Source organism: Nocardiopsis sp. NPDC049922 (assembly GCF_040660275.1).
Classification (GTDB): Bacteria; Actinomycetota; Actinomycetes; order Streptosporangiales; family Streptosporangiaceae; genus Nocardiopsis.
On sequence record NZ_JBFAME010000003.1, the window covers coordinates 346,680 to 400,475 of the forward strand.

Genomic DNA, 53,796 nt, shown 5'->3' on the forward strand with positions numbered 1-53,796 from the left:
GCGGGGCCCGGGCCCCCCCCGGCTGGGCTGCGGGCGGCCCCACGGCGGGCGTCAGCGCATCGGCGCTGACCGCTGTGATGCGGACGGTTGGTCCCCGGCCGTCATGGTGAAGGTGAATCCGGTGTTCGTCGGACGGCGCAGTGGGATGTCGCACGTGACCCGGCGCAGCACCTCGTTCCTGCTGAGGCCGAGTCCCTGTGCGATGAGCCGCTCCGGGCGCACCGGCACCGGGTCCGTGAAGACGACCTCCACGTGGAGCGGCCACGCCTGGTCGGGCCGTGTCGGCGGGGTCTTCAGCCGCCAGGCCCCGTTCCAGTCCAGGGTGAAGCGGTTGCGTTGGGCGAGCAGCGGGTCCAACAGTGTGGCCGCCACCACCTCCGGATCGTTGGCGTGGTAGCCGTCGAGTTCGGTCGGATCGAAGGATCGGACCGGTGCTCGCTCGTGCACGGTGAGCTTGCTCGTCCGGTCGCAGGACACGCAGCGGACCAGCAGCCACACGTCCAACAGCTTGCCGTTGGCGTTGACGCGGAACCTGCCCTCGCCGGTGGTGGCCGACTCCGACCGGCAGTCCACGCACCGCAACGACAGCAGGGGCAGTCTGGTCCGGCGAACGACCCAGGGCAGCACGGTATGGGGTTGTGAAGACATGATCTCTCTCGACCTGACACGAGGCCGATGGCGCGCGGCCTCAGACGCTGGGGGCCGGGCGCGCACGGGCAGCCCGGCGGAGCCGACGGCGGGGTCGGCTTGGGGTGAGCGGAAGAAGGTGTCAGGTCTACAGAGCAGGCGGGGTCACGCGGTTGTGTCCTTTGTCCTCACTGCGATGGGGTCGCAGGCAACCTAGGGGAGCGCGGAGGGAGGACTCAAGCGGTTTTCCGGTGGCGGTGGGGCCTGCCAGTGGTAGTACAGCGGGGGCTGTATCCGACGCGTTTTCGCGGGTCGGGACGGTCGGCTGAATAACGTTGCGGCCCCCGTGCGGGATCGTGCGGGTGGTGGGGCGCCCCTCCAGGGCTCACCTCCGAGAAGGTTCACTTATCGGGGGTCAGGTTTGGGGGTCTCTGGGGGTGGGTTCCGTTGGCGATGCTTGAAATACGTTATACATAAACGTTTCCAACGAAACGAAACAACGTAAGGGGTGCTGCGGACCTGGCCCCGGACAGGACCGGGCGGGCCGCGCAGGAGGCGGAACGGCACATCCTGCACGGCTCTGGCCAGGTTCGACGTGCCGCTTCCGCCTGGAAGGCGGGCCGACGCCGCGATCCACGGACGCGAGGTCGTCGCACGGAGGAGACCGGAAGAGACCGTGGGAGGGAGAGGGCCGCGTCGGTACCCACGTCGTGCATCCGCCAGCCCACTCCAACGGGGACGCGTCCGCGCTTGTTGACGTCGACCAGCGGCAGCTCCCGCTTCGTCTACGCGTCGGTGACCCGCAGCCCTGCATGGGCCTTGTAACGGCGGTTCACCGAGATCAGGTTGGCGACCAGTGACTCCACCTGGTGGGCGTTGCGCAGTCGGCCCGCGAAGAGGCCGCGCGTACCGGGGATACGGGCGGCGAGGGCCTGCACCACGTCGGTGTCGCCGCGGGATTCGCCGAGGACCATGACATCGGTGTCGATCTCCTCGACCGTCTCGTCCTGGAGGAGCACCGCCGACAGGTGGTGGAAGGCGGCCGTGACGCGCGAGTCCGGGAGCAGCGCGGCGGCCTGCTCGGCGGCGCTGCCTTCCTCGGGTTTGAGGGCGTACGCGCCCCTCTTGTCGAAGCCGAGCGGGTTGACGCAGTCGACCACGAGCTTCCCGGCGAGGTCCTCGCGCAGGGACTCCAGGGTCGTGCCGTGTGCGTCCCACGGCACGGCGACGATCACGACGTCGCTGCGCCGCGCGCACTCGGCGTTTTCCGCACCCTCGATTCCGAAGCCGAGCTCGTCGGCGATCCTGCGTGCCCGCTCGGCCGCACGGGAGCCGATGATCACCTTCTGTCCCGCCCTGGCCAGGCGGTAGGCGAGACCGCGCCCCTGGTCGCCGGTACCGCCGAGGACGCCGACGACCAGCCCCGACACGTCGGGGAGGTCCCAGGGCCCGCTTCGCGCACCCCGCCCATCGGCTGGGAACGCGTCAGGGGAGGTGGGTGTGGCAGTCATACGGTGACCCTTCACGATTGGCGGGGGCTGAGGCGGACGAAGGGAAGATGTTGCCCGACCGCGCGGAAGTCCTCCTGCGTACCGTCGACGGAGAAGCCCATGAAGCGCACGAGCCTGCGTGCTGCTTTGGGGTGGCGGTGCGCGTAGCGGGCCATGAAGTCACCGCCCTCCTCCGTGTCTAGGGGGTGGGCGGTGACGGGGACGGTGCGCAGCCAGACTCGGATGCTGCTCTCGGGTGTAGCCAGGAGGTTCTGGTACCAGGCGGCCTTCCGGCCGAATCCGGAGCAGACCACGTAGCTGCCGTTGGTCCGGTCGTGTTCGACGACTTCGATGACGACCTGGCGCCGCTTGCCCGACACGCGGCCGGTGTGGTTCAGCAGGAGGAATCGGCCGCCGAAGAGCCAGCCCAGGCGCATCCGGTAGAGGTGGATCGGGGCCCGGAACAGCAGGCGGCGGATGCCGGTCGGCGGTGCGGGGCGCTGGATGATTTCCATGGTGGTGCCTTTCAGGTGCGGGTGAGGATGCTGGTGGTGTCGCCGTAACCGCGGCGCAGCAGGCCGGTGAAGGCGTCGCGCAGGACGAGCCGGGTGACGGTGCTCTGGGCGGCGAGGCCGATACCGGTCGCCGGGACGAGAGAGCGGGCGAAGGTGCGGGCGCGCTGCTGGCGCTGCTGCACGGCGGGGCGCAACCGCGCTTCGTAGGCGTGCAAAGCGGCCCGGTGGTCGTCGTGCTGGTGCAGTGCCTGGGCCAGCAGGTAGCCGCCGGCCATGGCCATGGACGCGCCCTGCGCGGACGTCAGGGTCATCGCTCCGCAGGCGTCGCCGACCAGGGCGACGCGGCCGGCGTGCCAGGACGGCATGGCGATCTGGGTGAGGCTGTCCATGAACAGGTCGTCTTGCGGTGCCGCGGCGAGCAGTTGGGGAGTGAGCCAGCCCATGTCGGAGAAGGCGCTGCACAGTGCGCTACGCCGCTTGGTTCGCCGCGGGACGGACCGGGCGGACGTGCGGTAGAGGAAGAGCGCGATCAGCTCGCCGGGCCGACCGGTGGGATACAGGACTGTCTGACGGCCGGGCTCGTTGTAGTGGACGCGCCGGGGCCCGAGCCCGTAGGTGTCGGCCACGGGATAGCAGGCCATCGCAAAGCCCAGGTGCCGCGCGAACCGTTCTTCTGACCCAAAGGCGAGCTCACGGGTCACCGAGTGCACCCCGTCCGCACCGACGAGCAGGTCGAAGCTCTCGCGACCGCCGTCGGCGAAGGCGACGTCAACGTCACCGGGGCGCTGCTCGATGGCGGCGATGCGATGTCCGTATCGGATCTCGACCTTGTCCCGTACGGCCTCGCCCAACGCCTCTTCCAGCGTGGTGTGCATCAGGGCGAGATACGGTCCGCCGATCACCCTCTCCAGCAGTCGCCGCTCGAGCCGGGCCGTGACCCGTCCCGACCCGTCCACGTAGCACACGCTGTCGGTCGGGAGCTGGCGCGCCGCGAGCTGATCGGCCATGCCCATACGCCCGGCCACGTCGTAGCCAGTGCCGAAGAAGTCGATGCCGTAACCGCCGAGCCGCCCGTGCGGCGCACGCTCGACCACGATGGGGGTATGGCCCCAGTGGTGCAGCCAGTAGGCGAGGGTGAGACCGGCGATCCCGCCGCCGGAAATCAAGACCTTCATGAGTCGGCCCCGATCAGCTCACCCAGCGCCGCCAGCGCGGGCTCGATGGACAGCTGTGCATCCAGCAGGTGGTGCAGCATCATCCCGTCCAGCAACGCCGCCACCAGCGTCGCCGTCCCCGTCCTTCGCTCGGCGGGCCAGTGAGGGTTCAGCGTCCCAAGCCAGTCGGCGATCTGACCGCGCGCCTCCCTGAGCCCCGCCCGCAGCGCATCGCCGAGCTCCGGTTGGCGCATCGCCCCCACGATGAGCTCCACGGACAGCCGCACCACCCTCTCGTCGCCCGTGACCCGGGGCACCACGGTGCGCATCGCATCGAGCACGGATCGTGCGTCCGGTGCGGCCAGCAGCGCCTCAACGACGGGCATCATCACCGCGTCGCCCGCACGCCGTGCAATCTCCAGACGCAGGGCGGGCAGGCCCCCGAAGTGGTAGTGGATGAGCCCCATGTTGGTGCCGCCGCGCGCGGCCACCGCGCGGGTGGTGACGGCCGGCCAGCCGCCCTCGACGAGTAGGGCGAGCCCGGCTTCGACGAGTTCCTCGCGGCGGCGCCGCCCACGAGCAGAATTTGTTCGATCGACTAAGTTGGTCATGCGACCAATTAACCATGCGGCACAGTGTGCGAGCAAGTCGCACAGCGTCATCGAGACCGCGAAACCGCGGGAGGGTATGGGCCGCTCAGCCCTCCTGGGAGCGGACGTGATCAGTTGGAAAGGGGCAACGGGCGGGTCGACGACCTCACTCTGCGCTCAGGTGTCTCGCTACAACCCCGACGAAGTGCTCTGGGCCATGGACTCCGTCACCGTGGTAGGCACAGTGATTCCGCGCGATGTCCGGCACGGCAGGTACCGGGCAGGCGTATGTACCCCCAGCACCATCTGGCGACGACGAGGGTGTCGCCGGGGCGCAGGTGGGCCAGGCATGCTTTCAGCTCGGGGCGTTGGGAGTTCGCGCCGGACTTCTTGTCGGCGAACACCTTGACGCATCCGGCTGCTTCGAGGGCGCGGAGTTGGCGGTCGAGCTTCTGTTCGTGGGTGGAGACGCGGGCGTAGCCGACAGAGCCCCCGCTCTTGCCTGCTCAGTCACCTGCGTCGCGGAGAGTGCTACCGTCAGAACCCGGACCGATCCTGGAGCGATCCTTCTCCTTCATCGGTCAGGCGTCGAGGTCGGCGGCGGTGACGTGCACGGGCGGGGCCAGCAGGCCGAGCTCGCGGGCGATGGCCGGGACTTCGGGGTCTGCGAGGACCCCCTCGTGGTTCTCGGTATCCCAATCGTCTGGGTCACGCTCGTACGTGTCTTCTTCATCGGGTTGGTACTGCTGCTGGTCGCCGGGGGTGTCGGCGTCGCCGTGGGGGTGCACGTGGCGATCGACGCGGCGTCGGCCTGGGCCTTCACCGAGTATCCCGCCTACTTCCCCGGACTCACCAGGGCGTGGGAGATCCCCTGGGGCCTGCACTGGACCACCCTTGTCGCGGTCGCGGCCGGGTCACGCACCGGGGTCGCAGGTGTGCGGGCCGGGTGTGAGCAGGTGGTCGCGGACCCGGCTCACGTGCGGGTTGTAGGGGATGCCGGGGCGTTGGGCCAGGTAGGCGGTGTTGATGGGCGGGTCGTCGGTCTCGTGGAGGAGGACGAGCGCTCCGGTGGCGAAGGCGTCGGCGCACAGGTAGGTGGGCAGCACGCTGAAGCCGGCGCCCGCTTTGACGGCGGACAGCACGCCGCGCAGGTCGGGGATGGTGAGTGCGGCTCGGCAGGTCAGGCGTCGGCCGAAGACGTGGCGCCAGTAGCGGCGGACGATGGGCAGGTCCTCGGCGTAGGTGACCAGGGGGACCTCGTGCAGGGCGGTGGGGCCCTCGGTGGCCAGGCGGTCGCGGACGCGGTCGGCCCACACGGGGGCGGCCACGAGCGCGAACTCCTCGTCGGCCAGGGGTGTTGCGAGCAGGGTGCGGCCGCGGGGGCGGGTGGTGGAGATGACCAGGTCGTAGCGGCCGGCGCGTAGTTCGTCCAGGAGGGGGTCGGTCAGTCCGGTGGTCACGCGCAGGTGCAGTCCGTCGGCGACCAGGGGGGCCAGGGAGGGCAGCACGCACGTGGACAGGTACTCGGCGGGGCCGGCCAGGTGGACGGGGGCGGTGGGGGCGAGGGGTTCGTGGTCGCATCCGGTGGCGGCGGTGAGGGCGTCCAGGGGTGCGGCCACGCGGGCGGCCAGGTCGTGGGCGAGGGGGGTGGGGGTGGCGCCGCGGGGCAGGCGTTCGAACAGGTCCTGGCCGGTGGTGCGTTCCAGGTTGCGGATCTGGGTGGTGACGGTGGGTTGGGACAGGCCCAGGAGTGCGGCGGCCGCGGTGAAGGAGCCTGACCGGTACACGGCCAGGAAGGTGCGCAGGAGGTTGAGGTCCGGCTGCGCCGCCAGGAGCGGTGCGGCCGGACCGCCGCCGTCCTTGTGTCCCATACCTGTGGATTCTATGGATGCGGTCGGGTGGCTGGTCCCTCAGCGCAGCAGCGTGAGGAGTTCGGCGGCCAGTGGCGCCGAGGAGGCGGGGTTCTGGCCGGTGATCAGGGTGCGGTCGGTGACGACGTTGGGGGTCCAGGGTTCGCCGACCTGGACGGTCAGGCCCGCGTCGGTCAGGCGGTCCTGGAGCAGCCAGGGGGCTTTGTCGGCGAATCCGGCCTGGGCCTCCTCGGCGTTGGTGAAGGCGGCCACCCGGTGGTCGGCGAAGGCGTTGGCGCCGTCGGGGCGGGTGGCGGCCAGGAGGGCGGCGGGGCCGTGGCAGACCACGCCCAGGGGTGTGCCGTGGTCGAGTGCGCGGGTGAGCAGGGCGCCGGAGTCGGCGTTGACGGCCAGGTCCTCCATCGGGCCGTGGCCGCCGGGGTAGAACACGGCGTCGAAGGCGGTGGGGTCGACCTCGTCGAGCTTGCGGGGGTGGTGGAGTTCGGTCATGGCCGCCAGGGCGTGGCGGGCGTCGTCGGCGCCGTCCTGGCCTCCGTTGGATTCGGGGGTGAGGCTGGCCTGGTCGGCGGTGGGGACGACGCCGCCGGGGGTGGCGACGGTGACGTGGTGTCCGGCGGCGGTGAACATCTGGTGGGGGGTGAGGACCTCCTCGGCCCAGAAGCCGGTGGGGTGTGCGGTGCCGTCGGCGAGTGTCCAGTGGTCGGCGCCGGTGATCACGAAGAGGATGTTCGCCATGGTGGTGCTCCTGTGGGGTCGGGACCGTCGTGGTGTGTGGTGACGGTGTCGAACCTAGGTGCTCACCGCTGGTTTGGGCCAATGGAAACGCTGATGCGTGTCATTGGTTTTTCTATGGCGTGGTGGGGGGTGGGCCCCGCCTGGGGCCCACCCGGTCAGCGGGCGGGGTGCAGGTGCAGGTCGAGGCCGCTCGTTCCGCGGGTCGGGACGTCGGGTAGCAGCCGCATGTCGTGGTCGTAGTCGCCGCCGGTCAGGGACCGGTAGGGGATGGGGGCGTCGGTGAAGAGTCCGTCCAGCCGCGCGGTGTAGGCGTGGGTGGCTTCGGTGACGCGTTCGGGACTCATGTGGACCGTGTCGTGGACGGCGAAGGGGTCCAGTGGGGTCATGCCGGTGAACCAGAACAGGCCGTGCTGGAGGGGGTGGAGCACGTCGGACAGGCGGCCGTTGATGCCCCGGTCGGAGAAGGCCGTGGCGCGGGCGCCGACGGTCACCGACACCAGTGCCCGCCGCCCGGCTAGGGCGCCCTCGCTGTAGGGCGGGGGGAGGGAGGGGCCGTGGGCGAACTCGAAGGTGAAGACGCGGTCGATCCACCCCTTGAGGAGGGCGGGCACCGAGAACCACCACATCGGGAACTGGAGGATGACCGCGTCGGCCCAGAGCAGCTTGGCCTGTTCGGCGGCGATGTCGGGGGAGAGCGTTCCGGCGAGGGTGGCGTGCCCGGAGTCGGCGAGTACGTCGAGGGGGCGGTCGGGGTCGCGGTCGGGGAAGTCGTCGGCGTCCACGCCGGCCTTCCACTTCATCGCGTACAGGTCGGATACGCGTACCTGGTGTCCGGCGGCGCGTAGGTGGCGGGTGGCGGTGTCGGTGAGGGTGGCGTTGAGGGAGCGGGGTTCGGGGTGGGCGGTGACGATGAGGACGTTGCGTGGTGTCGTGTCGGTCATGGCGCCAGGTTCCCGTGTGGGGGCGGGTGGAGCCAGTACCCGGTTGCTCCTGTGGATCCGTGGTCCTGGTACTGGCGGGGCCACCCATACTGGGGCGCATGGATGGTGTGCGGCGTGGTGAGCGTGGTGTGGGGATGGGCGGGGCCGGGGGGACGCTGGGTGCGTTCTTGCGGGCGCGTCGGGGTCGGGTGGCTCCGGAGCGGGTGGGGTTGCCGGTGGGGCGGCGTCGGCGGGTGCGGGGGTTGCGGCGGGAGGAGTTGGCGCAGCTGGCGGGGATCAGCGTGGACTACTACGTGCGGTTGGAGCAGGGGCGGGCCACCCAGCCGTCGGCGGAGGTGCTCGACGCGTTGGCGCGGGCGTTGGGGTTGGCTGGGGCCGAGCGGCGGCATCTGGACACGTTGGCGTCGGGGCGGGGCGGTGCCGTTCCGCGTAGGGGGGTCAGTCCGCTGTTGCGGCGGGTGGTGGACGGGTTGGGTCCGATGCCGGTGTTCGTGACGGACCACCGTTTGGACGTGGTGGCGTGGAATGCGGTGGGCGGTGAGCTGATCGGTGGTGTGGGGGAGCCGGGGCGGCGTGATCGCAACCAGGCGCGGTTCCTGTTCCTGGATCCGGCCGCGCGGGGGGTGCATCCGGAGTGGGAGGCGCGGGCGGCCGAGGCGGTGGGGCAGTTGCGGGTGTTCGCGGGGCGGTTTCCCGAGGATGGGGAGTTGGCGGCGTTGATCGCCGATCTGTCCGAGCGCAGTGAGGACTTCGTGCGGATCTGGGGGTCGGGTGAGGTGGTGGTGTGCGGGGCTGGGCGTAAGCGGGTGCGGCATCCGCGGGTGGGGGTGTTGGATCTGGACTACGAGACGCTGCATGTGCCGGACACGCCGGGGGAGATGGGGTTGGTGGTGCACGTGTTTGGCGCCGAGCCGGGTGGTGGGCAGGCGGCGGCGTTGGAGCGGTTGGGTGGGGGTGTCTGAGGGTGGGCGCGGTGGTGCGCCCACCGGTGGGGGTTGGGTCAGGTCGCCGTGGTGAGGGTGGCGCGCGCGTCGCGGATGATCTGGGTGAGGTGTTCGTGGTGGGCGCCGCGCCAGTACACGTGGGCGCAGGAGGTGCAGCGCGCGAAGGTGTCGTAGGTGGCGCGGGTGCCGGCGGGGAGGGTGTCGGCGACTTCGCCCTTGACGACGGGGGTGAGGGGGCCGTTGCACTCCAGGCAGCGGGTCCAGGGGTGCAGGGGTGGGGCGAAGCGTTCCAGGACGTCGGTGAGTTGGCGGTCGGGTTGGTCGTGGTGGATGTGGGCGCCCACGCGTAGGGCCTTGCGGCACAGGAGTTTGCGGTCGCGGGTGAGCAGGACGCGGTGTTGGTCGTTGGCTTGGCGGACGAGGGTGGGGTCGTCGCGGTCGTTGTGGTAGTCGGTGTCCAGGCCGAGCAGGCGCAGGCGGCGTGCGAGGGTGCCCAGGTGTACGTCGAGGAGGAAGCGGGGCGGCTGGAAGTCGGGGGGTAGGGGTTGGGGGCGTGGGATGGGGGTGACGTCGACGATCTGGCCGGGGTGGGGCTGGTGGGCGGGGTCGACGGGGTGGCCGTCGATGTGGAGGGCGCCGAGTTCGGTGCGGGGGACGCCGAGGGATTCGACGATGTGGCCGAGGGTGGAGGTGCCGTCGTGGTCGATGTGGACGGGGGCGTTCCGGTGGCGTGGGGGCAGGAAGGACCGGAGTTCGGGCGCGAAGCGCAGTGTCAGGCGGGTATTGCGTTCCATTCTCTCAGGATGGCACGCGGTGGGGTCTGTGGTCGTGGTGTTTTCGGGTGGTGCGGAAGCGGGCCCGGTAGGCGGAGGGGGTGATGCCCAGGTGGCGCAGGAAGGCGCGGCGTAGGGATTCGTCGCTGCCCAGGCCGCTGCGTTGTGCGGCGGTGGTGATGCTCGCTCCGGTTTCGAGGAGGGTTTGGGCGGCTTCGAGGCGGACGGTTTCGACGTGGGCGGCGGGGGTGGTGCCGATCTGGTCGTGGAAGAGGCGGGTGAGGTGGCGCGGGGTGACGCCGGCCAGGGCGGCCAGGGCGGGGGTGGAGTGGTGGGCGGCGGGGTCGGCGGCGATGGTGTCGAGGACGGTGCGCAGGCGGTCGTCGCGGGTGGGCGGGGTGCGGGAGGGGGCGGAGAACTGGGATTGTCCGCCGGGGCGTTGGAGGAAGACGACCAGGTCGCGGGCGGTGTCGCGGGCGAGGGTGGGGCCGTGGTCGTCCTCGACCAGGGCCAGGGACAGGTCGATGCCGGCGCTGACTCCGGCGGAGGTGAGCAGGTGGCCGTCGCGGATGTGGAGGGCGTCGGGTTCGACGTGGACGTGGGGGTGGACGCGGGCCAGGAGTGCGGTGTGGCGCCAGTGGGTGGTGGCGCGGCGTCCGTCGAGGAGGCCGGCGCGGGCCAGGGCGAAGGCTCCGGTGCACACGGAGGTGACGCGGGTGGCGTGGCGGGCCAGGGTGTGGATCGCGGTGAGGAGCCCGTCGGGGGTGGGGGTGCGGGGCAGGGTGGGGGATCCGGGGACGATCAGGGTGTGGGGGGTGGCGATGTCGTGGGCGGGGGCGTCGACCATCAGGCGGGTGCCCGCGGCGGTGGTGACGGGCTGGCCGTCGGGGGAGCACAGGGTGAGGCGGTAGTCGGCGCCGAACCCGGTGGCGGTGGAGAGGACCTCCAGGGGGGCGGTGACGTCCAGGAGGCGGGCGCCGTCGTAGGCGAGGACGGCGATGGTGCGTGGTGGCATGTGGGGGACGGTACCTGATCTGGGTGTCCGAATGTGTGGGATGTGTGTCTGTTGGGACATCGCGGTGGGGGTGGTGTGGCGGGCAGGCTGGGCGCTGTTGGATCAACCGCGTCTGAGGAGAGTGCGTCATGAGCCGTCCGCCCGTCCCCCCGTTCACCGAGGCCGAAGCCCGGGTCAAGGTGCAGGCCGCTGAGGATGCCTGGAACACGCGTGATGCGGCCAGGGTGGCGCTCGCGTACACACCGGATTCGGTGTGGCGCAACCGCGATGTGTTCGTCACCGGCCGGGCCGAGATCGAGGCGTTCCTGCGGCGCAAGTGGGAGCGCGAGTGGGACTACGCGCTGCGCAAGGAGCTGTGGGCGTTCGGGGACGATCGGATCGCGGTGCGGTTCCAGTACGAGTCCCGGGACGCCGGGGGCCGGTGGTGGCGCAGTTACGGCAACGAGTTGTGGGAGTTCGACGAGCGGGGGTTGATGCGGCGGCGGGAGGCGAGCATCAACGATCTGGAGATCGTCGAGGGCGAGCGGCGGATCTTCGGTCCGCGCCCGGTCGAGGAGCACGGGAGGCCGTTCCCGTTGGCGTGATCAGCCCCGGGGTGTGGGCGAGGTACTCGGCGAAGGTGCGTCCGGGTAGGCGGAGGGGGAGCGGGCGGCGGTGTCGTCCGACCGCGTCGAGGTAGGCGTGGGCGAGGTCGACCAGGGGTTCCACGCGGGGGCCGCCCATGTCCGGGGACGCGTCCGGCGGGGTCGTGTTGGGCCAGGAGGCGCGCGATGAGGTCGTGGAACTGGGTGGTGCGCAGGAGGGGCCAGCCGATTCCGGAGGCCTGAAGGGCGCGTTCGACCGTGTGCTTGGTCCGGTGGTAGGGCAGGGGGACGCGGTCGACGCCGACGATGGAGATGTAGACGAGGTGGGGCACTCCGGTGTGGTGGGCGGCACGGGTGAGGTGGGTGGCGGCGGGGATGTCGTCGCCGGTGGGGTTCTCGGCGATCTTCGGGACTCGGCCCGGTCGTCGAAGACCGGGCTGGACGCGGCGGTCCGGTGTGCGTGTGTGGGCCGTGACGGCCTCCTGGTCGGATTCTTGCGGCTCCCGGCGGTGCCTGCACCGGGTTTGTGGTCTCGTGTTCTAGGTTCGTGCGGAGCGGGCCCGACGGTCGTGCCCGCCGCATGATGGGAGGACGATGATGCGACGTCGGTTGATGACGCGCGGTGTGCTGCCGACCGCGGCGGCGCTGAGCGTTCTGGCGCTGGCCGCGGGCGGTGTCGACGCCTCCTCCGGCGCCCCGTCGACCGGGCGGAGCGAGATCAGGGCGCCCCGCGAGTTCAGCGGCATCACCTGGCTCGCCACGGCCGCCGCGGGAAACGGCGGGGAGCCCCAGCAGATCTTCCTGGTCTGCCATGACGCGAGGGACGACTACGCCGAGCGCGACCTCCCACGCCTGTCGATCGTGCGGACCCCCGTCGACACCGACGGGATCATCGTCCAGGAACTGGACGTCGCGTTCCCCAGTGTGCCCAATGATCTGGAGAGCATCGCCCGGGTGCCCCATCGGAACGAGGCCCTGTTGGTGGAGAGCAACGCCGATGGCACCGACCCTGATCCCACCATCTATCTCGCCCGGTGGGACGAGGATCTGGACATCGAGATCGTGGGCGCGGTGCCGTGGCCCGCGACGCCCGAACCGCTCGTGAACGTTGAGGCGACGGCTGTCGCGACGGTCCGCGGGAGGGACTACTTCGTGTACGCCGAGCGGGCGCAGGGAAGCGACACCACCAACGTCAACATGACCCGTCTGTGGATCGGGGAGGGTGGTGAGATCGAGTTCGGCGGCAGGTGGGTGTCGGTTTCCTTCACGGCGCCCGAGCCGCCGGACGCGCGTCCCGCCTCGGGTATGGATATCGACGGGGAGGGCAACGTCTACATCTCGTCCGCGTTCGATCCCGGCGACCTCGGTCCCTTCGACAGCGCCGTGTACCGCGCCGCGGTGGTCCGCCCGGGCGGGTCCCTCGGTGCCCGGCTGCGTCCGGTGGAACCGCCGGAGGAGCTCGCGCGTAGTTCGGGGCTCAAGGTCGAGGGCGTCGCGTTGGTCGACGGGTCTTTTCCGATGTTCGTCAGCGATGACGACGAGGACTACGGTGGTCTGCTTCGTCAGCTGCGGGTGACGCGGTCGAGCGGCCGCATGTGAGTCTTGGTCCGCGTCGGTCGGTGTGTCCGTGCCCGACTCGGGGCGGCGGGGTGTCCTCCGCCGCCCCGGGGGGTGTCTACTCGTGGTGTTCGGGTTCCTCGGGGTTGCGGCGCAGGTTGACGATGGCCGCGACCAGGCCGCCCCAGAGAAGGACGATGGAGACGACCATCATGACGATGGCGCTGGTGGACATCACTGGTCCCCTTCCGTGGCGGGATTGTGGTCGGCGAGCCGGTCCTGGGCGGCGAGTTCGTCGGCGCGCTTCCACGGCACGAGCGAGACGATCACGCCGATGACGATGGCGCCGACGGCCACGCCCCAGCCCGCGGTGAGCAGGAACGGGGTGGGGTACTCCCCGTAGTTGGCGTCCAGTTCGGTGCGCAGGCTGTCCCACATCATGTAGCCCAGCAGGGCGGGGGTGATGATGCCCAGGGTCAGGCGCCACCACAGGCCCAGGCGCAGGGAGGACACCGCGTTGGCGTGGTCCTGGAACAGCGGCAGCTTCCGGGCGATCCAGGCGACGGCGATGATGAGCACGAGCCCGGCCAGGGCGATGCCGTACTGGTTGATGAAGTGGTCGGCCACGTCGAGGAAGAACAGGCCCTCGTGGGTGGGGAAGAGCAGGATCGAGGCCAGGGCGGTGGCGCCGCCGACGGTCAGGACGGTCGGGACGCGGCCGAGGCCGGTGCGCTCGTGCACGGCCGAGACGATGACCTGGACGATGCTCAGCAGGGAGCTGATGCCGGCGACCACGAGGGAGCCGAAGAACAGCACGCCGAAGAAGCTGGCGCCGAAGGGCAGGCTGGAGATGATCTGGGGGAAGGCGACGAAGGCCAGTCCCAGACCGGAGGTGGCGACCTGGTCGACGCTGGTGCCCGCCGCGGCGGCCATGAAGCCCAGGGCGGAGAAGACGCCGATGCCGGCCAGCAGTTCGAAGGAGCTGTTGGCGAAGCCCGCGACGAGGGCGGAGCCGGTCAGGTCGGACTTGCGGCGCAGGTAGGAGGCGTAGGTGACCATGATGCCGAAGCCGATGGACAGGGAGAAGAAGATCTGTCCGTAGGCGGCGATCCAGACGCTGCCCTGCCTCATGGCGCCCCAGTCGGGGGTGAACAGGGCGTTGAGGCCCTGGGTGGCGCCGTCGAGGGTGAGGGCTTGGACGACCATGACGAGGAAGAGGACCAGCAGCAGGGGGATGAAGATCCGGTTGGCCTTCTCCACGCCGTTGCGGATGCCCAGGGCCAGGACGCCCAGGACGACGACCCAGACGCCGATCAGGGGCCAGGTGACGCCGGAGACGTAGCCGGAGACCATGCCGGGGGCGTCCGCGGTCTGGAGGAACTCGCCGAAGAAGAAGGCGTTGGGGTCCTCGCCCCACTGCTGCCCGAAGGAGAAGAGGGTGTAGCGGATCGCCCAGGCGATGATGACCGCGTAGTAGACGGCGATCACGAAGCAGATCACGACCTGCCACCAGCCGATCGCCTCGGCGGGGCGCAGGAGGCGCCGGTAGGACAGGGGCGCTGAGGAGCGGTACCGGTGTCCGATGGCGTATTCGAGGATGAGCAGGGGGATGCCGGCGGTGAGGAGGGCGACGAGGTAGGGCACCAGGAAGGCGCCGCCGCCGTTCTCGTAGGCGACGTAGGGGAATCGCCAGATGTTGCCCAGGCCGATGGCGGATCCGATCGCCGCCATCAGGAAGCCCGCGCGCGTGCCCCACTGCTCGCGCGTCTGTTGGACCATGTTCAGGTCTCCTAAATCATCATGTTGTTCGCGACCCGCACGCTAGCAGGAGTTGGGCGGTTGGGCATCGTGTGGCGGCCGAGGGCCGACGCGTTGTCGTGTCGTTGCGGGCTTGGGGTGGGGGATCGTCCAGCTCTGGTGGACGGCAACCGGGGCTTACCGCGGGTCTTCAGCGGTGCTGTCGGCCGGTTCGCGCGGGGCCGGGGCGGGCGCGGTCACCGGCGGTGGGGTGGACGCGGCCGCATGCGGGCGGTGGGGAGTTCGGGGGCGGGCAGGGCGGGCCCGGGGTCGCCGGTGACGGGGGCGAACCGGGTGCCGTGGCCGGTGCGGGCGCGTTCCCAGTCGGTGCGTGCCCGGACGATCTCGTCGTGGTCGCGACCCACGAGGTTCCACCACATGAGCAGGTCCTCGGTGAAGGGTGTGCCGCCGATGACCAGGAGGCGGGCGCCGCGGGTGGCGGCGAGGTCGAGGTGGTGGCGGCCGGGGCCCAGGTAGAGCAACGCTCCGGGCTCGATGTGGTGTCCGAGCAGGTCGAGTGGGGTGTCCAGGGGCAGGACGCCGTGTTCGAAGTCCGGGTCCAGGGGCAGGGTGAGGTGGGCGCCGGGGTCGAGGGTGACTTCGGCGCCCATGAGGGGGGTGTGGACGCGGGCGGGGGAGCGGTGGCCGTCGACGTCTCCGGCGATGACGGTCAGGCGTGCGCCCGGGTGGGTGAGGACGGGCAGGTCGTCGTGGTGGGCGAAGGCGGGTGGGCCGTGGCGGTCGCCTTCGGGCAGGGCGATCCAGAGTTGGGCGCCGTGCAGGACGGGGTGTGCGTCCTGGGGTGTGCGTTCGGAGTGGGCGATGCCGTGGCCCGCGGTCATGATGCTGAGTTGGCCTGGTTGGACGAGTTGGTCGGAGCCGAGGCTGTCGCGGTGGTGGACGCGGCCGCGGACGAGCCAGCTGACGGTCTGGAGGCCGATGTGGGGGTGTGGGGGCACCTGCATGCCCGCCTGGTGGGAGATGTCGGTGGGGCCGTAGACGTCGGCGAAGCACCAGGCGCCGATCATGCGGCGGTTCTTGCCCGGCAGGGACCGGAGGACGGGCATGGCGCGCGGTCCGCCCAGGGGGACCTCGCGGGGGGTGAGGAGTTCGGTGTCCGGGCAGGGGGTGGTGTCCTCGGCGGTGCACACGCGTTGCTCGCCGGGGTGGCGTTCCTGGTTGCTCACGGGGTCGACGGTAGCGGAGGCGGGGGTCGTGGGTGGTGGGGGCGTGCCGGTGGGAAACAGGGGGTGGCGGCCCGGGGCGGGGCGTGTGAGGGTGGGCGGGCGGCGACGAGGAGGCCTGTGTGAGCGACTGTGTGTTCTGCCTGATCCGGGATGGTCGGGCACCGGTGAGTCTGGTGCACTCCGATGCGTTGGTGCTGGCGTTCATGGATCTGAATCCCGTGACGCCCGGGCACGTGTTGGTGGTGCCGCGCGAGCACGTGGTGGGGCTGGGGGATGTCGACGACGAGGTCGGCGCCCGGATGTGGCGCGTCGCCCGCCGGGTGGGGACGGCGTTGCGGGGCGGCGCGGTGCGGTGTGAGGGCGTGAACCTGTTCCTGGCCGACGGTGAGGCCGCCGGGCAGGAGGTCTTCCACGCGCATCTGCACGTGTTCCCCCGGTTCGTGGGGGACGGGTTCTCCTTGCGGGGCGTGTGGGAGGAGGCGGATCGGGCGGTGCTGGACGACCACGCCGAACGGTTGCGCGCGTTGGTGGGTCAGGACGGGGGCTGAGGTGCGCGTGTCGTGAGTACGCGCACCCAGGGGCGGTGGGGTGGAGTACCGATGTGGCGGGCCGGGGCGTGCTCCTAGGTTCGGGTCATGTTCTCCCTCCTGGTGGGCCATGCGGCGATGGCCCTGCACTTCGCGTTCTTGTCCTTCGTGGTCCTGGGTGGGTTCTGGGCCTGGCGGTGGCCCCGGGTGTGGTGGGTGCACCTGGGGGTGGCCGTCTACGCGTTGGGGATCGTGATCGTGGACTGGCCGTGTGCGTTGACCGAGATCGAGAACTGGTCGCGGGTGCGGACGGGCCGTGCGGTGATGGAGGCGGGGTTCCTCGACCACTACCTGACGGGGACGCTGTATCCGCGTGAGCACGTGCTGACCTCGCGGGTGGTGGTCGGGGTGATCGTCGCCGTGTCGTGGGCGGGGGCGCTGTGGCGTGCCCGTGGGCGTCGCCGGGGGTGTGCGGTGGCCGGTCAGGGCGCCTCGGCCGGGTCGGTGAGGTCGAGGTAGCGGGCGAGGTGGCCTGAGGCGGCGAGCATCGCCCGGGCGCGCTGGTGGAGGGCGGCGCGCCAGTCGTCCAGGGCCTGGTGGAGGGGGCCGACCCCTCCGGCGTCGCGGACGTGGGCGATGGCGTCGGCGATCTGGTGCAGGGGGTGGCCCGCGCGGCGGAGTTGGTGGGCCAGGTGGGCGTCACGGACCGCGTCGGAGGGGTAGCGGCGGTGGCCGGTGGTCGGGTCGCGGTCGGGGTGGACGATGCCGGCCTTCTCCCATGCGCGCAGGGTGGCCGGGCGCAGGCGGAGTTGGTGGGCCAGGGCGCCGATGGTGAGCGGGCGCGCGGGGGTGGGCGGGTCGTCGGTGAGCAGTCCGTGCAGGGCGGCGGCGACCTGGTCGAGGGTGGTGCGGTCGCGTTGGGTGCGGGCGTGGCCGTCGTCGACCAGGCGCAGGGCGGTGTCGTGGTCGGCGGTGTTGGCGGCGCGCATGATCGCGGCGGCGTCCTGGTGGCCGTGGCCGGCGCGCAAGGCGAGGAAGGTGCGCAGGGCTTGGGCGTGCAGGGGTGTGTACTGGCGGAATCCGTGGGGGGTGCGGGGCGCTGTGGGCAGGATGCCCTCGTCCTCGTAGTTGCGCACGGCCTGGGTGGACAGGCCGTGTTCGCGGGCCAGGTCGACGGGGCGGAGCCGGTCGCGGTGCGGCATGGGTGACCTTAGGTTTGAGGGTTTGGCGCGGGGTTGGCTGGTGCTGGTGGGAAAAGTCTCCACCGTTTCTTCAAGGATACGGTCGAGGGTGTTGGGTTGCCTGTCTGGAGGTTCGTGATGTCGGTGCCGTCTGTCGTGCGGGCGTCGGGGGCGCGTTTCACCCATGGCGGTGCGGGGTTGGGGGAGGCGTTGGACGGCTTCCTCGCCGCCCGGCCCCGCCCACCGCGGCTGCTGGGGTTGGGGGAGCCCACGCACGGGGTGGAGGTGTTCTGCGAGTTGCGCAACATGGTGCTGCGGCATCTGGTGCGGGTGTGGGGGTTCCGGTCGGTGGTCGTGGAGAGCGACTGCCTGGCGGGGCTGGTGGTGGACGACCACGTCGCCTCGGGTACCGGGGACGTGGAGGAGGTGATGGCGGCCGGGTTCAGCCACGGGTTCGGGGACCTGGCCACCAACCGGGAGCTGGTGCAGTGGCTGCGCGGGTACAACGCGGGGCGCGGCGCCGACGAGCGGGTCCGGTTCCACGGGTTCGACGGGCCGGTGGAGATCACGGGGGCGTCGAGTCCTCGGGCCGCGCTGGGCGGTCTGCACGGTTACCTGTCGGAGCACCTGGGGGCGGTGCCGCACGCGTGGGAGCGGATCGACGCGTTGGCGGGTGCGGACGGTGAGTGGACGGAGCCGGGCGCGATGTCGGACCCCCGCCGGTCGGTCGGGGCGTCGGAGCGGGCGCGGGAGTTGAGGGTGGTGGCGGACGACCTGGCGGGGGTGCTGTCGGCCGAGGCGCCGGGGCTGGTGGCGGCGACCTCGCGGGAGGCGTTCGAGCGGGCGCGGTTGTTCGCGCGTACCGCGCGGGGCCTGTTGCGGTACCACGCGGTCATGGCGCGGGTGGAGGAGGACGACGCGACGCGGATGGCGCGGCTGGTGGCGGCCAGGGACGCGATGATGGCGGACAACCTGCGGGCGGTCGCGCGCGTCGAGCGTGATCGGGGCCCGTCGCTGGTGTTCGCGCACAACCAGCACCTGCGGCGCGGGGCGGGTGCGATGACCATGGCGGGTAGGGAGTTGGGGTGGTGGTGCGCGGGGGCGATCGCCGCCGTGGACCTGGGGCGGGAGTACGCGGTGATCGCCGCCGACGCGGGGACCTTCCCGGGGTTGGGGGCGGCGGGCGCCGACACGTTCCAGGGGGTGTTGGGCCGGGCCGCCGGTGAGGGGGCGCTGTGGCCGGCGGACCGGTTGGCGGCCGCCCTGGAGGGTGAGCAGGTCGCGCGGCGCGCCGACGCCGACCACACGTACTTCCCGTTGGGCCCGGGTGACCTGGGCGGGGTGGACGGGGTGCTCTTCGTCGGGGACGCCGCCCCCGGCCGGGGTTGACCGGGGGCGGTGTCAGGGGTGGGTCACCACAGGTCGGTGCGGTGGGCGCCGACCAGGTCCTTGACGTGGGCGAGGACCTGGTCGGCGGGGGCGGGGTCCAGGCGGCGGCCGTCGCGCAGGCGCAGGGCGAGGTGGTCGTCGCCGACCTCGCGGGCGCCGAGCACCGCCTGGTAGGGGACCAGGCGGGCCTGGCGGATCCGGGCGCCCAGGGTGCCGCGTCGGGCGTCGCTCAGGTGGGCGCGCAGGCCCAGGTCGGCGCAGCGTCGGACGAGGGCGCGGGCGTGGTCGTGCTGGTCGGGGGTCACGGGTAGGACGGCGATCTGGGTGGGGGCGAGCCAGGCGGGGAAGGCGCCGCCGTGCTGTTCGATGAGGTGGGCCACGGCCCGTTCGACGCTGCCGATGATGCTGCGGTGGATCATGACGGGCCGGTGGCGGGCGCCGTCGGGGCCGATGTGGTGCAGGTCGAACCGTTGGGGCTGGTGGAGGTCGACCTGGACGGTGGACAGGGTGGTCTGGCGTCCGGCGCGGTCGGCGATCTGCACGTCGATCTTGGGGCCGTAGAAGGCGGCCTCGCCCTCGGCGGTCTCGTAGGGCAGTCCGGAGCGGTCGAGGACCTCGGTGAGCAGGGCGGTGGAGCGCCGCCACAGGTCGGGGTCGTCGACGTACTTGCCGCCGGGGGCGGGCAGGGACAGGCGGTGGCGTACGGGGGTGATGCCCATGGCGGTGTGGGCGCGGCGGATGAGGTCGAGGGCGGCGGTGGCTTCGTCGGCGACCTGGTCGGGGGTGCAGAAGACGTGGGCGTCGTTGAGGTGGATGGAGCGGACGCGGGTGAGGCCGCCGAGGACGCCGGAGAGTTCGGAGCGGTACATGCCGCCGAGTTCGGCGATGCGCAGGGGCAGGTCGCGGTGGCTGCGGGGGCGGGCGCGGAAGATGAGGGCGTGGTGGGGGCACAGGCTGGGGCGCAGGACGACCTGGTCGGAGCCCACGTCCATGGGCGGGAACATGTCGTCGCTGTAGTGGGTCCAGTGGCCGGAGATCTCGTAGAGTTCGCGTTTGCCCAGGACGGGTGAGTAGACGTGGTGGTAGCCGGCGCGTCGTTCGACGTCGCGGACGTACTCCTCCAGGGTGTGGCGGACGGTGGCGCCGTCGGGGAGCCAGTAGGGCAGGCCGGAGCCGATGAGGGGGTCGGTGTCGAACAGGTCGAGTTCGCGGCCGAGGGTGCGGTGGTCGTGCATGGCGGTCTCCTCGCGTTGGGGGGCGAGTGACCGCATGAGCGAAGCCCCGGGGCACTCGCCCCGGGGCTTGGTTCAGACAGTGGTCAGCGCGCCGGGACCGGTTCCGGCGTCGTCGTGACGTTGGCGCGCTGCATGGGGCCACGCTAGCAGAATGCGAGGCGGCGGGTCCTATCCTCTGCGCAGGTCCGATCTTGCACTTCCTGGAGGTTCCCGTGTCCGTGCGGCCTGTGCGTCATCGTGCGTCGGGGTTGGTGTTCGCCCTGGCGGCGGCTCTGGCGTTCGGTGGGGCGGGGGTGGCGGCGCGGCCGTTGTTGGATGCGGGGATGGATCCGCTGCACGTGACGTGGTTGCGGGTGGCGGGGGCGGCGCTGGTGTTGTCTCCGGTGGCGGTCGCGCACTGGCGGTTGCCGCGGCGTAGGCCGTGGCTGGTGTTGGCGTACGGGGTGGTGCCGATGGCGGGGGTGCAGGCGTTGTACTTCGCCGCGGTCGCGCGGATCCCGGTGGGTGTGGCGTTGTTGATCGAGTTCCTGGGGCCGGTGCTGGTGCTGGTGTGGTTCCGGGTGGTGCGTCGGACGCGGGTGTCGCCGGCGGCGGTGGTGGGTGTGGTGTTGGCGGTGGCCGGTTTGGGGTTGCTGCTGGAGGTGTGGGCGGGGATGCGCCTGGACCCGGTGGGTGTGGGGTTGGCGTTGGGCGCCGCGGCGGCGCAGGCGGGGTTCTTCCTGTTGTCGGACGCCACGGGCGGGGACGCCGACCCTTTGGCGGTGATCGCGTTCGGTGCGTTGGTCGCGACGGTGGTGTTGGCTCCTCTGGCGCGGCCGTGGGCGCTTGCGTGGGGGACGTTGGCCGACGGGTTGCCGCTGGGCGGGGTGACGGTGTCGGGGTGGGTGCTGGCGGTGTGGTTGGCGGTGGTGAGCACGGCGGTGGCGTACGCGATGGGGGTGGGGGCGATCCGGCGGTTGTCGCCGCAGGTGGCGGGGGGTGTGGCCTACCTGGAGGTGGTGACGGCCATCGCGTTGGCGTGGGTGTTGTTGGGGGAGTCGTTGAACCTGGTGCAGACGGCGGGCGCGGTGGTCATCGTGGTGGGGGCGTATGTGACGCAGACGGCGGTGCCGTCGGAGTCGGCGGACGCGCCGGAGGTGGTGCGGGCGGTGTCCCCCGAGGTGGAGGCGTCGCCGGAGGAGGGCGGCGACGGTGTGGCCGAGTCCGAGCCCGTGCCGGAGGGGCGCTGACCGCTGGTGCGGGGCAGGGTCGGCCGTCAGGGCGTGAGGGTGGTGAGGTCGCGTTCGGCCCAGGCGACGTCGTGCCAGGTGTCGTGTTTGTAGCCGACGCGGTGCATGGTGCCGACGGGGGTGAAGCCCAGGGCGCGGTGCAGGGCGAGGCTGGGTTCGTTGGGCAGGGTCATGCAGGCCACGGCGGTGCGCATGCCGCGTGCGGCCAGGGCGGGCAGGAGGGCCCGGTAGAGGGCGCGGCCGTGCCCGGCGCCGCGGCGGTCGCGGTCGAGGTAGACGCTGACCTCGCACGACCAGGCGTAGGCGGCGCGGCTGCGGAAGGGGCCGGCGTAGGCGTAGCCGACGAGGTGGTCGTCCTCCTCCAGGACGAGCCAGGCGTGGTGGCGTTGGGCCGCGGTGATCCGTGCGGCCATCTCCTGGGGGTCGGGTGGTGTGAGTTCGAAGGTGATGGCGGTGTCGGTGGTGTAGGGCGCGTAGATGGCGGCGCAGGCCTCGGCGTCGGCCGGGGTGGCGTCGCGGATGTGGGTGGTGACGGCACTCATGTTCATTATGGTAAATGATGTGTGCATTATGGTGAACCTATGAGTGATCCACTGGGCTCCGCCCTCGCCGAGACCCTGCGCGAGTTGCGCACCGCCCGCGGACTGACGGGTGCCGCCCTGGCCGAACGGGCGGGGGTGTCCCGGGGGATGATCAGCCGGATCGAACGCGGGGACGTGCAGCCCACGGCCGTGCTGCTCGGGCGGCTGTCGGCCGCGCTGGGGATCACGCTGTCCGAGCTCATCGCGCGCGCCGAACACGAGGACCGCCGGTTGGCCCGCGCCGCCGACCAGCCGGTGTGGACCGACCCCGCGACCGGCTACCGGCGGCGTGCGCTGTCCCCGCGCTCGGGTGGGGCGATGGAGCTGGTCGAGGTCGAGCTGCCGCCGGGCGCGCGGGTGGCCTACCCCGCCGACGTCTACGCGCTGCGCCACCACCAGATCTGGGTGCTGCGGGGCACCCTCGCCTTCTGCGAGGGCTCGGTCGAGCACACGCTGGAGACCGGCGACTGCCTCGAACTCGGTGCGCCGGCGCCGTGCGTCTACCGCAACCGGACCGACGCGGACTGCCGGTACCTGGTGGCGATCACCCGCCGCCACCCCTGACCGGTCGGTCGGCTGGAGGGGTCGGCGCGGTGGCGTGCGGCCCCGCCCGGGCGTCGGAGGCCGGGCCCGTGGGTCCTTCGGCGGGTGTCGGCGGGACCGCCGGGGGCGGGCCGCGTCCACCGTCGAGGTCGTCAACGGGTGAGGTCGTCGACGAGCGCGCCCAGGGCGGCCACCCCCTCGCGGATGGCCGTCGCGGGCCGTCCGGCGTACCCCAGGACCAGCCCGGCGGGGCCCGGTCGCTGGCGGTGCCAGGACAGCGGGTGGGTCTTGACACCGCGCTCCAGGGCGGCGGCCGCCAGGTGGGTGTCGGTGACGGGGAGGTCGAGGGTGACCGTCAGGTGCAGGCCGGCGGCGGCGCCGTGCACGCGTGCTCGGGGCACGTGGGCGCGCAGGGCGTCGATCATCGTGTCCCTGCGGCGGCGGTGGCGTGCGCGCAGGACGCGCAGGTGGCGTTCGAGCGCCCCCGAGGCCATCAGGTGGGCCAGCGTGAGTTGCGGCAGGGTGGCGTTGCCCAGGTCGCTGAAGCGTTTGGCCTCGACCAGGGCGTCGTGCCAGCGGGGCGGGCCCACCATCCAGCCCAGGCGCAGTGCGGGGGCCAGCAGTTTGGAGACGCTGCCGTTGTAGCAGACCCGGTCGGGGGCCGTGGCGGCCAGTGCCGGGACCGGCGGCCGGTCGTAGCGGTGTTCGGCGTCGTAGTCGTCCTCGATGACCAGGCCGCCCTCCCGCGCCCAGTGGGCCAGGGCGCGGCGGCGGTCCCCGCTGAGCACCACCCCGGTGGGGAACTGGTGGGCGGGGGTGGCCAGGACGGCGCGGGCGCCGGTGGTGCGCAGGGCGTCGACGTCGAGGCCGTCCTCGTCGACGGGCACGGGTGGGGTGCGCATCCCGGAGTGGTCGAGGTGTTGGCGTATGCCCAGGGAGCCGGGGTCCTCCACGGCGACGGCGTCGACGCCCTGGTCGCGCAGGACGCGGGCGATGAGGCCGAGCGCCTGGGCGGTGCCCGCGACGATGACGACCTGGTCGGGGTGGGCGCGGATGCCCCGGGTGCGGGTCAGCCAGTCGGCGACGGCCGAGCGCAGCGCCGGGGTGCCGCGCGGGTCGCCGTAGCCGAGTGCGGAGGCGCTGGTGTCGGTGAGGACGGCGCGTTCGGCGCGTAGCCACGCGGCGCGGGGGAAGGCGGCGAGGTCGGGTACGCCGGGGGACAGGTCGATGGGGGCGTGGGCCTGGCGCAGCTGGTCGAACACCTGCGGTCCCGGGGCGGGGGCGAAGACTGTGCGGGGGTCGGGAGCCTCGGGGGTCGGGTGGCGGTGGGTGGTGAGCGGGGTCGGTGTGTCGGTCATGACGACGGTTCCGGCCCTGCCTCGGCCGCGGACGTGGCCGTCCTCGGCCAGGCGCCGGTAGGCCTCGGTGACCACGCCGCGGGAGACGCCCAGGTCGGCGGCGAGGGTGCGGGTGGAGGGCAGGAGGCTGCCCCGGGGCAGGTCGCCGACGGTGATGGCGGTGCGGATCTGGTCGGTGAGCCAGTCGGTGACGCCGCCGGGCGGGGCGTCGGCGGCGTCGAGGTGGAGGAAGTCGGCCCCGGCCGTTATGGACCTGTCGTGCTGGGTGTGATTGGACCTGTTCACGGGACCATTGTGGCGGGAGGGTGGGCTCATGCACACAGTCACGCCGATATCCCGACGTTGGTCCGTGTCCGTTCCTGGTCGGGGGGAGGGGCGGTCATGAGCGTGGAGTTCCTGGTGACCGCGCTGGTCGTGGTCCTCGTTCCGGGGAGCGGGGCGTTGTACACGGTGGGGGCGGGGCTCTCGCGTGGGACGCGTGCGGCGTTGCTGGCAGCGTTCGGGTGCACGTTGGCGATCGTTCCGCACGTGCTCGCCGCGGTGACGGGTCTGGCGGCGCTGCTGCACGCGAGCGCGACCGCGTTCCAGGTCCTGAAGTACGCGGGGGTCGCCTACCTGTTGTTCATGGCTTGGAGCACGTTGCGCGACCGGGGTCCGTTGACCGTGCAGAGCGAGGCCTCGCCCCGGTCGGGGACGCGGGTCGTCGTCCAGGGCATCCTGATCAACCTGCTCAACCCCAAGCTGACCGTCTTCTTCCTGGCGTTCCTGCCGCAGTTCGTGGGGCCGGGGGAGGCCGACCCCACGGCGCGGATGCTGATGCTGGGCGGGGTGTTCATGCTGCTGACGTTCGCGGTGTTCGTGGGGTACGGGCGGTTCTCGGCGTTGGTGCGCGACCGTGTGGTCGGCGACGAGCGGGTGCTGGCCTGGTCGCGGCGCGCCTTCGCGGGCGCCTTCGCCGTGCTGGGGGTGCGGTTGGCGTTGGCCCAGCCGTGAGGTCCGGCCGGTCGTGGTCCGTCGGCGCGGGCGGGGCGGGGCCGCGGGTTCGGGGACGGGGTCAGTCCCGTCGGGTGTGGCCGGTGGGGGCGAGGCGGCGTTCGATGCCGTCCAGCAGCGCCTCCAGCCCGAACCGCAGCGTCTGCCAGGCCTCCTGTTCCAGGTAGGGCTCGTCCTCGTCGTCGTTGGCGAAGGCCCCGTCCCGGGCCATGGCCGTCAGGGTGGGGAAGCGGGTGTCGAAGTCCGGGGCGACCTCCTCCAGTTGCGACGACCGGGCGTACCACCACTCGTCCTCGGCCATGCCGGTGGCGGCCTGGGCCTGGCGCGCCTCGGCGCTGGTGCGCACCAGTCCGCGCACCAGGTTGAACAGGCTGCCGAAGGCGTTGCGGATGTCGCTGGGGCCGAGTCCGGCCCGGTGCAGGACCAGGGCCAGGGACTCGAAGACCCGGTACTCGTGGGGGCCCAGGACGGGGCGGGCGTGGGAGACCTGCAGGGTCCAGGGGTGGCGGAGGCTGAACCGCCACAGGTGCTCGGCCCAGGCGGTGGTGGCCGCCCGCCAGGGCTGGTCGGTCTCCCGTTCGACGGCGTCGGCCAGTTCGGCGAAGGCGTGGTCGTACATCAGGTCGACGAGTTCGTTCTTGCTGGCCACGTAGGTGTACAGCGACATCGCCGATCGGCCGAGCCGCTCGCCCACCGCGCGCATGGACAGCGCCGCCATGCCGTCCTCGTCGGCGACGGCGACGGCCGTGTCCACGACCAGGTCCACGCTCAGTTCGGGTTTGGGGCCGGGGGTGGGGTGTTCGGTCGGTTCGGCGCCGTGCCGCCACAGCAGTGCCATGGAGCGGCGTGCGTCCCCCTGCCCGGCGTAGACGACCATCGGCTGTCCCCTCTCGGTGTCGGAGTTCACCCAGGGTCAGTACTTTACCGCATAAGGAGTTCATCCGAGGGATCCGGTCCGGGTTCTTCCCGATTGTGTTCGACCATGTCTCCTTAGGGCGTAAACTGGCGGTCGCCATTCATCGGTTTACACCCTAAGGATGTGTGAGGACGACCGTGCGATCCGAACCCGTCGCCATCGCGGACACCCACGACACCATCCAGGTCAGAGGGGCCAGGGAGAACAACCTCGACGACGTGTCGGTGGACGTCCCCAAACGCAGACTGAGCGTCTTCACCGGTGTGTCCGGATCGGGGAAGTCCTCCCTGGTGTTCGGCACCATCGCCGCCGAGTCGCAACGCCTGATCAACGAGACCTACGCCACGTTCGTGCAGTCGTTCATGCCGAGTCCGGGCCGCCCCGACGTGGACACCCTGCGCAACCTGAGCGCGGCGATCATCGTCGACCAGGAGCGCATGGGCGCCAACTCCCGCTCCACCGTCGGCACCGCCACCGACGCCGCCGCCATGCTGCGGATCGTGTTCAGCCGGGCGGGCACCCCGCGCCTGGAGCCCTCCAGCGCCTTCAGTTTCAACAACGCCGAGGGCATGTGCCCCGACTGCGAGGGTCTGGGCCGCACCCACCGGGTCGACGTCGAGGAGCTGGTGGACCGGAACCTGTCCCTGAACGAGGGCGCCATCACCGTGCCCGGGTTCGCGGTCGGCAACTGGTACTGGCAGACGATGGCCCGCTCCGGGATGGTCGACCCCGACACGCGGCTGCGCGACTTCACGCCCGAGCAGTGGGAGACCTTCCTGCACACCCCCGCCACCCGCGTCAAACGCGAGGGCAACTCCTTCACCTACGAGGGGCTGCTGGTCAAGGTCCGGCGCACCTACCTGTCCAAGGACCGCGAGTCCATGCAGCCGCACATCCGCGCGTTCGCGGACCGGGCGGTGACCTACTCCGCCTGCCCCGGGTGCGACGGCGCCCGCCTCAACGCCCGGGCCCGGTCCGTGAGGGTCCAGGGCCGCACCATCGCCGAGTGCGCGGCCATGCAGATCGACGACCTGGCCGCGTTCGTGCGCACCGTCGACGACCCCTCCGTCAAGCCCCTGGTCGACAACCTCGCCCACACCCTGGACTCCCTGGTCGAGGTGGGCCTGGGCTACCTGAGCCTGGACCGGGAGTCGGGCACCCTGTCCGGCGGCGAGGCCCAGCGGGTGAAGATGGTGCGCCACCTGGGGTCGAGCCTGAGCGACGTCACCTACGTCTTCGACGAGCCCACCGTCGGCCTGCACCCTCACGACATCGAACGGATGAACCGCCTCCTGCTCGGCCTGCGCGACAAGGGCAACACCGTGCTGGTGGTCGAGCACAAGCCCGAGACCGTCGCCATCGCCGACCACGTCGTCGACCTCGGCCCCGGCGCCGGGCCCGACGGCGGTCGCATCACCTACACCGGCGACGTGGTCGGGCTGCGCGCCTCGCAGACCCTCACCGGCCGCCACCTCGACCACAGGGCCACCCTGCGCGAGAAGGTCCGCACGCCCACCGGCGTCATCCCCATCACCGGGGCCAGCAGCCACAACCTCAAGGACGTCGACGTCGACATCCCGCTCGGGGTGCTCACCGCCGTCACCGGGGTGGCGGGGTCCGGCAAGAGCTCGCTCATCCACGGCTCCCTGCCCGGCCGCGACGGCGTGGTCGTGGTCGACCAGTCGCCGATCCGCGGATCGCGGCGGTCCAACCCGGCCACCTACACCGGGCTGCTCGACCCGATCCGCACCGCCTTCGCCCGCGCCAACAAGGTCAGGGCCTCGCTGTTCAGCGCCAACTCCGAGGGCGCCTGCCCCGAGTGCAAGGGCGCCGGGGTGATCTACACCGACCTGGCGATGATGGCGGGCGTGGCCTCCACCTGCGAACAGTGCGAGGGCACCCGGTTCCGGCCCGAGGTGCTCACCCACACGCTGCGTGGGAGGAACATCAGCGAGGTGCTGGCGATGTCCGTGGAGCAGGCGCGCGACTTCTTCACCACCGGCCAGGCCAGCGCGATCCTGCGGCGGATGCACGACGTGGGCCTGGGCTACCTGGGGCTGGGGCAGCCGCTGACGACGCTGTCGGGCGGTGAGCGCCAGCGGCTGCGGCTGGCGGTGAACATGGCCCGCGAGGCGGCCGTGTACGTGCTGGACGAGCCCACCAGCGGGCTGCACCCGGCCGACGTGGACCGGCTGCTGGCCCTGCTGGACCAGCTGGTCGACGACGGCGGAACGGTGGTGGTGATCGAGCACCACCAGGCGGTCATGGCGCACGCCGACCACATCGTGGACCTGGGGCCGGGAGCCGGGCACGACGGCGGTCGGGTCGTGTTCGAGGGCGCCCCCGAGCGTATGGTCGCCGAGGCCGACACCCTCACCGCCCGGCACCTGCGCGCCTACCTGGCCCAGTCCTCCCGAAGCTACGGCGAGCCGCAAAGTAGCTGTCAGTAGTCGACGGCGACCCCGAGGCTACTCGTGCGCTCAGCCCAGCAGCCGGTGGAAGAACCGCTCTTCGCCCTCGGAGGCGATCGACGCGGGCAGGGCGAGCAGCGGCTCCAGGCGCAGCGGTTCGCCCAGGTCCAGCACGGTGAAGCGCTGGCGGCGGTAGAACGGTTCCAGGTCGCGGTCGGCGGTGGACTGCCCGTACATCACGTGGAAGCCGCTCTGCTCGTACACCTGGACGCTGCGTTTGACCAGCGCCGCGCCGATACCCCGACCGCGGTGGGCAGGGTCCACCGCCAGTCCTTTGAGCTTGGTGATGACCAGCGTCAAGGCCAGGCCCTGGACCTCATTGGCCTGGCGCACCTGGGCCAGGAACCGGCTCGGTGGGATGGTCAGGGCGTAGCCGACGGCCCGTTCGTCACGGTCGGTGGCCACCAGCAGTGCGGACAGGCGCGCGAGCGGGTCGGTCTGGCTGCCGTTGAGGGTGCCGGTCGCCGCGCGCATCGCGCTCTCGTTGTCGCGCTGGGTCAGGCACTCGTGCAGTAGCAGGGAGGTGTCGGCTTTCCCTGCGGCGGCGTGCAGGTCCTCGGTGATGTCGGTGCCCACGCCGGCGAGCGGTTCGGCGGCCCGGGGCAGCTCGTCGGGGCGGGTGGGGCGGATGCGGCCGCGCGGGACTGGGCGGTGCGCGACTACCGGCGCCATTTGAAGAACACCCGCACCCGCACGGGCGCTCGCCTGTCGGCGGCCACGATCAACGACCGCCTGGCCGCACTCGACGCCTTCTTCTCCCTGCGCGGTTCGGGGCGGCCGGACGTGGTCCGCGAGCACCTGGCCCGTCCCAGTGCCCCGCGTGTGTTGGATGGCCGGGCCAAGCTGCGGTTCCTGCGCCTGGTGGCGCGGGACGCCTCGGTGCGGGGCCGGGTGATCTGCCACCTGGCCTACTACGCGGGCCTGAGGGTGGCCGAGATCGTCGCCCTGGACGTGGCCGACATCCGGTTGTCGGCGCGCAAGGGCACGGTGCGGGTGCACTCCGAGGTGCGTGCTTCCCTCGAACGCCTCCTGGACGATCTCGGCCGCCCTTCGGCGGGGCCACCACCAACCCGGACGCGCCCTGGCTCTTTCCCTGACTGCGGGCCGGACGCCCCATGCACCCATCCGCGACATCGGCATACCCGGAACAGCGGTGCGCACCTTCGCGCTGCGCCAACTCGTGCTCCAAGCCCCCGCTCCGGTCATCGCCCGGGCCCTGGGGTTCCACGACAAGACCACCACACGAGCGGTTGTCCAGGCGGGAGGGACCTGGAACCGCTACGCCCCCAGCGACCACGCGAAGTGACCGGAGCTGGGAGAACCACGGAGAATACGGATCACCCGATCAACGACTCCTGCCAGTCTCGACCCCCGAGTGGGTGATCGTCAGTTTTCGGTGCCGAGTTGGATGTGCTCGATGTCGTTGTCCAGGAAGGTGGTCAGGTCCTGGGCTTCGGTGTGAACGGCTTCCTGTTCCAGGGCAGTGAGGGGGCGCAGGGAGCTGATGTGGAGTTGGTGGTCGCGCACGGTCCAGGTGGCGGTGACGCGTCCGTCAACGAGGACGATGCGGTGGCCTGCGACGGACAGACCGAGGTGGGGGGCGTCGATGATGCGGCTGCGGTCGTGGTAGCCGAGGACGGCATTGTCGAAGGCCGGCAGGAACCGGACGGGGGCCGGGGTGTCGGGGTGGGGGCGAGGTGCGTCGGGCAGATCGAGTAGTTCGCGGCCGCGTTCGTCGCGGAAGACGACGAGTTCTTCTCGGGCGGCTTTGACGGCGGCGGGAAGTCCGGCGAGGCCGCACCAGGCGCGCAGGTCCGCGCTGGCGGCGGGCCCGTAGGCGGCGAGGTAGCGGCGCAACAGCTGCTGCCCGACCGGATCGCTGTCGGCGGTGGGCAAGGGGTCGCTGTCCCGTCCCAGCCAGGTGGCCAACGGCAGGTTGCGTACGCCGGCGGTCTGCTGCCAGAGGCCGCGGGGCGGGAGTTGGGCCATGGGGATGAGGGCTGCGACGAGCAGCTCGCCCAGGACACGGCGTGGTGGGCCGGGCCAGCGGTCTTCGAGGGCTTGTACGAGCTCGCTCATGGTGCGGGGCTGCTGGTCTGCCATGACCGCGCGGCCGGCCGCGGCGACCTCGTCCAGGTCGATGCCGGCCAGTTCACGCGGGTAGGTGCCCAGCACTCGCTGGCGCAGCATGGTGTCGTGGCGGGCTCGCCAGGCGAGCGCGTCGTCGGACGTGACGAGGTGGACAGTGCGGCGCATCAGGTGGGTGCGCACCACGGTGCGGCCGGTCAGCGCATCGTCCAGTTGCTCGGGCTTGAAGTCGGTCAGGCGGGACCACAGCCCGATGAACGGTTCCTGGGGCTCTTGCGCCTGCAGGCCGCACAGGTGGGCCACCGCCTCGGGCGCGGAGGTGTCGCTGCGCGTGAGCAGATGCTGGCGGGCCAGGGTGGCGCGGTTGAGGGCGCGGCTGTCGAGGACAGTCATGGCGTTCTCAGGCCGCGGCCCGCTCGTGGGGCGGGCGTCGGCGCAGGTCGGTGCGGGTGAGGGAGAGGGGTGTGTGGGAGACGTCCACAGGGCTGATGTCGGTGCCGGGCGGGACGATGGTGTCGATCCTGTCGAGGATGTCGTCGCCCAGGGTGACGGTGGCACCGTCGAGCAGGTCGTCGAGCTGGTCGATGGTGCGTGGGCCGATGATGGCGGCGGTGACGTCGGGGTGGCTGGTGGCGAAGGCCATGGCCAGGTGCGTGAGGGAGTGGCCGGCTTCTTCGGCCAGGATGAGCAGCTGCTCGACGGCATCAAGCTTGTGCTCGTCGGTGAGATGCCGGGGGACCCATTGCATGCGGGGATTGTCGGGCCGCGGGGTGTTCTTGCGGTAGCGGCCGGTGAGCAGGCCCATGGCCAGCGGGCTCCACACCAGAACGCCCAGGCCGTAGCGGCGACACGTGGGCAGAACCTCGCGCTCGATGCCGCGGTTGATCATGGAGTAGGTGGGCTGCTCGGTTCGCAGGCGGTGCAGGCCGCGCTGCTGGGACACCCACTGGGCTTCGACGATGTCCGAGGCCGGCAGGTTGGAGGAGCCGATCGCGCGGACCTTCCCGGCACGCACGAGGTCGGTGAGCGCGGCGAGGGTCTCCTCGACGTCGGTGTGCGGGTCGGGGTGGTGGATCTGATAGAGGTCGATGTAGTCGGTCCGCAGCCGCTTCAGCGAGCCCTCGACCGCCTGGACGATCCAGCGTCGGGAGCTGCCGCTGTGGTTGGGACCCCCGCCCATCGGTCCGTTGAACTTGGTCGCCAGCACGACCTCGTCGCGGCGTCCTGCGAGGGCTTTGCCGACGATCTCCTCGGTCTCGCTGTAGCCGTAGACGTCGGCGGTGTCGACGACATTGATGCCCGCGTCAAGCGCCCGGTGGACCATGCGCGCGCATTCGTCGTGATCCGGATTGCCCATCTTGCCGAACACCATGGTGCCCAGGCAGTAGGCGCTGACTTCGATGCCGGTCCGTCCCAGCTTCCGCATCCGCACGGTGACCTGTTTCCTTCCGTTGCTGTACGTGTTCGGGGCCCGCGCCGTCCGGGCCGCCCGTGTGGCTGTGGCGGCTCGGACGGCGCGGGCGTGTCAGTCGGCCGGCTCAGCCGTTGTACGGGGCGGTGACGTCCAGGACCCAGGTGACGCCGAAGCGGTCGGTGAGCATGCCGTACAGCGGCGCCCACTGCGCGGGCTCCAGAGGACGCACGATGGTCGAGCCCTCGGCGAGCTTGCCCCACAGGGCGCTGATCTCCTCGGCGTCGTCACCGCGTACGGAGACGAAGAACGGGTTCTCGCCCTGGTTCCAGGGCAGTTGCGACGGCACGTCGTAGGCCATCACGTGGAAGCCGTTGTCGCCGGCCACCTCGCCCCACATCACCCAGTCCGCCTCGCTCTCGTTCTGCACAGCGCCCGCGTCCTTGTAGGTGACCGCGACAGTACGTCCGCCGAAGACGGACTGGTAGAAGTCCAGCGCCTCACGTGCGGCGCCCCGGAAGTTCAGGTGAGTGGTGGTCGTGACGGACATGACCTGCTCCTTGCCTCGATGTGACAGATACGCCGCCGACTGTCCAAGTCCAAGTGGCGGCTGCCGACCAGGAGCGATGCCTCCCGAACGGCTCGTATGCCACCATGGCGGAGATAGAGGACAGGTTGTGTCCTGTACTGCGGGAAGAATGGATCTCATGCAGAAGACATCCTCCCGGCTGCTCGTGCTGCTCTCGCTGCTTCAGACGCACCGTGACTGGTCCGGCGAGGCTCTCGCTCAGCGTCTCGACATCACCTCGCGCACCGTGCGGCGTGACATCGACCGCCTGCGCGAACTCGGCTACCCCATCACGACCGTCAAGGGACCGGCCGGCGGCTACCGCCTGGAGGCCGGCACTCACCTGCCACCCATGCTGTTCGACGACGACCAGGCCGTGGCCCTGGCCGTCGCACTGCAGACCGCGGCCACCGGCACCACCGTCGCCGAAGACGCCACCCGCGCCCTGGCCACCCTCCGCCAGGTCATGCCACCCCGCCTACGCCGCCGCATCGACCTGCTGCGCATCACCGCCGTCCCACCGCCCGCGGCCCGCGACACTCCTCGGGTCGACACTCAGGTCCTGGTGGACCTGAGCCGCGCCATCCACGCCCACGAGGAACTTCGCTTCGACTACGCCCCGGGTCCAAGCACCTCGGCCGATGACGTCCGCCGCGTACAACCCCACCACCTGGTCACCTGGCGTTATCGCTGGTACCTCGTGGCCTGGGACCTCCACCGCGAGGACTGGCGTACCTTCCGCGTCGACCGCATCCGGCCCCGCACACCCACCGGCCCCCGCTTCACCCCTCGTGACCTCCCCGGCGGCACCGTCTCCGCCTTCATCACCAGCCGATTTCGCGGCAACGACGGCACCACCACCGAATGGCCCTGCCAAGGCGAAGTCATCCTCCACCTCCCGGCCGCCGATGTCGCGCCCTTCGCCCAGGACGGAATCGTTGAGGAACTCGGCTCCCGTCACTGCCGGCTCATCCTCGGCTCCTGGTCATGGACCGGACTCGCCGCCGCCATCGGCCGCTTCGACACCGATATCGAAGTCATCGGCCCACCCCCACTGGCCACCGCATTCGGGGACCTCGCCGCCCGCTACGCCCACGCCGCCCGCACCACACGACCAGAGACCGGCCCGGCGAGGTGAGAACAGGACTCACCACGCCGCTCAAGCCCCCCGAACCTCCGGGGCCGGGCCAACACTCGGTTAGGCCCTGCTGACAAAGAGTGTTGAATCACGTGGGCAGGGCCGGTGGATGGAGCGTAGGTCGCTCTGGCGGCCTTGTGGATCAGGCCTTGGCGCGCCCACCGGCCCATCTGCGCTTGGAGGCTGTCGATGTTGGCGATGCCCAGACAGATGAAGAGGCTGGGGCGTGACGCGGCAGAGCTCACCGCCCTCGCGGACCATCTGACCGAGCACGGCCTGGTGCTGGAGATGTTCGCCGGGCCGTTGCCCGGCATCTACGACCCCACCGGTCACGGCAAGCTGCTGTTCGGGTTCTTCGCCGCGATGGCGGAGACGGAGCGGGAGAACATCCGGGAGTCGACGCTGGAGGGGCTGGAGACCGCGGCCCGCGAGGGCACATACGGCGGCCGACCCCGGTCATCACTGACGACATGCTGCACACCGTGCTGCGGCGCAAGGCGCTCGGCGGGTTCGTCGAGCAGATCCAACTCGCCCTGATCATCCCCACCGGCGAGCGCAAGGGTCAGACCCCTTTCGTCGCCGGCATCTACCGGGCGCTCGCCGAGCACGAGAAGACCCAGGCGTACCCGGAGGCGGTCGAGACGGCACACGCCGACTTCGCCGATGTTCAGCGGCGCGACCGCAGCCCCGTGTGGTCACTCAACGCTCCATGTCCGATCGCCGTAGCCATACGAGAACGGGGCCTATCCCAGCACCCGCCCGAGGAAGCCGCGCAGGTAGCCCGCGACGACGTCCAGGTGGCTCTCCAGAAGGAAGTGACCGCCGTTGATCAGGTGCACCTCCACGTCCTTGGCGTCGCGGGCGAAAGCCCGCGCGCCCGCCTGGCCGAAGATCTCGTCGTTGCGGCCCCACACGGCGAGGACCGGGACCTCGCTGGTGCGTAGGAATTCGTGCAGCAGCGGGTAGAGAGGGCGGTTGTTCTGGTAGTCGCGGAACAGCGCCAGTTGGACCTCGTCGTTGCCCTCGCGGGAGAGGAGGGCGAAGTCGTGCTCCCAGGTGTCCGGGCTGACCAGGCTCGGGTCCGGCACGCCGTGCACGTACTGCCAGCGGATGGCGTCAAGACTCAGCGCCGCGCGGACGGCGGGTTCGGTGTCGGGGCCGGGGTTCGCCCCGTAGGCTCAGACGTCGGTCCAGAAGGACTCGACGAAACCGTCCTCGTAGCCGTTGCCGTTCTGGGTGACGAGGGCGTAGATCCGTTCGGGGCGCCGGAGCGCGAGGCACGGGACGCCCTGCAGGACGTCGTGCGTGGAGTGAGCTCACCCGCCACGTTGAGGCCGCTTCTCGAAGGGGTCCACCGGGTCCCGGAGATCACCTCGGATGGTCTTCAGTGGACGGTCAGGACTCCCCAGCACGCCCGGCTGGCCGTTGAGATGGTCCTCGCCTGGGCCGCCACCGAGCAGCGCATGCCCGGCCGACTGCGCCCCTGCGCCAACGACGAGTGCCGACTGTTCCTGCTCGACCGCAGCCGCGCCAACCGCGCCCGCTGGTGTTCGATGGCTGTCTGCGGCAACCGCGAGAAAGCACGTCGCCACTACGAACGCACCCGCTGAGCAGCCCGGGGTCGCGAAGGAACGGCGCGCGGGTGCCGCCCGCTCGTACTCACTCACACCGACCGCGGGCCAGGCGGGCGACAGCCCGCGGTTCATCCCCGTGCCGGATCGGGTGAGGAGACCGGAAAGGCCGTGGGAGGGTGAGAGCCGCTCAGCTCTTTCCGGTCTCCGTCTCCGTATCGGTCAACAGGCGGCGAAGTGCTCGTCCGCCGCCCAGTCACGCCCGGCCCAGGCCTCGGGTGCCGGCGCGGTGAATCCGGGATAGAGCTCCGCCAGCTCGTCGAGCAGCCAGGCGGTGAAGCGGGCCGCACCCTGGGGGCAGGTGTGGATGCCGTCGGGGTCGCGGTCGGGTGTTCCCTCCCTCTCCTGGAGGTACTCCTGGCCCCACACCTCGGTGGCGTCGAGCACCGTGGCCGAGCCCGAGGAGCCCTCCGCGACCTCGCGCGCCACATCGGGGGCGCGTTCGAGGTCGCCCATGTGCGGCTCGTAGAAGTCGTCGGGGCGGATCGGCGGCGAGGTGACGAACACCAGGTCAGCCTCTTCCCCGGACACGGTCTCCACAAGCCTGCCGTAACCCTCCAGCTGCTCTTCCCGTGTCCCCCAGTCGTAGGTGGTGAGCTGGTAGATCACCACGTCGGGCGAGGCGGAGCCGATCTCGTCGGGCAGCGTCTTCCAGTTCTCCTCGGAGAAGGGTCCCACGACGTTGCCCCCTCCCTCGGATGCGAGCGACGTGAAGCCGACTCCCGCCTCCTGCAGAGCGGAGGCCAGCGGCAAGGACTGACCCACGGCGACGGAATCGCCGAGCAGGAGGACCTCGGATACGGACGTGCCAGAGGAGTCGGCCGCGGGTTCGGTGGCCGGCGGGTCGGCGGACTCCTCCGGGGAGCCCGAGCAGGCGGCGGTCAGCAGGATCAGCGGGAGTGCGCCGGTGAGGGCGCGCAGTGCGTTGTTCATGCTCTCCACGGTCGCGGAGCGGTGTCCGGGTGGCTCCACCGCCGTGTCGCGGTTGTGTCGCGGACGGCCCCGGGCTCCGCCCGAACGCCCCGGTGTGCCCGATACTGGGCTGGTGGCACGACTCCTCCTGATCGAAGACGACCCCATGGTGCGGCGCGGCCTCGAACTCGCCCTGTCCCGACACGGACACGGTGTCCGCACGGCGGACACCGGTGAGGAGGGCCTGCGCCTCCACCGCGAGCACGCCCCGGACCTGGTCGTGCTCGACGTGATGCTGCCGGGTGTGGGCGGGTTCGAGGTGTGCCGCCGTATCCGTGCGGAGGGCGAGACCCCGGTGATCATCCTGACCGCGCTCGGCGACGACTTCGACGTGGTCGGCGGGCTTGAGGCGGGCGCGGACGACTACGTCGTCAAGCCGGTGCAGCCCACCGTGCTTGACGCCCGGGTGCGTGCGGTGCTGCGCCGCAGCGCTGGGGACGGCGAGGGGGTGCGCGTCCACGGCGGCCTTCGGATCGACACCGCGGCGCTTGTGGTCACGCTGGAGGGGATGCCGGTACCGCTGACGCCCACCGAGCTGCGCCTGCTGTTGACCCTGTCCCGGTCACCGGGTCGCGTGTTCGACCGCCAGCAGCTGTTGGAGGAGGTGTGGGAGCACGACTACCTGGGCGACTCCCGGTTGGTGGACAACTGCGTGCAGCGGCTGCGGGCCAAGATCGAGTCCTCCCCCGCCGCCCCGAGGTACGTGCAGACCGTGCGGGGGTTCGGCTACCGGTGGGGGCCCGTATGAGACCACGGCGATGGCCGGGCCCGCACGGGCTGCGCCCCCGCCTGCTGGCCGCGTTCACCCTGGTGGCGGTCGCGGCGGCCGGGGCGGCGGCGTGGTCGAGCGCCGACACGGCCAGCGCGGCGCTGGTCTCCTCCCACCAGCAGCGGATCACCGAGGGCGTCGCGGTGCGGATAGCGGAGGTCGCGCCCCAGCTCTCCTATCCGCCCGACCAGGAGTCGCTCGACCGGCTGCGCCAGGCGGTGGGCGGGGACACCGTGGCCACCTTCGAGGACCTGGCCACCTCCGATGGGTTCGACGCCTCCCTGGTCACCGACGAGCTGCGCACCGCCGTGCGCCGCGAACACCGCCTGACGGCCCAGCGTGTCACCCTGGAGGACAGTTCGTGGCTCTTGGTGGGCACCCCCGTGATGACCACCGCCCCCGACGGGTCCCGCACCCCGTCTGGGATCGAGGTCTACACCCTGCGCGATCTCGCCGACGTCGAGCGGGAGGTCGAGGGCATCACCCTGGCCGCGACCGCCACCGCGGCGGCGGCGCTGCCCCTCGCGGCGCTCCTGGCCCTGCTGGCCGCGCGCGGTGTGCTGCGCCCCGTACGCGACCTACGCGACACGGCCGGGCGGCTGGCCTCCGGCGACCTCGACGCACGGACGGAGCCCCAGGGGGTCGACGAGCTGGCGGAGCTGGCCGGCGCCGTCAACGACATGGCCGCCTCGCTCCAGGAGTCCATGGCGGCGATGGAGCGCATGCAGGCCGACGCCCGTAGGTTCGTCGCCGACGTCTCTCACGAGCTGCGCACCCCCCTGAGCACGCTCACCGCGGTGGTGGAGGTGCTGGAGGACGCGACCGACAGCATGGACGCCGACGCCCGCGAGTCCGTGAGGATGGCGATCAGCGAGACGCACCGGCTGGTCCGGCTGGTGGAGGACCTCATGGAAGTGTCGCGCTTCGACGCCGGCACCGCGATACTGCGCGCCGAGGAGGTGGACGTGTCCGCCGCCGTCCGCGACTCCCTGCGCCTGCGAGGCTGGTCGGATCAGGTGCGGGTGCAGGCGCCCGACCGCGTCCCGGCCCGCGTGGACCGCCGCAGGCTGGACGTGATCGTGGCCAACCTGGTGGGCAACGCGCTGAGGCACGGGGCCGCGCCGGTGCAGGTGCGGGTGCGCGCTCTGCCCGAGGAGGTACACGTCACCGTGACCGACTCCGGGCCCGGGCTGGGCGAGGACGTGCTGCCCTTGGTGTTCGACCGCTTCTACAAGGCCGATGCCGCCCGCACGCGCACTCCCGGCAGCGGGTTGGGCCTGGCGATCGCCCGGGAGAACGCCCGCCTGCACGGGGGCGACCTCACCGCGGCCGACACGGGGGCGGGGGCGCGGTTCGACCTGGTTCTGCCGAGGAGGACGGAGGAACGGTGAGACGGATCTGCGCGACCATGGTGGCCGTCCTTCTCACGGGGTGCGGGGTGGGCCCCTCGGAGGTGTTCGACGGCGGCCCGGCGCCCACGGGCGTGGCGCAGGGGGTGACGCTGTACTTCCTGGACGAGCGGGGGGAGCTCCTCCCGCAGCAACGTGACACCGGCCGTCTGGGTTCGATCTCCGAGGCGATGGCCCTGCTGCTGACGGGGCCGGGCGGCTCTGGCCTGCGCACGGGGATCGCCGAAGGCGCCGTGGAGCGTATGACGGTGACCGTGGAGCCGGGTCTGGTCGATCTGATCACCCCGTTGGAGATCGGGGACGTCACTCCCGCGGGGATCGACCAGATCGTGTGCACCGCACTGGGAGTGCACGTGCAGTCCGGCGGGTCGACCGACACCCGGGTGCGGGTCCGCTTCGTCCAGCCCACCCCGGAGTCGGAGGAACTGCGGACCTGCCCGCTGATCGGCTGATCATTTCAGGGCGGTGACGTCGACAGCTGGCGGCGCCGGAGCGGGCACGACGATCCACAACAGAGCCAGCGCCGCCATGACCACCGCGAACGCAAGCGCGCCGCGGCGGCCCGAGGCCCAGGAGAAGCGGAACCGGACGGGGTTCTCCACCAGGTGGGTCGAGAGCACGGCCAGGCAGGTGGAGACGGCGCACACCAGGGCCGTCCACCACCAGCCGGAGAGTCCGGTGGCCTCGGGGGACAGCAGCACGATGACCGGCCAGTGCCACAGGTAGAGGCTGTAGGAGATCGCGCCCGTCCACCGCAGAGGCGCCCAGGACAGAATCCGCGACACCAGCCCTTCGGGCGCCTGTGCACACAGGCCGATGAGCAGGGAGCAGGCCAGGGCGTGTGCGAACAGACCGCCCTGGTACATCCAGAACGAGGTCGTGCCGTCGGCGAGCAGCCACAGCGCGCCGACCGCGGCCACCGCGACCACGGTCGCGGCCGACACGGCCCGCGGCGCACGCTCGACCGCGTGCCCCAGCGGGTCGCGGATGCGGGCTGTGGCCACGAGCGCGCCCAGCAGCAGGGAGAAGGCCCGCGTGTCGGTACCGGTGTAGACACGGGTCGGGTCGGCCGGGTCGACGAGGATGGCCATCCACACCATCGAGGCCAGGCAGACCACGGCGGCGAGCAGCGCGACGCGGTCGCCGACTCGCTTGCCGCCCAGGGCGACCAGGGCCACCAGCAGTGGCCAGACCAGGTAGAACTGCTCCTCGACCGCGATGCTCCACAGGTGTTCGAACACCCGCTCCGAGCCGAACCGGTTCCAGTAGCCGGCTGACTCGGCGAGCAGGTGCCAGTTGACCAGGTTCAGCTGGACCCACGGGCCGTCCGCGAGGGTGGTCCGCACCAGCTGCGGCGGGCCCACAGCCCAGACCGCGAGGGTGACGCAGACGAGCATGACCGCCAGCGCGGGCATCAGTCGCCGCAGGCGGCGGCCCCAGAAGGACACCAGGGACACCCGGCCGACCGTCTCGGCCTCCCGCAGCAGCAGACCGGTGATGAGGTAGCCGGACAGGGCGAAGAACAGGTCGACCCCGAGGAAACCCCCGCCCAGGTTGCCGGTGTGGAAGAGCAGGACGCCGATGATGGCGACTCCGCGCAACCCGTCCAAGGCTGCGAGGTGGGGTCTGCGGGCCAGGGGCGTGCGGGCGTTCGTGGCCGAGGGATCTGGTGTCATGGGCCGATCGTCGCGGCCCCGTGTCGGGAAAGGGTCCGCGCTGTGTCCCGATCCTGTCGTGATCGCGGAAGGGCGATGCTGCGGGGACGGATCTGGCGGAGCCCGGTGATCGGGCAGTCGGTATTCGCCTCTCCAACCCGCCGATGATCACTCTGTGTGCTCGTCGGGAGCGTGGTGAGACCACGGGCTCCCCGCCCGGACAGCCAGCGCGGTGATGGGATCGGTGTGGAAAGCCGAGCATCCGGGCGACCACCGGTGCCGGGGCCTGGAGACCGAGCTGGCGGACGGCCACGGGGGGCGCTTCGGGCCGGTCCGGTCCGGTATCGCTCCGGGCTCACTCGCTGACCAGGAGGACTGATCGGTCCTCACCCTCCCACGGGTTTTCCCGGTCTCCCGGACTAAGAGATGACCCCTGAGTTCGTTCCGCTGTGAGAGCTACCTGGCCGGTCTCCATCTCCGTGCTTGCATGATCTGGCTCAAGGACCTCATCCGAGCCGATCAATGATCACGACTCGATACAGGCCCTAGAACACGTCGCGCAGGGTCTCCAGAAGGCGGGCGATGTTCGCCTCGTCGCGGCGGTAGTAGGTCCACTTGCCCCGTCGGGTGGCGACGACCAGCCCTGCTCGCCGCAGCATGGCGAGGTACTGCGAGGTGGTTGACTGCCCCAGGCCCGCACGCCGCTGAATGTCGGTCACGCAGACGCCGATCTCGACGTCGTCGGGCTCCTGGCCGGGGAAGCTCATCGGCTCCTTGAGCCACACCAGCATCTGGCGGCGGGCCGGGTTGGACAGGGCCCGGAACACAGCCAGCAACTCCGCCTCCGAGAACATGGGGTGATCGTAACGCAAGATCATATTGACGATTCGAGATATGACGATCTAAGGTCGGCGCATGTCTACTTCGATGCGTGTGGTGGAACTCGTCCGCTTCGGTGACGCGGACACCGCGTTCGCCACCCGAGAGCTGCCAAGACCCACCCCCGGCCCCGGCCAGGTACTGGTGCGCGTGCTGGCCACGTCCGTGAACCCCCTCGACCTCCAGACCCGGCGCGGCGACTACCGAGACGAGGTGGCGCTGCCCGCGGTGATCGGCAACGACGTGTCCGGCGTGGTGGTCGAGACCGGCCCCGGGGCAGACGACTTCCAGCCGGGTGAGGAAGTCTGGTACCTGGCGCCGATCTTCGCCGGGCAGGGAACCTACGCCGAGTTCCACGTGGTCGACCAGGCCCTGGTCGCCCGCAAGCCCGCACGGTTGTCGCACGTCGAGGCCGCCGGTCTCGCGCTCGTGGGCGTGACGGTGTGGGAGGCGCTGGTCGAACGCGCCGGGGTGCGGGCCGGGGAACGGGTCCTGGTGCACGGCGGAGCGGGCGGGGTCGGCTCGTCCGCCGTCCAGCTCGCCAGAGCGCTGGGAGCCGAGGTGGTGACCACCGCACGGGCAAGGGATCACGAGTTCGTCACCGGACTGGGAGCCGACGTCGCGATCGACTTCTCGGCCGGTGACTACGTGCCGCGGGTCCGCGCGCTGGGCGGGGTGGACGTCGTGCTGGACACGGTGGGTGGGGACACCCTCGCGCGCAGCCCGGAGATCCTCGCCGACCGAGGCCGTGTGGTGTCCATCGTGGACATCCCCGAACCCCAGAACCTACTCGCCGCGTGGGGAGTGAACGCGACCTACCACTTCCTCTTCGTGAGCCCCGGCAGGGCGAAGCTTGAGGCCCTTGGCCGTCTGGTCGACCAGGGCGAACTCCGGCCGGTGATCGGCGCTGTGCTACCGCTGGACGAAATCGCGCAGGCGCACGCGCTCTTGGAGGGTGGCTCTTCCGGCGGGGGCCGCAGACGCCCACGCGGCAAGATCGCCGTCGCCGTGCAGCCCCTGGACGAGCCGCTCCACCAGGGAACGCCTTCGCCTTGAGCGCCCCGGCCCGGCCCGGGACGGGGCGACCGTCGGCCGCTGATGCCGGTGACACCGGCGCCCACCAGCTCGGTCACCTCCTTACACTCGGCCGGTGACAACGCGGGGTTGACCGCGTGACGCCACGGCTCCATCCGCTTCTCCTCTCCTTGCGCTCAGGCGGCCAGGTCCAGGCGTTTGTCCATGTCCAGGTCGAACCGGCCATAGGGGTTGATGTGGGCCCAAAACAGCGGATTGAGCGCCCGTCGGTCCTCCGGTGTGAGCCGCCCCGCCCAGGCCGGGTCCTGGAGCACCCGTTGCAGCGGCAGGGTGTTGACGTAGACACAGGGCCGACTGGAGCAGGTGCAGGCACAGCATGGAGATCTCACCGCGGCAGGAGCTTGAACCCGAGCAGCTCGGTGAAGGCGAACCCCACGATCGACGCCCCGTGGGTGTCGGTGTAGTTGGCCTGGACCTCGGCGTCGGTGCAGTGCCGCAGCACCCCTTCGATCATCGCCGCGACCTCCGAGGAGGAGCACGACTTGAGCTGGGAGTAGATGCGGGCCCGGACCTTGTCGACGTGCCAGTAGATCATCACCACGTGCCCGCCGTAGCGGACGTGGAACTCCGTCATCAGGTTCGACTCCCACGACCCGAACCGCTTGGAGTCCGAGGCCGTGGTGGTGGCCGTTCCCCACCATGTGGCATCGCGCGGGTGGTCAACGAGACGAACTCCTCGCAGAACCCGGTGAGCAGCGCGGTGTCCTTGAGGATGTCGAGCACGTCGATGGTGCCCCACCGGCGCTGCACCTCGTTGCCGGCGAAGTCGCCGGGCAGATCGGTGTCGGGTCTACCGGCCGGTTCCCACGATTCGTGACCTCGGATTCACCCGAGGTGGTCTCGGCCTCTACTTTGCGGCTCGCCGTGCCCGGAGGCCCTACCCGTACGCCTCCGGGTCACCGGGGAGCCCGGGTCAGGCCCGGTCGGAGCCGTCGGAGGTCAGCGGCAGGTCCGGCGGCGCGGGCAGCTCCGGCACGGGCGACCTGAGGGCGGTGGGACCGTCCTCGTGCAGAGCGTCGTGCACGGCCGCGGAGATCATCTCGATGGTCTCCACCCCGTACGCCATGCCGTCGTTGCCGTCCGTCAGGATCGCCATCCTGTACGGCCCCGCCTCCGTTCCGTCGATCGCGCCGACACTGTTCACGCGCCAGATGTCGGTGCCGTCGTAGGGCAGCCAACCATTCTTGTTCATGGTCCGGGCGCCTTCGGGCGCACCCGAGGGCACGCCCCACCGCTGCTCCTCGATCACGCCGCCCAGGAGCTCGCGGGCGTAGGCGCGCCGCTCGTCGCGGAGCACGTCGTTCTCCTCGGTGAAGAGCCCGAGCAGGTGCAGCTCCTCCTCGGCGTTGATCTTCATCAGCCCGGTGTAGTTCTCTGGGTGCAGGACGGTGTTCGGCATCCCGGCCCGGTCGAGGAACTCCTGCATGCGCTGTCGGCCGAGCTGGTTGCGCAGCTCGATGGTGGCGGCGTTGTCGGAGACCGTGATCATGGCGGTGGCCAGCTCGTCCTCGCGCCCGGTCAGCTCGCGCCCCTCCTCCTGGGCGTCCCACAGCAGCGTGGCAAGGACGATGACCTTGCCGACGCTCGCGGCGTCATACCCCTGGTCGGCCTGGCATCCGCAGGTGAGGTCACCGTCGAAGGCCGTTTCGTCGGCCTGCGGGTGCGGGGGCGCGGCGCCATGGGGGCCGCCTCCCCGGTGTGGCGCCACCGGGGAGGCGGGGTCGTGGGTCGCGGCGGGTCAGTGAGCGGGAACCGGGTCGGGCCCGCCGGTGGCGAACTGGGTCCGGTGCAGCTCGGCGTAGCGTCCGCCGCGGGCGAGGAGTTCGGTGTGGGTGCCGCGTTCGACGATGCGGCCGTTCTCGACGACCAGGATGGCGTCGGCCGCGCGGATGGTGGAGAGCCGGTGCGCGATGACCAGGCTGGTGCGGCCGCGCATGGCCTCGGCCAGGGCCTCCTGGACGGCGGCTTCGGAGGTGGAGTCCAGGGCGGAGGTGGCCTCGTCCAGGATGACCACCTCGGGGTTGGTGAGCAGGAGGCGGGCGATGGTCAGGCGCTGGCGTTCGCCGCCGGAGAACCGGTAGCCGCGTTCGCCGACCACGGTGTCCAGTCCGTCGGGCAGGGCGGCGACGAGGGTGTCGAGGCGGGCGCGGCGCAGGGCGTCCCACAGTCGGTCGTCGGTGGCCTCGGGGCTGCCCAGGGTGAGGTTGGCGCGGATGGTCTCGTGGAAGAGGTGGCCGTCCTGGGTGACCATGCCCAGGGTCTGGCGGATGGTGTCGAAGGTCAGGTCGCGCACGTCGTGGCCGCCGAGGCGGACGGTGCCGGTGTCGACGTCGTACAGGCGTGGGGCGAGTTGGGCGATGGTGGACTTGCCCGCGCCGGAGGAGCCGACCAGGGCGACCATCTGGCCGGGTTCGACGCGGAAGGACACGCGGTGCAGGACGGGTCCGTCGTCGGTGGTGTCCAGGGTGGCGACCTCCTCCAGGGAGGCCAGGGAGACCTTGTCGGCGCTGGGGTAGCCGAAGGTGACGTCGTCGAACTCCAGGGACGTGGGGCCCTGCGGCAGGGCGCGTGCGGAGGGGCGTTCGTCGACGAGGGGTGCGAGGTCGAGGATCTCGAAGACGCGGCCGAAGCTGACCAGGGCGCTCATCACCTCGACGCGGGCGCTGGCCAGCGCGGTGAGCGGGGCGTACAGGCGGGTGAGGAGCATGCCCATGGACACGACCGTGCCCGCGTCCAACTGCCCGCGCAGGGCGTAGAGGCCGCCCAGGCCGTAGACGAGGGCGAGGGCGAGCGCGGAGACCAGGGTCAGGGCGGTGAAGAAGACCTCCTGGACCATGGCGGTGCGCACGCCGATGTCGCGGACGCGGCCGGCGCGGCGGGCGAACTCGGCGGACTCCTGGCCGGGGCGGCCGAAGAGCTTGACGAGGGTGGCGCCGGGGGCGGAGAAGCGCTCGGTCATCTGGGTGCTCATGGCCGCGTTGTGCAGGGTGCGTTCGCGTTCGATGCGGGCCAGGCGGGCGCCCATGCGGCGGGCGGGCAGGACGAACACGGGGAGCAGGACCAGGGCGAGCAGGGTGATCTGCCAGGAGAGGCTGATCATCACGGCCAGGGCGAGCGCGAGGGTGACGAGGTTGCTGATGACGCCGGAGAGCACGCTGCTGAAGGCGCGTTGGGCGCCGATGACGTCGTTGTTGAGGCGGCTGACCAGGGCGCCGGTGCGGGTGCGGGTGAAGAAGGCGACCGGCATGCGCTGGACGTGGTCGTAGACGGTGGTGCGCAGGTCGAGGATGAGTCCCTCGCCGACGCGTGCCGAGAGCCAGCGCACGGTCAGGGACAGGGCGGCCTCGGCGACGGCGATGGCGGCGATGGCGCCGGACAGCAGGAGGATCGGGCGCAGCGCGGAGCCGTCGACGACGGCGTCGACGACCCGTCCGGCGAGGAGGGGGGAGGCGACGGCCAGGGCGGCGGTGGCCACGCTCAGGGCGAGGTACCAGGTGAGGTGGCGGGAGTGGGGGCGGGCGAAGGAGGCGATGCGCCGTAGCAGGGGCAGGGAGAACGGGCGTTGGTCCTCGCGGGCGTGCATGGCGTGGTAGATCGAGTTCCACGCGGCCATTTCCATGCTCATCGGATCGTGGGGCGCTGGCCCCGGCCTCCTCACGGTGGGGTGTGGGCGGTGACCGGTGCGACGGGGCCCGTGCGCGGACCGGTCACCACCGACCGTAGAACCTCAACCATTATTGAAGTCAACCGTGAGGAGGAATCCGGGGCGCGGAGCCTCAGGCGCCCGTGGGCACCCGGTGCCGGGCGGGCGCCGGATCGTGGTCGGCGGGCCGGGTGTGCACGCGCACGGAGCCGTCGGTGGGGGCCAGCAGCAGGGCCCGTCCGAGGGTGGACTGGGTTCCGGCGCTGAAGCGGCCCACGATCGGGGCGGTGAGCGTGAACAGCGCGCCCGCGACCATGTGGATCACGGTCGTGGCCAGGACGGGGTACCGGGGCAGGACGTACTCGCCGACGCCGGTGTAGCCGGGGATGGTGTGCAGCGCCCAGCCCCACAGGGGGAACAGCAGGCCGCCCACGCCCGCCACCCACCAGGTCAGGACCAGGGCGAAGGTGATGACCGACAGGGGGAACCGCACCAGCGCGTGGAGGGCGTCCAGCCAGCTCTGGAGACAGGTCAGGGGCCTCAGCGCGCGGCGCAGGGGCCCGGCGTCGGTTCGGGCGGCGCGGTAGTCGCGTCGCACCACGGGCCGGCCGAGCAGGTCGGCCAGGCGGACGCGTTCGACGTGCGCCAGGCCGCGCGCGGTGTGGAGGGTGCCGACCAGGACGAACAGGCCCACGATGGCCACGGCGGAGCCGATTCCGACCGCCAGTCCGCTCAGCACCAGGGCGAACGCCGGGATGGCCAGGAGCGGGCCCGTCAGGACGTAGCGGGTGTCGGCGGTGATCCGGGCGAAGGGGTCAGTATCCATGGTGGCGAACCTACGCTCGTGTCCCGCGCCTGGTCAGGGCGGTACACGTGAGGATCGGTGGTGGTGCTGGCTCCACCACGGCCCGGCGCTCGCACCGCGGCGGTGTGCGCGGCCCTTTCGGGGTGCCCGATACTGGGGGCGCATCGAATCGGAACCACCGGGGAGGGCCTGCGTGACCACCATGGGAAACGACGACGCGGCGTCGCTGGACGAGCCGGCGCTGACCTATCGCGCGGCCACGACGGGTGACGTTCCCGCGTTGGTGGAGTTGGTCAACTCCTGCTACCGGGGGGACAGCTCGCGGCGGGGGTGGACGACCGAGGCCGACCTGCTCGACGGTCAGCGGGTGGACAAGGACGGCATGGGCGAACTGCTGGGCCGCACCAACACGCTCGTCCTGGTCGCCGAGGCCGGGGGCGAGCTGGTGGCCTGCTGCGAGCTGCGACGCGGCACGAGCGGCGCCTACTTCGGGATGTTCTCGGTCCGTCCCACCGCCCAGGGCGCGGGCCTGGGCCGCCGAGTGCTCGCCGAGGCCGAGCGGACCGTGGTGCGCACGTGGGGTTGCCGCCTGATGCGGATGAAGGTGCTCAAGCAGCGCCAGGACCTGATCTCGTGGTACGAGCGGCGGGGGTACACCAACACCGGCCGGATCTCGCCCTTCCCCTATGGTGACGAGTCCTTCGGCAGGCCCCGGCGCCCCGACCTGGCCTTCGTCGAGCTCACCCGGGAGCTGCCCGACGATCTGGACTGAGGGAGGCGGATCGCGCGGCGTCGGCCGGCCGCGGAGGGCCCGGGCGGGTGGGGGTCAGTCGCGTTCGAGGTTGGCCGACATGCGCTCCAGGACGTCGACGGTGGCGCGGTACTCCTGGTCGGTGATGCCCTGGGCCAGGCGGCGGCGCGCGTCGCTGACCTTCTCGAACAGCGCGTCGTGGGCGGTGTGCCCGGAGGCGGTGAGGGACAGCGGCTCGGAGCCCTCGACCCATCCGCGGGCGCGCAGCTGCTCGACCACGGGGGCGACGCTGGACTCGCCCTCTTCCAGGAACGGGGCCAGCCGCCGGTCCAGGTCGGCCACGGTGCCGGGGTCGGAGTGCAGGGAGGTGAGCACCTGCCAGTGGCGGCGCCCGAGCGTCTCGGCGGACAGCACCCGGTCGAAGTCGTTCTCGATCAGCCGGTCCAGGTGCTTGATCCAGTAGCCGATCGGCAGGTCGGACATGGTTCCTCCAGCGTGGGCCGCGGTGTGTCGACGTTATCTCGATCCCGCCCGGCCTGACCAGCCGCCCCGCGTGGTGTCGCCGCCCCGGCCCGGGGCGCGTGCGGGGCCCGGGGCGGCGGTCGGTCAGGCGTGGCAGACCAGGGCGCCGCGGGGGATCACGAACACCGCGTCGGGGTCCTGGCTCCACCGGGTCCAGCCCGCCGAGATGTCCTCCAGCTCCTGTCGGGTGGCGTACCCCTCGGCCAGGGCTTGGCGGCCCATGTCGGACTCCAGGATCCGCGCGGCCCACATCCGCCCCCACCACGTGCGGCGCTCGGGTGAGGAGTGGCTCCACGCCTCGGACACGTAGGTGACGTCGGTGAATCCGGCGGCGTGCGCCCAGGCGACCATGTGGCGTCCGGCGTCGGGCTCGCCGCCGTTGGCGCGGGCGACGCGCTGGTACAGGGACATCCACGCGTCCAGCTCGGGCGGGCGCGGGTACCAGAACATGCCGGAGTAGTCGCTGTCGCACACGGCCACGACCCCTCCGGGGCGGGCCACGCGGCGCATCTCGGCCAGGGCGCGTACCGGATCGCTGACGTGTTGCAGGACCTGGTGGGCGTGGACGACGTCGAAGGTGTCGTCGGGCAGCCGCAGGTCGTGGGCGTCGTGGACCTGGAAGTCGATGGTGTCGACGCCCGCCTCCTTGGCGGTGGCGCGGGCCAGGTCGACGGCCTCGGAGGAGGAGTCCACGGCGGTGACGGGGCCGGGGGCGACGCGTTGGGCCAGGTCGACGGTGATGGTGCCGGGGCCGCATCCGACGTCCAGCAGGGAGCGTCCCGGGACCATCTCGTCCAGCGCGTAGGCGGTGGAGTTGGCGGCGTTGCGCCAGCGGTAGGAGTCGGTGACCGAGCGGTGTTGGCCGTGGGTGTAGCGCGACATGGGGACTCCCCTTCCTGGGGGTGGTGTGGAGTGCCTGTGGTGGGGACACTACACCCATGTCTCTCTTTTTGAGATTGAAATCTCTATATGTGAGATGATTCGTGGCGCCGGTCGACCCCGAGGGGCGACCGGCGCCGATGCCCTGGCGTCGACGCGGGGCGGCTCAGGTCAGGGTGGCGAAGTGGATGGCGTCGGCGGCGGCGGATCCGGCCGTGACGGCGGGGACGACCCCCTGTTCCCAGGGCTTCCCGGTCAGGTCGCCGGCGGCGTAGAGGCCGGGGATGCTGGTCTGGCGGCCTTCGTCGACGGTGACGTAGCCGTCGTTCAGGGCGAGGGCGTGGTCCTGGGCCAGGCGTTCGACGAGGGGGACCTGTCGCTGCGGCTGTGGCCACAGCAGGGTCTGCCGCTCCAGGACGGTGCCGTCGGCCAGCTCCACGGCACGCAGGTCGCCGTCGGTGTGGTGCAGGCGGGTGATCTCGCCCAGGACCAGGTCGCTGCCCCGTTCGCGCAGGCTGCGGCGCAGCTCGTCGGCGCCGGGCAGCCAGGGCGGGGCGATGGCGATGGCGTCGCCGGTCCAGGCGCGAAAGGCGGTGGCGGTCATGCCGAGGTGGTCGGGATCGTCCGCGACCCAGGCCCAGCTGCGGTCGGCGTTCTCCTCGCCGACGCAGAACGGGCAGTGGATCACCGTGCGTCCCCAGCAGGCGGCGAAGCCCTCCACGCCGTCGGGGTACTGGTCGGTGACGCCGGTGGCCAGGATGACGTCGCGGGCCCAGATCGTGTCCTCATGGTCGGTCGCGACGTCGAATCCGCCCTCGGCGAGCGGCGTGATCTCCTCCACCCGGCCGTCGAGGCGTTCGGCCAGCCCGTAGCGGCCCAACTCCTCCCAGGCGCGGGCCCGCAGTTCGTCGGGTGTGGCGCCCTCCAGGCCGATCAGACCGTGCACACCGCGCGAGGCCGCGTTGCGCGGCGGCTCCGGGGACTCCACGACCAGGGTGCGGTGGCGGTAGCGGGTCAGGGCCAGGGCGGCGGTCAGGCCCGCGGGCCCGCCCCCGACGATCACGGTGTCGTACTGCCGGGCGGTGGGGTTCATGTGCTGTCTCCCTGAGATCCTTGACAAGAGTGAATGACCGTCAGTCATACTACTGACCAACGGTCATTCGATCGATCCCATTCCCCTTGGAGGAACTGTGACCCACGACACCGACGGCTACCCCGACTTCGCGTGGAACGACGTCTACACCGGCGACGGCAGCGACACGACGGACCCCGACCCCCTGCTCCTGGCCCCCGCGGACGGCCTCGTCCCCGGCAGAGCCCTCGACCTGGGCTGCGGCGCCGGCGGCAACGCCCTGGCGCTGGCCGAACGCGGCTGGCGGGTCACCGCCGTGGACCTCGCCCCGCGCGCCGTCGCCAGCACCCGGGCCAGCGCGTGCGCCCGGGGCCTGGACCACCGGGTCGAGGTCGCCGTCGCCGACAGCGCGACCTGGAAGCCGGAGGACGTCTACGACTTCGCCGTGAGCTCCTACGCGCTGCCGCCCCGCGGCCCCGACCGCGCCGCCACGCTCGTGTGCCTGGCCGACGCCCTCGCCCCCGGCGGGATCCTCGCCCTGGGCGAGTGGGACGAGGACGCCTGTGACTGGGGTCGGCCGGGGGAGCTGGCCACCCTCGACGAGCTGACCACCGCTTTCACCGGCCTGGGCCTGGAGATCCTGCGGGCCGTGCACAGGCCGGTGCCCGTGCACCAGCACCCCGGCCACGAGCAGGAGCCCGGCGAGGACCGCGCCGTGATCGTCGTCGCCCGCAAGCCGCGTGGCACCCTGGAGACCGACGGCTGACCGACCGCCGGTCAGTCACACGAGACGAAGGAGGGACCGTGCCCGAGGACACGTCCGCCCGACCCGCCGGCCGATTCCAACCCCCGGACGTCCGCCGACGCCAGATCCTGGACGCGACGGCCGCCCTGCTGCTGGAGGACGGCTACGAGTCGCTGACCGTCGGCGGGGTCGCCGCCCGGGCCGGGGTCGCCAAGGGCACGGTCTACCTCTACTTCGACTCCAAGCAGGCCCTCCTGGCCGCGCTCCAGTCCCAGATGTGGGACCGCATGCTCCAGCGGCCCACGGAACTCCTGCGACAGCCCGGTCTGACCTGGACCGAACGACTCGACGGCCTGGTCGCCGCGTGGATCACCGCTGAGCGGGACGACCACGAGCTCTACCACCTGATCTTCCACGAACCCGGCGGCACGGCCGGTGAGGAGCCCATGTCGGCCGCCCGCGACCTGCTCGTCACCCTCCTCACCCAGGGCCACGCGGCGGGCGAGTTCGACGTCCCCGACCCCGAACTCACCGCCGACTTCCTCAGCCACGCCTACACCGGCCCCTGCCACCACACCGAGGCCGACACCGACATCACCCCCGCCGTCCAGGCCCTCTTCCGCCGCGTCGTCGCCGCCCGCCCGCCGCGGTGACGGGTCGGCCACCGCGGCGGAGACCTCCCCCTCCGAGGGCGGGCCCGCCCTCGTTCGGCCGCACCTGGACGCGAGCACCACGGCGGACAGCCCCCGAACGGACGTGGGACGAGCCCCGGAGCAGGACTCGTCCCACGGTGTGCGCCGGGTTCCGGGTCAGGCGCCGACGTACTGCGCCAGGTGCTCTCCGGTGAGGGTGCGGCGGGCGGCGACGAGGTCGGCGGGCGTGCCCTCGAAGACGACGCGACCGCCGTCGTGACCGGCGCCGGGGCCGAGGTCGATGATCCAGTCGGCGTGCGCCATGACCGCCTGGTGGTGCTCGATGACGATCACCGACTTGCCCGAGTCCACGAGCCGGTCGAGCAGGCCGAGCAGCTGCTCGACGTCGGCCAGGTGCAGACCGGTGGTCGGCTCGTCCAGGACGTAGACGCCGCCCTTGTCGGCCATGTGGGTGGCCAGCTTGAGCCGTTGCTGCTCACCGCCGGACAGCGTGGTGAGCGGCTGGCCGAGGGTGAGGTAGCCCAGACCGACGTCGGCGAGTCGGCCCAGGACGCGGTGGGCGGCCGGGGTGCGCGCCTCACCGGCGCCGAAGAACTCCTCCGCCTCGTTCACCGACATCGCGAGCACCTCGCTGATGTCGCGGCCGCCGAGGTGGTGGTCGAGGACCGCCGCCTGGTAGCGCCTGCCCTCGCACTCCTCGCACGGGGTGGACACGCCCGCCATCATCGCCAGGTCGGTGTAGATCACCCCGGCGCCCTTGCAGTTGGGGCAGGCGCCCTCGGAGTTGGCGCTGAACAGTGCGGGCTTGACGCCGTTGGCCTTGGCGAACGCCTTGCGGATCGGGTCGAGCAGCCCGGTGTAGGTCGCCGGGTTGCTGCGCCGGGAGCCGCGGATCGCGGTCTGGTCGATCGACACCACGCCCGCGCCCGCGGGGATCGACCCGTGGATGAGCGAGCTCTTGCCGGACCCGGCGACACCGGTGACGACGGTGAGCACGCCGAGCGGGACGTCGACGTCGACGTCGCGCAGGTTGTGCTCGGTCGCGCCGCGGATCTGCAGCGTCCCGGTGGGCTGGCGCACGGTCTCCTTGAGGCGGGCGCGGTCGTCCAGATGGCGGCCGGTGACGGTGCCGCTGGCCCGCAGTCCCTCGACGGTGCCCTCGAAGCACACGCTGCCGCCCGCGGTACCGGCGCCGGGGCCGAGGTCGACGACGTGGTCGGCGATCGCGATCGTCTCCGGCTTGTGCTCCACGACGAGCACCGTGTTGCCCTTGTCCCGCAGCCGCAGGAGCAGGTTGTTCATCCGCTGGATGTCGTGGGGGTGCAGGCCGATGGTGGGCTCGTCGAAGACGTAGGTGACGTCGGTGAGCGAGGAGCCCAGGTGGCGGATCATCTTGACGCGCTGGGCCTCGCCGCCGGACAGCGTGCCCGACGGCCGTTCCAGCGACAGGTAGCCCAGGCCGATCTCCACGAACGAGTCGAGCGTGCGCCGCAGTGAGGTCAGCAGCGGCGCCACCGACGGCTCCTCGAGCTCGCGGACCCAGTCGGCGAGGTCGCTGATCTGCATCGCGCACGCCTCGGCGATGTTGACGCCCCGGATCCGCGACGACCGGGCCGCCTCGCTGAGCCGGGTGCCGTCGCATTCGGGGCAGGCGGTGAAGGTGACCGCCCGGTCCACGAACGCCCGGATGTGCGGCTGCATCGCCTCCCGGTCCTTGGACAGGAACGACTTCTGGATCTTGGGGATGAGGCCCTCGTAGGTGAGGTTGACGCCCTCGACCTTGACCTTGGTCGGCTCCCGGTGGAGGAAGTCCGCCATCTCCCTGTCGGTGAAGTCGCGGATCGGCTTGTTCGGGTCGAAGAAGCCGGACTCGGCGTACAGGCGCACGGTCCAGAAGCTGTCCGACTTCCAGCCGGGGATGGTGAACGCGCCCTCGGCGATCGACTTGGTGTCGTCGTAGAGCTGGGTGAGGTCGATGTCGGAGACCCTGCCGCGTCCCTCGCAGCGCGTGCACATCCCGCCGGTGCGGGTGAACGTCTGCTTCACGGCCTTGGTGGAGGAGCCCTTCTCGACCGTGATCGCGCCGCTGGCGCGGACCGAGGCGACGTTGAAGGAGAACGCGTGCGGCGGGCCGACGTGCGGCTCGCCCAGTCGGCTGAAGAGGATGCGCAGCATCGCGTTGGCGTCGGTGGCGGTGCCGACGGTGGAGCGGGGGTCGGCGCCCATCGGCTGCTGGTCGACGATGATCGCGGTCGTCAGCCCGTCGAGGACGTCGACCTCGGGCCGCGCGAGCGTCGGCATGAAGCCCTGGACGAAGGTGCTGTAGGTCTCGTTGATCAGCCGCTGCGACTCGGCGGCGATGGTGTCGAACACCAGTGAGCTCTTGCCCGAGCCGGAGACGCCGGTGAACACCGTCAGCCGCCGCTTGGGGATCTCGACGCTGACGTCCTTGAGGTTGTTCTCGCGCGCGCCGTGCACGCTGATCAGTTCGTGACTGTCGGCGGCGTGCGGCGCGCTCGACCGCGTGTCCGTCCTCGTGGCCTTGCTCATCGTCTCTCCAGGTGGTGGGTGGGGGCGGCGCGCGCGGGGGCGCGTCGACGACGCTGGGCGTGGGAGCGGGACCCGGTGCTCGTCGGTCGTGGGTCGGTGCGGGGACGGTGCCGCTGGTGACACGGATTCCTTCACGGTACCGTCCGCGCAGTTCACAGCGGTGATTGCCGGTTGGCTCAGCGCTTCTGGTTGATGCGGACCATGTTCCCCGCGGGGTCGCGGAAGGCGCAGTCGCGCACCCCGTAGGGCTGGTCGGTCGGCTCCTGGACGACCTCGGCGTCGGTGGCCTGCAACCGTTCGAAGGCGGCGTCGACGTCGCTGGTGGACAGGAGGATCATGCCGTAGGTGCCCTTGGCCA

General features: G+C 71.5%; 56 protein-coding genes and 3 pseudogenes (1 of these 59 cut by a window edge). 21 read left to right on the forward strand and 38 right to left on the reverse strand.

Annotated features, from left to right (window positions below; translation table 11 throughout):
• Positions 1-51: 51 nt before the first annotated feature.
• The 10 genes and pseudogenes from AB0I72_RS08320 to AB0I72_RS08365 all read right to left on the reverse strand — a co-directional run bounded on the left by AB0I72_RS08320 (position 52) and on the right by AB0I72_RS08365 (position 7,923).
• Positions 52-648: a DUF1062 domain-containing protein gene (locus AB0I72_RS08320; protein WP_358564376.1), complete on the reverse strand. Its 597-nt coding sequence runs from the start codon at positions 646-648 to the stop codon at positions 52-54.
• 764 nt (positions 649-1,412) lie between these two features.
• Positions 1,413-2,138: an NADPH-dependent F420 reductase gene (gene npdG / locus AB0I72_RS08325; RefSeq protein WP_358564378.1), complete on the reverse strand. Its 726-nt coding sequence runs from the start codon at positions 2,136-2,138 to the stop codon at positions 1,413-1,415.
• A gap of 11 nt (positions 2,139-2,149) precedes the next feature.
• A complete protein-coding gene (locus AB0I72_RS08330) occupies positions 2,150-2,632 on the reverse strand; it encodes a nitroreductase family deazaflavin-dependent oxidoreductase (RefSeq protein WP_358564380.1) in 483 nt (160 codons plus the stop codon).
• Positions 2,633-2,643: 11 nt separating this feature from the next.
• Positions 2,644-3,807 (reverse strand): FAD-dependent monooxygenase, encoded by a 1,164-nt coding sequence (locus tag AB0I72_RS08335; protein ID WP_358564382.1) that lies wholly within the window; start codon positions 3,805-3,807, stop codon positions 2,644-2,646.
• A complete protein-coding gene (locus tag AB0I72_RS08340; RefSeq protein ID WP_358564384.1) occupies positions 3,804-4,397 on the reverse strand; it encodes a TetR family transcriptional regulator C-terminal domain-containing protein in 594 nt (197 codons plus the stop codon). The genes AB0I72_RS08335 and AB0I72_RS08340 overlap by 4 nt, the downstream gene beginning before the upstream one ends.
• A 206-nt stretch (positions 4,398-4,603) precedes the next feature.
• Positions 4,604-4,849: pseudogene (locus AB0I72_RS08345) on the reverse strand (recombinase family protein); the annotation flags it as partial.
• Between the two features lie 108 nt (positions 4,850-4,957).
• Complete coding sequence (locus AB0I72_RS08350; protein WP_358564386.1) at positions 4,958-5,164, reverse strand: hypothetical protein; 207 nt, start codon at positions 5,162-5,164, stop codon at positions 4,958-4,960.
• 126 nt (positions 5,165-5,290) lie between these two features.
• Positions 5,291-6,247, reverse strand: coding sequence for a LysR family transcriptional regulator (locus tag AB0I72_RS08355; RefSeq protein WP_358564388.1), 957 nt, complete (start codon positions 6,245-6,247; stop codon positions 5,291-5,293).
• Positions 6,248-6,286: 39 nt separating this feature from the next.
• On the reverse strand, positions 6,287-6,982 hold the full coding sequence (locus tag AB0I72_RS08360) for a type 1 glutamine amidotransferase domain-containing protein (protein ID WP_358564390.1): 696 nt from the start codon (positions 6,980-6,982) through the stop codon (positions 6,287-6,289).
• A 155-nt stretch (positions 6,983-7,137) separates the two neighbouring features.
• Entirely contained in the window at positions 7,138-7,923 is a 786-nt protein-coding gene (locus AB0I72_RS08365; RefSeq protein ID WP_358564392.1) for an NAD(P)H-dependent oxidoreductase, read from the reverse strand.
• A gap of 167 nt (positions 7,924-8,090) precedes the next feature.
• Here AB0I72_RS08365 and AB0I72_RS08370 point away from each other — a divergent pair, with 167 nt between their 5' ends.
• Positions 8,091-8,885 carry a helix-turn-helix transcriptional regulator gene (locus tag AB0I72_RS08370; RefSeq protein WP_358564393.1) on the forward strand — a complete coding sequence of 265 codons (795 nt, stop codon included), beginning with the start codon at positions 8,091-8,093 and terminating at the stop codon, positions 8,883-8,885.
• A 38-nt stretch (positions 8,886-8,923) separates the two neighbouring features.
• On the opposite strand, the gene AB0I72_RS08375 is transcribed toward AB0I72_RS08370, so the two are convergent.
• Together AB0I72_RS08375 and AB0I72_RS08380 are read right to left on the reverse strand one after the other, a co-directional pair.
• Positions 8,924-9,661 (reverse strand): Mut7-C RNAse domain-containing protein, encoded by a 738-nt coding sequence (locus tag AB0I72_RS08375; RefSeq protein ID WP_358564394.1) that lies wholly within the window; start codon positions 9,659-9,661, stop codon positions 8,924-8,926.
• 4 nt (positions 9,662-9,665) lie between these two features.
• Positions 9,666-10,655 carry a GlxA family transcriptional regulator gene (locus AB0I72_RS08380; RefSeq protein WP_358564396.1) on the reverse strand — a complete coding sequence of 330 codons (990 nt, stop codon included), beginning with the start codon at positions 10,653-10,655 and terminating at the stop codon, positions 9,666-9,668.
• Positions 10,656-10,783: 128 nt separating this feature from the next.
• Between AB0I72_RS08380 and AB0I72_RS08385 the strand changes: the two genes are divergently transcribed.
• Positions 10,784-11,239 carry a nuclear transport factor 2 family protein gene (locus tag AB0I72_RS08385; RefSeq protein ID WP_358564397.1) on the forward strand — a complete coding sequence of 152 codons (456 nt, stop codon included), beginning with the start codon at positions 10,784-10,786 and terminating at the stop codon, positions 11,237-11,239.
• A gap of 22 nt (positions 11,240-11,261) precedes the next feature.
• On the opposite strand, the pseudogene AB0I72_RS08390 reads toward AB0I72_RS08385, so the two are convergent.
• Positions 11,262-11,631 (reverse strand): annotated as a pseudogene (locus tag AB0I72_RS08390) (NmrA family NAD(P)-binding protein); the annotation flags it as partial.
• Between the two features lie 202 nt (positions 11,632-11,833).
• Between AB0I72_RS08390 and AB0I72_RS08395 the strand changes: the two are divergent.
• Positions 11,834-12,838 carry a hypothetical protein gene (locus AB0I72_RS08395; RefSeq protein WP_358564398.1) on the forward strand — a complete coding sequence of 335 codons (1,005 nt, stop codon included), beginning with the start codon at positions 11,834-11,836 and terminating at the stop codon, positions 12,836-12,838.
• A 76-nt stretch (positions 12,839-12,914) separates the two neighbouring features.
• On the opposite strand, the gene AB0I72_RS08400 is transcribed toward AB0I72_RS08395, so the two are convergent.
• The 3 genes from AB0I72_RS08400 to AB0I72_RS08410 all read right to left on the reverse strand — a co-directional run bounded on the left by AB0I72_RS08400 (position 12,915) and on the right by AB0I72_RS08410 (position 15,780).
• Positions 12,915-13,031, reverse strand: coding sequence for a methionine/alanine import family NSS transporter small subunit (locus AB0I72_RS08400; RefSeq protein ID WP_358564400.1), 117 nt, complete (start codon positions 13,029-13,031; stop codon positions 12,915-12,917).
• Positions 13,031-14,575 (reverse strand): sodium-dependent transporter, encoded by a 1,545-nt coding sequence (locus tag AB0I72_RS08405; RefSeq protein ID WP_358564402.1) that lies wholly within the window; start codon positions 14,573-14,575, stop codon positions 13,031-13,033. Before AB0I72_RS08405 ends, AB0I72_RS08400 begins: the two co-directional genes overlap by 1 nt.
• A 215-nt stretch (positions 14,576-14,790) precedes the next feature.
• Entirely contained in the window at positions 14,791-15,780 is a 990-nt protein-coding gene (locus AB0I72_RS08410) for a pirin family protein (protein WP_358564404.1), read from the reverse strand.
• A 119-nt stretch (positions 15,781-15,899) separates the two neighbouring features.
• Between AB0I72_RS08410 and AB0I72_RS08415 the strand changes: the two genes are divergently transcribed.
• Positions 15,900-16,328 (forward strand): HIT family protein, encoded by a 429-nt coding sequence (locus tag AB0I72_RS08415; protein ID WP_358564406.1) that lies wholly within the window; start codon positions 15,900-15,902, stop codon positions 16,326-16,328.
• A gap of 87 nt (positions 16,329-16,415) precedes the next feature.
• Positions 16,416-16,826 carry a DUF2784 domain-containing protein gene (locus AB0I72_RS08420; protein WP_358564408.1) on the forward strand — a complete coding sequence of 137 codons (411 nt, stop codon included), beginning with the start codon at positions 16,416-16,418 and terminating at the stop codon, positions 16,824-16,826.
• Here the strand turns inward: AB0I72_RS08420 and AB0I72_RS08425 are convergent.
• Positions 16,790-17,509: a MerR family DNA-binding transcriptional regulator gene (locus AB0I72_RS08425; protein WP_358564410.1), complete on the reverse strand. Its 720-nt coding sequence runs from the start codon at positions 17,507-17,509 to the stop codon at positions 16,790-16,792. The two genes, AB0I72_RS08420 and AB0I72_RS08425, sit on opposite strands and share 37 nt — an antisense overlap.
• A gap of 117 nt (positions 17,510-17,626) precedes the next feature.
• On the opposite strand from AB0I72_RS08425, the gene AB0I72_RS08430 reads away from it, so the two are divergent.
• A complete protein-coding gene (locus tag AB0I72_RS08430; RefSeq protein ID WP_358564412.1) occupies positions 17,627-18,877 on the forward strand; it encodes an erythromycin esterase family protein in 1,251 nt (416 codons plus the stop codon).
• 23 nt (positions 18,878-18,900) lie between these two features.
• Here the strand turns inward: AB0I72_RS08430 and thrS are convergent, their stop codons facing one another.
• On the reverse strand, positions 18,901-20,148 hold the full coding sequence (gene thrS / locus AB0I72_RS08435) for a threonine--tRNA ligase (RefSeq protein ID WP_358564414.1): 1,248 nt from the start codon (positions 20,146-20,148) through the stop codon (positions 18,901-18,903).
• 176 nt (positions 20,149-20,324) lie between these two features.
• Between thrS and AB0I72_RS08440 the strand changes: the two genes are divergently transcribed.
• Positions 20,325-21,341, forward strand: coding sequence for an EamA family transporter (locus AB0I72_RS08440; protein WP_358564416.1), 1,017 nt, complete (start codon positions 20,325-20,327; stop codon positions 21,339-21,341).
• Between the two features lie 26 nt (positions 21,342-21,367).
• Here AB0I72_RS08440 and AB0I72_RS08445 read toward each other — a convergent pair whose 3' ends face one another.
• Positions 21,368-21,883 carry an N-acetyltransferase family protein gene (locus tag AB0I72_RS08445; protein ID WP_358564418.1) on the reverse strand — a complete coding sequence of 172 codons (516 nt, stop codon included), beginning with the start codon at positions 21,881-21,883 and terminating at the stop codon, positions 21,368-21,370.
• Between the two features lie 39 nt (positions 21,884-21,922).
• On the opposite strand from AB0I72_RS08445, the gene AB0I72_RS08450 reads away from it, so the two are divergent.
• Positions 21,923-22,486 (forward strand): XRE family transcriptional regulator, encoded by a 564-nt coding sequence (locus tag AB0I72_RS08450; RefSeq protein ID WP_358564420.1) that lies wholly within the window; start codon positions 21,923-21,925, stop codon positions 22,484-22,486.
• A 131-nt stretch (positions 22,487-22,617) separates the two neighbouring features.
• Here AB0I72_RS08450 and AB0I72_RS08455 read toward each other — a convergent pair whose 3' ends face one another.
• Complete coding sequence (locus tag AB0I72_RS08455) at positions 22,618-24,108, reverse strand: PLP-dependent aminotransferase family protein (protein WP_358564422.1); 1,491 nt, start codon at positions 24,106-24,108, stop codon at positions 22,618-22,620.
• 96 nt (positions 24,109-24,204) lie between these two features.
• On the opposite strand from AB0I72_RS08455, the gene AB0I72_RS08460 reads away from it, so the two are divergent.
• Positions 24,205-24,816 (forward strand): LysE family translocator, encoded by a 612-nt coding sequence (locus AB0I72_RS08460; RefSeq protein WP_358564424.1) that lies wholly within the window; start codon positions 24,205-24,207, stop codon positions 24,814-24,816.
• 61 nt (positions 24,817-24,877) lie between these two features.
• On the opposite strand, the gene AB0I72_RS08465 is transcribed toward AB0I72_RS08460, so the two are convergent.
• Positions 24,878-25,693 (reverse strand): TetR/AcrR family transcriptional regulator, encoded by an 816-nt coding sequence (locus AB0I72_RS08465; RefSeq protein WP_358564608.1) that lies wholly within the window; start codon positions 25,691-25,693, stop codon positions 24,878-24,880.
• Between the two features lie 176 nt (positions 25,694-25,869).
• On the opposite strand from AB0I72_RS08465, the gene AB0I72_RS08470 reads away from it, so the two are divergent.
• Entirely contained in the window at positions 25,870-28,182 is a 2,313-nt protein-coding gene (locus tag AB0I72_RS08470; protein WP_358564425.1) for an excinuclease ABC subunit UvrA, read from the forward strand.
• Between the two features lie 30 nt (positions 28,183-28,212).
• On the opposite strand, the gene AB0I72_RS08475 is transcribed toward AB0I72_RS08470, so the two are convergent.
• Positions 28,213-28,875 carry a GNAT family N-acetyltransferase gene (locus AB0I72_RS08475; RefSeq protein WP_358564427.1) on the reverse strand — a complete coding sequence of 221 codons (663 nt, stop codon included), beginning with the start codon at positions 28,873-28,875 and terminating at the stop codon, positions 28,213-28,215.
• Between the two features lie 481 nt (positions 28,876-29,356).
• Between AB0I72_RS08475 and AB0I72_RS08480 the strand changes: the two genes are divergently transcribed.
• Positions 29,357-29,509, forward strand: coding sequence for a hypothetical protein (locus AB0I72_RS08480; protein ID WP_358564429.1), 153 nt, complete (start codon positions 29,357-29,359; stop codon positions 29,507-29,509).
• A gap of 80 nt (positions 29,510-29,589) precedes the next feature.
• Here the strand turns inward: AB0I72_RS08480 and AB0I72_RS08485 are convergent, their stop codons facing one another.
• The 3 genes from AB0I72_RS08485 to AB0I72_RS08495 all read right to left on the reverse strand — a co-directional run bounded on the left by AB0I72_RS08485 (position 29,590) and on the right by AB0I72_RS08495 (position 32,252).
• Positions 29,590-30,684, reverse strand: coding sequence for a winged helix DNA-binding domain-containing protein (locus tag AB0I72_RS08485; RefSeq protein ID WP_358564431.1), 1,095 nt, complete (start codon positions 30,682-30,684; stop codon positions 29,590-29,592).
• Positions 30,685-30,691: 7 nt separating this feature from the next.
• A complete protein-coding gene (locus AB0I72_RS08490) occupies positions 30,692-31,717 on the reverse strand; it encodes an aldo/keto reductase (RefSeq protein ID WP_358564610.1) in 1,026 nt (341 codons plus the stop codon).
• A gap of 112 nt (positions 31,718-31,829) precedes the next feature.
• On the reverse strand, positions 31,830-32,252 hold the full coding sequence (locus tag AB0I72_RS08495) for a VOC family protein (protein WP_358564433.1): 423 nt from the start codon (positions 32,250-32,252) through the stop codon (positions 31,830-31,832).
• A gap of 157 nt (positions 32,253-32,409) precedes the next feature.
• Here AB0I72_RS08495 and AB0I72_RS08500 point away from each other — a divergent pair, with 157 nt between their 5' ends.
• On the forward strand, positions 32,410-33,408 hold the full coding sequence (locus AB0I72_RS08500) for a WYL domain-containing protein (protein ID WP_358564435.1): 999 nt from the start codon (positions 32,410-32,412) through the stop codon (positions 33,406-33,408).
• A 198-nt stretch (positions 33,409-33,606) separates the two neighbouring features.
• The gene (locus tag AB0I72_RS08505; protein WP_358564437.1) at positions 33,607-33,945 is read left to right on the forward strand and encodes a recombinase family protein; all 339 of its coding nucleotides are present in this window, start codon (positions 33,607-33,609) and stop codon (positions 33,943-33,945) included.
• Between the two features lie 206 nt (positions 33,946-34,151).
• On the opposite strand, the gene AB0I72_RS08510 is transcribed toward AB0I72_RS08505, so the two are convergent.
• Positions 34,152-34,496 carry an alpha/beta hydrolase gene (locus tag AB0I72_RS08510; RefSeq protein ID WP_358564439.1) on the reverse strand — a complete coding sequence of 115 codons (345 nt, stop codon included), beginning with the start codon at positions 34,494-34,496 and terminating at the stop codon, positions 34,152-34,154.
• 222 nt (positions 34,497-34,718) lie between these two features.
• On the opposite strand from AB0I72_RS08510, the gene AB0I72_RS08515 reads away from it, so the two are divergent.
• A complete protein-coding gene (locus AB0I72_RS08515; protein WP_358564441.1) occupies positions 34,719-35,018 on the forward strand; it encodes a CGNR zinc finger domain-containing protein in 300 nt (99 codons plus the stop codon).
• Between the two features lie 183 nt (positions 35,019-35,201).
• Here the strand turns inward: AB0I72_RS08515 and AB0I72_RS08520 are convergent, their stop codons facing one another.
• Positions 35,202-35,972: an SGNH/GDSL hydrolase family protein gene (locus tag AB0I72_RS08520; protein WP_358564443.1), complete on the reverse strand. Its 771-nt coding sequence runs from the start codon at positions 35,970-35,972 to the stop codon at positions 35,202-35,204.
• Positions 35,973-36,084: 112 nt separating this feature from the next.
• Here AB0I72_RS08520 and AB0I72_RS08525 point away from each other — a divergent pair, with 112 nt between their 5' ends.
• From AB0I72_RS08525 to AB0I72_RS08535, 3 genes are read left to right on the forward strand one after another with little or no spacing between them, the layout of a single operon-like run.
• On the forward strand, positions 36,085-36,759 hold the full coding sequence (locus tag AB0I72_RS08525) for a response regulator transcription factor (RefSeq protein WP_358564445.1): 675 nt from the start codon (positions 36,085-36,087) through the stop codon (positions 36,757-36,759).
• Entirely contained in the window at positions 36,756-38,171 is a 1,416-nt protein-coding gene (locus AB0I72_RS08530; RefSeq protein WP_358564447.1) for a HAMP domain-containing sensor histidine kinase, read from the forward strand. The genes AB0I72_RS08525 and AB0I72_RS08530 overlap by 4 nt, the downstream gene beginning before the upstream one ends.
• Positions 38,168-38,641: a hypothetical protein gene (locus AB0I72_RS08535; RefSeq protein ID WP_358564449.1), complete on the forward strand. Its 474-nt coding sequence runs from the start codon at positions 38,168-38,170 to the stop codon at positions 38,639-38,641. Before AB0I72_RS08530 ends, AB0I72_RS08535 begins: the two co-directional genes overlap by 4 nt.
• Here the strand turns inward: AB0I72_RS08535 and AB0I72_RS08540 are convergent, their stop codons facing one another.
• Entirely contained in the window at positions 38,642-39,865 is a 1,224-nt protein-coding gene (locus tag AB0I72_RS08540) for an acyltransferase (protein WP_358564451.1), read from the reverse strand. It abuts the gene before it with no gap.
• A gap of 524 nt (positions 39,866-40,389) precedes the next feature.
• The gene (locus AB0I72_RS08545; RefSeq protein ID WP_358564453.1) at positions 40,390-40,698 is read right to left on the reverse strand and encodes a metalloregulator ArsR/SmtB family transcription factor; all 309 of its coding nucleotides are present in this window, start codon (positions 40,696-40,698) and stop codon (positions 40,390-40,392) included.
• A gap of 61 nt (positions 40,699-40,759) precedes the next feature.
• Here AB0I72_RS08545 and AB0I72_RS08550 point away from each other — a divergent pair, with 61 nt between their 5' ends.
• Positions 40,760-41,779: a zinc-binding dehydrogenase gene (locus AB0I72_RS08550; protein ID WP_358564455.1), complete on the forward strand. Its 1,020-nt coding sequence runs from the start codon at positions 40,760-40,762 to the stop codon at positions 41,777-41,779.
• 155 nt (positions 41,780-41,934) lie between these two features.
• Here the strand turns inward: AB0I72_RS08550 and AB0I72_RS08555 are convergent.
• The 4 genes and pseudogenes from AB0I72_RS08555 to AB0I72_RS08570 form a co-directional block, all read right to left on the reverse strand.
• A pseudogene (locus AB0I72_RS08555) lies at positions 41,935-42,455 on the reverse strand (Tn3 family transposase); the annotation flags it as partial.
• Positions 42,456-42,731: 276 nt separating this feature from the next.
• Positions 42,732-43,526, reverse strand: coding sequence for a serine hydrolase (locus AB0I72_RS08560; RefSeq protein ID WP_358564457.1), 795 nt, complete (start codon positions 43,524-43,526; stop codon positions 42,732-42,734).
• Positions 43,527-43,556: 30 nt separating this feature from the next.
• A complete protein-coding gene (locus tag AB0I72_RS08565; protein ID WP_358564459.1) occupies positions 43,557-45,443 on the reverse strand; it encodes an ABC transporter ATP-binding protein in 1,887 nt (628 codons plus the stop codon).
• 151 nt (positions 45,444-45,594) lie between these two features.
• Entirely contained in the window at positions 45,595-46,287 is a 693-nt protein-coding gene (locus AB0I72_RS08570) for a sensor domain-containing protein (RefSeq protein ID WP_358564461.1), read from the reverse strand.
• A 181-nt stretch (positions 46,288-46,468) separates the two neighbouring features.
• Between AB0I72_RS08570 and AB0I72_RS08575 the strand changes: the two genes are divergently transcribed.
• Positions 46,469-47,038 carry a GNAT family N-acetyltransferase gene (locus tag AB0I72_RS08575; protein ID WP_358564612.1) on the forward strand — a complete coding sequence of 190 codons (570 nt, stop codon included), beginning with the start codon at positions 46,469-46,471 and terminating at the stop codon, positions 47,036-47,038.
• Positions 47,039-47,092: 54 nt separating this feature from the next.
• On the opposite strand, the gene AB0I72_RS08580 is transcribed toward AB0I72_RS08575, so the two are convergent.
• The 3 genes from AB0I72_RS08580 to AB0I72_RS08590 all read right to left on the reverse strand — a co-directional run bounded on the left by AB0I72_RS08580 (position 47,093) and on the right by AB0I72_RS08590 (position 49,511).
• Positions 47,093-47,500, reverse strand: coding sequence for a MarR family transcriptional regulator (locus tag AB0I72_RS08580; protein WP_358564463.1), 408 nt, complete (start codon positions 47,498-47,500; stop codon positions 47,093-47,095).
• 123 nt (positions 47,501-47,623) lie between these two features.
• Entirely contained in the window at positions 47,624-48,421 is a 798-nt protein-coding gene (locus tag AB0I72_RS08585; protein ID WP_358564465.1) for a class I SAM-dependent methyltransferase, read from the reverse strand.
• A gap of 163 nt (positions 48,422-48,584) precedes the next feature.
• On the reverse strand, positions 48,585-49,511 hold the full coding sequence (locus tag AB0I72_RS08590; RefSeq protein WP_358564467.1) for an NAD(P)/FAD-dependent oxidoreductase: 927 nt from the start codon (positions 49,509-49,511) through the stop codon (positions 48,585-48,587).
• 97 nt (positions 49,512-49,608) lie between these two features.
• Between AB0I72_RS08590 and AB0I72_RS08595 the strand changes: the two genes are divergently transcribed.
• The gene (locus AB0I72_RS08595) at positions 49,609-50,256 is read left to right on the forward strand and encodes a class I SAM-dependent methyltransferase (protein WP_358564469.1); all 648 of its coding nucleotides are present in this window, start codon (positions 49,609-49,611) and stop codon (positions 50,254-50,256) included.
• A gap of 38 nt (positions 50,257-50,294) precedes the next feature.
• Complete coding sequence (locus tag AB0I72_RS08600) at positions 50,295-50,888, forward strand: TetR/AcrR family transcriptional regulator (protein ID WP_358564471.1); 594 nt, start codon at positions 50,295-50,297, stop codon at positions 50,886-50,888.
• Between the two features lie 156 nt (positions 50,889-51,044).
• Here AB0I72_RS08600 and AB0I72_RS08605 read toward each other — a convergent pair whose 3' ends face one another.
• Both AB0I72_RS08605 and AB0I72_RS08610 read right to left on the reverse strand, forming a co-directional pair.
• Entirely contained in the window at positions 51,045-53,438 is a 2,394-nt protein-coding gene (locus AB0I72_RS08605) for an excinuclease ABC subunit UvrA (RefSeq protein WP_358564473.1), read from the reverse strand.
• Positions 53,439-53,614: 176 nt separating this feature from the next.
• On the reverse strand, positions 53,615-53,796 hold the 3' end of the coding sequence (locus tag AB0I72_RS08610) for a VOC family protein (protein ID WP_358564475.1). It continues 229 nt past the right edge of the window; the window shows 182 of its 411 coding nt (coding positions 230-411); its start codon lies beyond the right edge, outside the window; it ends in the stop codon at positions 53,615-53,617.

Bases quoted from the DNA above. Each gene is read 5' to 3' on its own strand.
- AB0I72_RS08320 (WP_358564376.1), bottom strand. From the start codon at position 648: ATGTCTTCACAACCCCATACCGTGCTGCCCTGGGTCGTTCGCCGGACC.
- npdG (WP_358564378.1), bottom strand. From the start codon at position 2,138: ATGACTGCCACACCCACCTCCCCTGACGCGTTCCCAGCCGATGGGCGG.
- AB0I72_RS08330 (WP_358564380.1), bottom strand. From the start codon at position 2,632: ATGGAAATCATCCAGCGCCCCGCACCGCCGACCGGCATCCGCCGCCTG.
- AB0I72_RS08335 (WP_358564382.1), bottom strand. From the start codon at position 3,807: ATGAAGGTCTTGATTTCCGGCGGCGGGATCGCCGGTCTCACCCTCGCC.
- AB0I72_RS08340 (WP_358564384.1), bottom strand. From the start codon at position 4,397: ATGACCAACTTAGTCGATCGAACAAATTCTGCTCGTGGGCGGCGCCGC.
- AB0I72_RS08355 (WP_358564388.1), bottom strand. From the start codon at position 6,247: ATGGGACACAAGGACGGCGGCGGTCCGGCCGCACCGCTCCTGGCGGCG.
- AB0I72_RS08360 (WP_358564390.1), bottom strand. From the start codon at position 6,982: ATGGCGAACATCCTCTTCGTGATCACCGGCGCCGACCACTGGACACTC.
- AB0I72_RS08365 (WP_358564392.1), bottom strand. From the start codon at position 7,923: ATGACCGACACGACACCACGCAACGTCCTCATCGTCACCGCCCACCCC.
- AB0I72_RS08375 (WP_358564394.1), bottom strand. From the start codon at position 9,661: ATGGAACGCAATACCCGCCTGACACTGCGCTTCGCGCCCGAACTCCGG.
- AB0I72_RS08380 (WP_358564396.1), bottom strand. From the start codon at position 10,655: ATGCCACCACGCACCATCGCCGTCCTCGCCTACGACGGCGCCCGCCTC.
- AB0I72_RS08385 (WP_358564397.1), top strand. From the start codon at position 10,784: ATGAGCCGTCCGCCCGTCCCCCCGTTCACCGAGGCCGAAGCCCGGGTC.
- AB0I72_RS08395 (WP_358564398.1), top strand. From the start codon at position 11,834: ATGATGCGACGTCGGTTGATGACGCGCGGTGTGCTGCCGACCGCGGCG.
- AB0I72_RS08400 (WP_358564400.1), bottom strand. From the start codon at position 13,031: ATGTCCACCAGCGCCATCGTCATGATGGTCGTCTCCATCGTCCTTCTC.
- AB0I72_RS08405 (WP_358564402.1), bottom strand. From the start codon at position 14,575: ATGGTCCAACAGACGCGCGAGCAGTGGGGCACGCGCGCGGGCTTCCTG.
- AB0I72_RS08420 (WP_358564408.1), top strand. From the start codon at position 16,416: ATGTTCTCCCTCCTGGTGGGCCATGCGGCGATGGCCCTGCACTTCGCG.
- AB0I72_RS08425 (WP_358564410.1), bottom strand. From the start codon at position 17,509: ATGCCGCACCGCGACCGGCTCCGCCCCGTCGACCTGGCCCGCGAACAC.
- AB0I72_RS08430 (WP_358564412.1), top strand. From the start codon at position 17,627: ATGTCGGTGCCGTCTGTCGTGCGGGCGTCGGGGGCGCGTTTCACCCAT.
- thrS (WP_358564414.1), bottom strand. From the start codon at position 20,148: ATGCGGTCACTCGCCCCCCAACGCGAGGAGACCGCCATGCACGACCAC.
- AB0I72_RS08445 (WP_358564418.1), bottom strand. From the start codon at position 21,883: ATGAGTGCCGTCACCACCCACATCCGCGACGCCACCCCGGCCGACGCC.
- AB0I72_RS08450 (WP_358564420.1), top strand. From the start codon at position 21,923: ATGAGTGATCCACTGGGCTCCGCCCTCGCCGAGACCCTGCGCGAGTTG.
- AB0I72_RS08460 (WP_358564424.1), top strand. From the start codon at position 24,205: ATGAGCGTGGAGTTCCTGGTGACCGCGCTGGTCGTGGTCCTCGTTCCG.
- AB0I72_RS08465 (WP_358564608.1), bottom strand. From the start codon at position 25,693: ATGGTCGTCTACGCCGGGCAGGGGGACGCACGCCGCTCCATGGCACTG.
- AB0I72_RS08475 (WP_358564427.1), bottom strand. From the start codon at position 28,875: ATGGCGCCGGTAGTCGCGCACCGCCCAGTCCCGCGCGGCCGCATCCGC.
- AB0I72_RS08485 (WP_358564431.1), bottom strand. From the start codon at position 30,684: ATGACTGTCCTCGACAGCCGCGCCCTCAACCGCGCCACCCTGGCCCGC.
- AB0I72_RS08490 (WP_358564610.1), bottom strand. From the start codon at position 31,717: ATGCGGAAGCTGGGACGGACCGGCATCGAAGTCAGCGCCTACTGCCTG.
- AB0I72_RS08495 (WP_358564433.1), bottom strand. From the start codon at position 32,252: ATGTCCGTCACGACCACCACTCACCTGAACTTCCGGGGCGCCGCACGT.
- AB0I72_RS08500 (WP_358564435.1), top strand. From the start codon at position 32,410: ATGCAGAAGACATCCTCCCGGCTGCTCGTGCTGCTCTCGCTGCTTCAG.
- AB0I72_RS08505 (WP_358564437.1), top strand. From the start codon at position 33,607: ATGCCCAGACAGATGAAGAGGCTGGGGCGTGACGCGGCAGAGCTCACC.
- AB0I72_RS08520 (WP_358564443.1), bottom strand. From the start codon at position 35,972: ATGAACAACGCACTGCGCGCCCTCACCGGCGCACTCCCGCTGATCCTG.
- AB0I72_RS08530 (WP_358564447.1), top strand. From the start codon at position 36,756: ATGAGACCACGGCGATGGCCGGGCCCGCACGGGCTGCGCCCCCGCCTG.
- AB0I72_RS08540 (WP_358564451.1), bottom strand. From the start codon at position 39,865: ATGACACCAGATCCCTCGGCCACGAACGCCCGCACGCCCCTGGCCCGC.
- AB0I72_RS08545 (WP_358564453.1), bottom strand. From the start codon at position 40,698: ATGTTCTCGGAGGCGGAGTTGCTGGCTGTGTTCCGGGCCCTGTCCAAC.
- AB0I72_RS08550 (WP_358564455.1), top strand. From the start codon at position 40,760: ATGTCTACTTCGATGCGTGTGGTGGAACTCGTCCGCTTCGGTGACGCG.
- AB0I72_RS08565 (WP_358564459.1), bottom strand. From the start codon at position 45,443: ATGAGCATGGAAATGGCCGCGTGGAACTCGATCTACCACGCCATGCAC.
- AB0I72_RS08570 (WP_358564461.1), bottom strand. From the start codon at position 46,287: ATGGATACTGACCCCTTCGCCCGGATCACCGCCGACACCCGCTACGTC.
- AB0I72_RS08575 (WP_358564612.1), top strand. From the start codon at position 46,469: ATGGGAAACGACGACGCGGCGTCGCTGGACGAGCCGGCGCTGACCTAT.
- AB0I72_RS08580 (WP_358564463.1), bottom strand. From the start codon at position 47,500: ATGTCCGACCTGCCGATCGGCTACTGGATCAAGCACCTGGACCGGCTG.
- AB0I72_RS08585 (WP_358564465.1), bottom strand. From the start codon at position 48,421: ATGTCGCGCTACACCCACGGCCAACACCGCTCGGTCACCGACTCCTAC.
- AB0I72_RS08590 (WP_358564467.1), bottom strand. From the start codon at position 49,511: ATGAACCCCACCGCCCGGCAGTACGACACCGTGATCGTCGGGGGCGGG.
- AB0I72_RS08605 (WP_358564473.1), bottom strand. From the start codon at position 53,438: ATGAGCAAGGCCACGAGGACGGACACGCGGTCGAGCGCGCCGCACGCC.